Origin of the sequence: Thermoclostridium caenicola, assembly GCF_900142095.1 — a bacterium.
Classification (GTDB): Bacteria; Bacillota; Clostridia; order DSM-8532; family DSM-8532; genus Thermoclostridium_A; species Thermoclostridium_A caenicola.
The window spans coordinates 57,672-115,054 of record NZ_FQZP01000005.1 but is presented as its reverse complement, the minus strand read 5'-3'; the positions used below and the strand labels follow the sequence as shown (position 1 = coordinate 115,054).

At 50.6% G+C, this 57,383-nt stretch carries 48 protein-coding genes and 1 pseudogene (1 of these 49 only partly in view); 40 read left to right on the top strand and 9 right to left on the bottom strand.

The features are described 5' to 3' along the window. Positions 1 to 311: 311 nt before the first annotated feature. The 7 genes from F3H12_RS02995 (at position 312) to F3H12_RS02965 (ending at position 11,165) form a co-directional block, all read left to right on the top strand. Complete coding sequence (locus tag F3H12_RS02995; protein ID WP_149677867.1) at positions 312 to 599, top strand: TM1266 family iron-only hydrogenase system putative regulator; 288 nt, start codon at positions 312 to 314, stop codon at positions 597 to 599. Further along, on the top strand, positions 583 to 1,677 hold the full coding sequence (gene hydE / locus F3H12_RS02990; RefSeq protein WP_149677866.1) for a [FeFe] hydrogenase H-cluster radical SAM maturase HydE: 1,095 nt from the start codon (positions 583 to 585) through the stop codon (positions 1,675 to 1,677). The genes F3H12_RS02995 and hydE overlap by 17 nt, the downstream gene beginning before the upstream one ends. Positions 1,678 to 1,679: 2 nt before the next feature. Further along, positions 1,680 to 3,098, top strand: a complete 1,419-nt coding sequence (gene hydG, locus F3H12_RS02985) for a [FeFe] hydrogenase H-cluster radical SAM maturase HydG (RefSeq protein WP_149677865.1) — start codon at positions 1,680 to 1,682, stop codon at positions 3,096 to 3,098. A 14-nt stretch (positions 3,099 to 3,112) separates the two neighbouring features. Further along, positions 3,113 to 4,300, top strand: a complete 1,188-nt coding sequence (gene hydF, locus F3H12_RS02980) for a [FeFe] hydrogenase H-cluster maturation GTPase HydF (RefSeq protein WP_149677864.1) — start codon at positions 3,113 to 3,115, stop codon at positions 4,298 to 4,300. A 508-nt stretch (positions 4,301 to 4,808) separates the two neighbouring features. Beyond that, entirely contained in the window at positions 4,809 to 7,877 is a 3,069-nt protein-coding gene (locus F3H12_RS02975) for an EAL domain-containing protein (protein ID WP_149677863.1), read from the top strand. Positions 7,878 to 8,195: 318 nt separating this feature from the next. Continuing rightward, the gene (locus tag F3H12_RS02970) at positions 8,196 to 8,870 is read left to right on the top strand and encodes an ATP-binding cassette domain-containing protein (RefSeq protein ID WP_149677862.1); all 675 of its coding nucleotides are present in this window, start codon (positions 8,196 to 8,198) and stop codon (positions 8,868 to 8,870) included. 567 nt (positions 8,871 to 9,437) lie between these two features. Next, positions 9,438 to 11,165, top strand: coding sequence for a hypothetical protein (locus F3H12_RS02965; RefSeq protein WP_149677861.1), 1,728 nt, complete (start codon positions 9,438 to 9,440; stop codon positions 11,163 to 11,165). An 86-nt stretch (positions 11,166 to 11,251) separates the two neighbouring features. Here F3H12_RS02965 and F3H12_RS02960 read toward each other — a convergent pair whose 3' ends face one another. Next, entirely contained in the window at positions 11,252 to 11,680 is a 429-nt protein-coding gene (locus tag F3H12_RS02960; RefSeq protein ID WP_149677860.1) for a DMT family transporter, read from the bottom strand. Positions 11,681 to 11,947: 267 nt separating this feature from the next. Between F3H12_RS02960 and F3H12_RS02955 the strand changes: the two genes are divergently transcribed. From F3H12_RS02955 to splB, 4 genes are all read left to right on the top strand, one after another. Beyond that, complete coding sequence (locus tag F3H12_RS02955; protein WP_149677859.1) at positions 11,948 to 12,757, top strand: alpha/beta fold hydrolase; 810 nt, start codon at positions 11,948 to 11,950, stop codon at positions 12,755 to 12,757. A gap of 19 nt (positions 12,758 to 12,776) precedes the next feature. Further along, positions 12,777 to 12,983: a hypothetical protein gene (locus F3H12_RS02950; RefSeq protein WP_149677858.1), complete on the top strand. Its 207-nt coding sequence runs from the start codon at positions 12,777 to 12,779 to the stop codon at positions 12,981 to 12,983. 203 nt (positions 12,984 to 13,186) lie between these two features. Beyond that, positions 13,187 to 15,658, top strand: a complete 2,472-nt coding sequence (locus F3H12_RS02945; RefSeq protein WP_149677857.1) for a two-component system response regulator — start codon at positions 13,187 to 13,189, stop codon at positions 15,656 to 15,658. Between the two features lie 199 nt (positions 15,659 to 15,857). Continuing rightward, complete coding sequence (gene splB, locus F3H12_RS02940; RefSeq protein WP_149677856.1) at positions 15,858 to 16,886, top strand: spore photoproduct lyase; 1,029 nt, start codon at positions 15,858 to 15,860, stop codon at positions 16,884 to 16,886. Between the two features lie 45 nt (positions 16,887 to 16,931). On the opposite strand, the gene F3H12_RS02935 is transcribed toward splB, so the two are convergent. The 3 genes from F3H12_RS02935 to F3H12_RS02925 all read right to left on the bottom strand — a co-directional run bounded on the left by F3H12_RS02935 (position 16,932) and on the right by F3H12_RS02925 (position 18,369). Continuing rightward, the gene (locus F3H12_RS02935) at positions 16,932 to 17,309 is read right to left on the bottom strand and encodes a metal-dependent transcriptional regulator (RefSeq protein WP_149677878.1); all 378 of its coding nucleotides are present in this window, start codon (positions 17,307 to 17,309) and stop codon (positions 16,932 to 16,934) included. 183 nt (positions 17,310 to 17,492) lie between these two features. Continuing rightward, on the bottom strand, positions 17,493 to 18,149 hold the full coding sequence (locus F3H12_RS02930) for a DUF998 domain-containing protein (RefSeq protein ID WP_149677855.1): 657 nt from the start codon (positions 18,147 to 18,149) through the stop codon (positions 17,493 to 17,495). Continuing rightward, positions 18,121 to 18,369 carry an AbrB/MazE/SpoVT family DNA-binding domain-containing protein gene (locus F3H12_RS02925; RefSeq protein ID WP_149677854.1) on the bottom strand — a complete coding sequence of 83 codons (249 nt, stop codon included), beginning with the start codon at positions 18,367 to 18,369 and terminating at the stop codon, positions 18,121 to 18,123. Before F3H12_RS02925 ends, F3H12_RS02930 begins: the two co-directional genes overlap by 29 nt. Positions 18,370 to 18,729: 360 nt before the next feature. Here F3H12_RS02925 and F3H12_RS02920 point away from each other — a divergent pair, with 360 nt between their 5' ends. The 6 genes from F3H12_RS02920 (at position 18,730) to F3H12_RS02895 (ending at position 23,306) form a co-directional block, all read left to right on the top strand. Further along, on the top strand, positions 18,730 to 18,939 hold the full coding sequence (locus tag F3H12_RS02920) for a FeoA family protein (RefSeq protein ID WP_149677853.1): 210 nt from the start codon (positions 18,730 to 18,732) through the stop codon (positions 18,937 to 18,939). A gap of 23 nt (positions 18,940 to 18,962) precedes the next feature. Beyond that, positions 18,963 to 19,184, top strand: coding sequence for a FeoA family protein (locus F3H12_RS02915; RefSeq protein ID WP_149677852.1), 222 nt, complete (start codon positions 18,963 to 18,965; stop codon positions 19,182 to 19,184). A 102-nt stretch (positions 19,185 to 19,286) separates the two neighbouring features. Next, entirely contained in the window at positions 19,287 to 21,443 is a 2,157-nt protein-coding gene (feoB, locus tag F3H12_RS02910; RefSeq protein WP_149677851.1) for a ferrous iron transport protein B, read from the top strand. Positions 21,444 to 21,533: 90 nt separating this feature from the next. After that, positions 21,534 to 21,722 (top strand): FeoB-associated Cys-rich membrane protein, encoded by a 189-nt coding sequence (locus tag F3H12_RS02905; RefSeq protein ID WP_149677850.1) that lies wholly within the window; start codon positions 21,534 to 21,536, stop codon positions 21,720 to 21,722. Between the two features lie 179 nt (positions 21,723 to 21,901). Continuing rightward, on the top strand, positions 21,902 to 22,702 hold the full coding sequence (locus tag F3H12_RS02900; RefSeq protein WP_340162570.1) for a DUF1722 domain-containing protein: 801 nt from the start codon (positions 21,902 to 21,904) through the stop codon (positions 22,700 to 22,702). Between the two features lie 124 nt (positions 22,703 to 22,826). Next, the gene (locus F3H12_RS02895; RefSeq protein WP_149677848.1) at positions 22,827 to 23,306 is read left to right on the top strand and encodes a pyridoxamine 5'-phosphate oxidase family protein; all 480 of its coding nucleotides are present in this window, start codon (positions 22,827 to 22,829) and stop codon (positions 23,304 to 23,306) included. Between the two features lie 79 nt (positions 23,307 to 23,385). Here F3H12_RS02895 and F3H12_RS02890 read toward each other — a convergent pair whose 3' ends face one another. The 3 genes from F3H12_RS02890 to F3H12_RS02880 all read right to left on the bottom strand — a co-directional run bounded on the left by F3H12_RS02890 (position 23,386) and on the right by F3H12_RS02880 (position 27,687). After that, the gene (locus tag F3H12_RS02890; RefSeq protein ID WP_149677847.1) at positions 23,386 to 23,718 is read right to left on the bottom strand and encodes a DUF3784 domain-containing protein; all 333 of its coding nucleotides are present in this window, start codon (positions 23,716 to 23,718) and stop codon (positions 23,386 to 23,388) included. An 8-nt stretch (positions 23,719 to 23,726) separates the two neighbouring features. Then, complete coding sequence (gene guaA, locus F3H12_RS02885) at positions 23,727 to 25,250, bottom strand: glutamine-hydrolyzing GMP synthase (protein WP_149677846.1); 1,524 nt, start codon at positions 25,248 to 25,250, stop codon at positions 23,727 to 23,729. 328 nt (positions 25,251 to 25,578) lie between these two features. Then, on the bottom strand, positions 25,579 to 27,687 hold the full coding sequence (locus F3H12_RS02880) for a glutamine synthetase III family protein (RefSeq protein WP_149677845.1): 2,109 nt from the start codon (positions 27,685 to 27,687) through the stop codon (positions 25,579 to 25,581). Positions 27,688 to 28,231: 544 nt separating this feature from the next. Here F3H12_RS02880 and F3H12_RS02875 point away from each other — a divergent pair. The 19 genes and pseudogenes from F3H12_RS02875 (at position 28,232) to groL (ending at position 49,897) form a co-directional block, all read left to right on the top strand. After that, a complete protein-coding gene (locus F3H12_RS02875; RefSeq protein ID WP_149677877.1) occupies positions 28,232 to 29,308 on the top strand; it encodes a class II glutamine amidotransferase in 1,077 nt (358 codons plus the stop codon). Then, positions 29,308 to 30,813 (top strand): glutamate synthase-related protein, encoded by a 1,506-nt coding sequence (locus F3H12_RS02870; protein ID WP_149677844.1) that lies wholly within the window; start codon positions 29,308 to 29,310, stop codon positions 30,811 to 30,813. The genes F3H12_RS02875 and F3H12_RS02870 overlap by 1 nt, the downstream gene beginning before the upstream one ends. 103 nt (positions 30,814 to 30,916) lie before the next feature. Beyond that, positions 30,917 to 31,351 carry a 4Fe-4S dicluster domain-containing protein gene (locus F3H12_RS02865; protein WP_149677843.1) on the top strand — a complete coding sequence of 145 codons (435 nt, stop codon included), beginning with the start codon at positions 30,917 to 30,919 and terminating at the stop codon, positions 31,349 to 31,351. Positions 31,352 to 31,353: 2 nt separating this feature from the next. After that, entirely contained in the window at positions 31,354 to 32,625 is a 1,272-nt protein-coding gene (locus tag F3H12_RS02860; RefSeq protein WP_149677842.1) for an NAD(P)/FAD-dependent oxidoreductase, read from the top strand. Continuing rightward, positions 32,582 to 33,298 carry a GltB/FmdC/FwdC-like GXGXG domain-containing protein gene (locus F3H12_RS02855; protein ID WP_149677841.1) on the top strand — a complete coding sequence of 239 codons (717 nt, stop codon included), beginning with the start codon at positions 32,582 to 32,584 and terminating at the stop codon, positions 33,296 to 33,298. Before F3H12_RS02860 ends, F3H12_RS02855 begins: the two co-directional genes overlap by 44 nt. Before the next feature lie 51 nt (positions 33,299 to 33,349). Beyond that, positions 33,350 to 34,669 (top strand): glutamine synthetase family protein, encoded by a 1,320-nt coding sequence (locus F3H12_RS02850; protein ID WP_149677840.1) that lies wholly within the window; start codon positions 33,350 to 33,352, stop codon positions 34,667 to 34,669. Between the two features lie 34 nt (positions 34,670 to 34,703). Then, positions 34,704 to 35,273 carry an ANTAR domain-containing response regulator gene (locus F3H12_RS02845; RefSeq protein WP_149677839.1) on the top strand — a complete coding sequence of 190 codons (570 nt, stop codon included), beginning with the start codon at positions 34,704 to 34,706 and terminating at the stop codon, positions 35,271 to 35,273. 74 nt (positions 35,274 to 35,347) lie between these two features. Then, the gene (locus F3H12_RS02840; RefSeq protein WP_149677838.1) at positions 35,348 to 36,943 is read left to right on the top strand and encodes a CTP synthase; all 1,596 of its coding nucleotides are present in this window, start codon (positions 35,348 to 35,350) and stop codon (positions 36,941 to 36,943) included. Between the two features lie 386 nt (positions 36,944 to 37,329). Then, positions 37,330 to 39,171 carry an asparagine synthase (glutamine-hydrolyzing) gene (asnB, locus tag F3H12_RS02835; RefSeq protein ID WP_149677837.1) on the top strand — a complete coding sequence of 614 codons (1,842 nt, stop codon included), beginning with the start codon at positions 37,330 to 37,332 and terminating at the stop codon, positions 39,169 to 39,171. A 628-nt stretch (positions 39,172 to 39,799) separates the two neighbouring features. Beyond that, the gene (locus F3H12_RS02830) at positions 39,800 to 40,642 is read left to right on the top strand and encodes an SDR family NAD(P)-dependent oxidoreductase (RefSeq protein WP_188118333.1); all 843 of its coding nucleotides are present in this window, start codon (positions 39,800 to 39,802) and stop codon (positions 40,640 to 40,642) included. A 97-nt stretch (positions 40,643 to 40,739) separates the two neighbouring features. Continuing rightward, positions 40,740 to 41,237: pseudogene (locus F3H12_RS02825) on the top strand (O-acetyl-ADP-ribose deacetylase); the annotation flags it as partial. 97 nt (positions 41,238 to 41,334) lie between these two features. After that, positions 41,335 to 42,183, top strand: coding sequence for a nucleotidyltransferase domain-containing protein (locus F3H12_RS02820; RefSeq protein WP_149677834.1), 849 nt, complete (start codon positions 41,335 to 41,337; stop codon positions 42,181 to 42,183). Between the two features lie 329 nt (positions 42,184 to 42,512). Further along, positions 42,513 to 43,205: a flavodoxin family protein gene (locus tag F3H12_RS02815; protein WP_243133173.1), complete on the top strand. Its 693-nt coding sequence runs from the start codon at positions 42,513 to 42,515 to the stop codon at positions 43,203 to 43,205. 324 nt (positions 43,206 to 43,529) lie between these two features. Further along, positions 43,530 to 44,531, top strand: coding sequence for a glycoside hydrolase family 130 protein (locus F3H12_RS02810; RefSeq protein ID WP_149677832.1), 1,002 nt, complete (start codon positions 43,530 to 43,532; stop codon positions 44,529 to 44,531). 57 nt (positions 44,532 to 44,588) lie between these two features. Beyond that, on the top strand, positions 44,589 to 45,632 hold the full coding sequence (locus tag F3H12_RS02805) for a nucleotidyltransferase family protein (RefSeq protein WP_149677831.1): 1,044 nt from the start codon (positions 44,589 to 44,591) through the stop codon (positions 45,630 to 45,632). 64 nt (positions 45,633 to 45,696) lie between these two features. Further along, positions 45,697 to 46,872, top strand: a complete 1,176-nt coding sequence (locus F3H12_RS02800) for a glycosyltransferase family 4 protein (protein ID WP_149677830.1) — start codon at positions 45,697 to 45,699, stop codon at positions 46,870 to 46,872. Position 46,873: 1 nt separating this feature from the next. Then, positions 46,874 to 47,908: a glycosyltransferase gene (locus tag F3H12_RS02795; protein WP_149677829.1), complete on the top strand. Its 1,035-nt coding sequence runs from the start codon at positions 46,874 to 46,876 to the stop codon at positions 47,906 to 47,908. Between the two features lie 67 nt (positions 47,909 to 47,975). Continuing rightward, positions 47,976 to 48,260, top strand: a complete 285-nt coding sequence (locus F3H12_RS02790; RefSeq protein WP_149677828.1) for a co-chaperone GroES — start codon at positions 47,976 to 47,978, stop codon at positions 48,258 to 48,260. Positions 48,261 to 48,274: 14 nt separating this feature from the next. Beyond that, entirely contained in the window at positions 48,275 to 49,897 is a 1,623-nt protein-coding gene (gene groL, locus F3H12_RS02785; RefSeq protein WP_149677827.1) for a chaperonin GroEL, read from the top strand. A 54-nt stretch (positions 49,898 to 49,951) separates the two neighbouring features. Here the strand turns inward: groL and F3H12_RS02780 are convergent, their stop codons facing one another. Continuing rightward, complete coding sequence (locus tag F3H12_RS02780; protein ID WP_149677876.1) at positions 49,952 to 50,500, bottom strand: cupin domain-containing protein; 549 nt, start codon at positions 50,498 to 50,500, stop codon at positions 49,952 to 49,954. Between the two features lie 303 nt (positions 50,501 to 50,803). Between F3H12_RS02780 and F3H12_RS02775 the strand changes: the two genes are divergently transcribed. The 4 genes from F3H12_RS02775 (at position 50,804) to F3H12_RS02760 (ending at position 57,150) form a co-directional block, all read left to right on the top strand. Further along, the gene (locus tag F3H12_RS02775; protein ID WP_188118332.1) at positions 50,804 to 51,400 is read left to right on the top strand and encodes a DUF2975 domain-containing protein; all 597 of its coding nucleotides are present in this window, start codon (positions 50,804 to 50,806) and stop codon (positions 51,398 to 51,400) included. 12 nt (positions 51,401 to 51,412) lie between these two features. Further along, entirely contained in the window at positions 51,413 to 51,619 is a 207-nt protein-coding gene (locus F3H12_RS02770) for a helix-turn-helix domain-containing protein (protein ID WP_149677825.1), read from the top strand. Positions 51,620 to 51,781: 162 nt separating this feature from the next. After that, a complete protein-coding gene (locus tag F3H12_RS02765; RefSeq protein WP_149677824.1) occupies positions 51,782 to 54,436 on the top strand; it encodes a translation factor GTPase family protein in 2,655 nt (884 codons plus the stop codon). 479 nt (positions 54,437 to 54,915) lie between these two features. Next, positions 54,916 to 57,150, top strand: a complete 2,235-nt coding sequence (locus F3H12_RS02760; protein WP_188118331.1) for a methyl-accepting chemotaxis protein — start codon at positions 54,916 to 54,918, stop codon at positions 57,148 to 57,150. Positions 57,151 to 57,231: 81 nt separating this feature from the next. Here F3H12_RS02760 and F3H12_RS02755 read toward each other — a convergent pair whose 3' ends face one another. Beyond that, positions 57,232 to 57,383, bottom strand: partial view of a patatin-like phospholipase family protein gene (locus F3H12_RS02755; protein ID WP_149677875.1) — the end only. The gene runs 781 nt beyond the window's last position; only the last 152 of its 933 coding nucleotides appear in the window; the start codon falls outside the window, past its right edge; it ends in the stop codon at positions 57,232 to 57,234.

The window sequence follows — 57,383 nt, the reverse complement described above, 5'->3', positions numbered from 1 at the left end:
GCAGAATCTATTGGATACTTAGGGGGTTACAACACGGAAGCTTACTGTATCGTGTAGGAGGCTGATTTTTATTCCTACAAATCGTTGACACTATCCTATCTTTGATAATTTCTTGACAAACAGGAAAAAACGCTGTAAAGTAAAAGTGAAACTGCTGAGTCAGAAGAAACTGTTCTTATGGCGAAGCAGAAAGCACATTTTCTGACGCCGAATACGGGGTATGAGGCGGAAGGCAGGGCAGTTGCATACCTGTTTGCTGGAGTATTTCTGCGCCTTCCGAGGCGCTTTTTCGTTTTTTGGGAGGTTTGTTCATGGAAACAAGGGTCGCCATCATCGGGATCATTGTTGAAGACAATGGTTCGGTTGAGAAACTCAACAGCATCCTGCACAGCTACGGGGAGTACATCATTGGAAGAATGGGCCTGCCTTACCGTGAAAGGGGGATCAGCATCATCAGCATTGCCATCGACGCGCCCCAGGATATTATCAGCGCGTTGTCCGGAAAGCTGGGGAAGCTGCCCGGAATCAGCACAAAAACCTTGTACTCCAAGGTGACCGGAAAAGCGAGAAGAGAGGGATCCGATGAAGCATCTGATTGACAGGCTTTATGAGACAAGCACACTGACAGCGGCAGAATACAGGGAACTCATAGACAACAGGACGCCAGAGCTTGCGGAGTACCTGTTTGAGAAAGCACGGGACGTCCGCATCCGGCATTATGGCCACGATGTGTACCTTCGCGGCCTGATCGAGTTTACCAACCACTGCAAAAACGACTGCTATTATTGCGGCATACGCAGGAGCAACTGCCAGGCGGAGCGGTATCGCCTCACAAAGGAACAGATCCTGGAGTGCTGCGCCGTTGGCTATGAACTAGGCTTCCGCACGTTCGTGCTTCAGGGTGGCGAGGACGGGTATTACACCGACGAAAAGATGGTGGATATCATCAGGGCCATCAAGGCCAAATACCCGGATTGCGCCATCACCCTTTCCATAGGCGAAAAAAGCTATGACAGCTACAAAGCGTTTTTTGATGCCGGGGCGGATCGGTATCTTCTGCGCCATGAAACGGCAAACGTCGAGCATTATGGGAAGCTCCACCCAAAGAACCTGTCCCTGGAGAACAGGAAGCAATGCCTTTACAACCTGAAGGAAATTGGCTACCAGGTGGGATGCGGGTTCATGGTGGGGTCCCCGTATCAAACCACCGATTGCCTGGTGGACGATCTCCTGTTCATCCAGGAACTCAAGCCCCACATGGTGGGCATAGGGCCCTTCATACCGCACCATGCCACGCCGTTTGCAGGATTCAGCGGCGGAACGCTGGAGCTGACCCTGTTCCTGCTCGGAATCATCCGCCTGATGCTTCCGACGGTTCTGCTTCCTGCCACCACTGCTTTGGGGACCATCCACCCCAGGGGCCGGGAACTGGGGATCCTTGCAGGGGCCAATGTGGTCATGCCCAACCTGTCGCCCAGAAGCGTCAGGCCCAAGTATATGCTCTATGACAACAAGATCTGTACCGGGGATGAGGCCGCGGAATGCCGGCAATGCATGCAAAGAAGGATAGAGAGCATCGGCTATCGGGTGGTGGTCTCCCGGGGCGATCATAAATCATTTCAGAAAAAGGATTCTGAAGGGGAAGAGGTTTCTGACCCGATTAAGAAAGGAGCTTAACCATGTATAATCCTCAATCCATGAAAGCCGAAGAATTCATATCTCATGAGGAAGTGCTCGAAACACTGGAATATGCGGACAAGAACAAGCACAACAGCAGCCTCGTGGACAGCATCCTGGAAAAAGCCCGCGTCAGAAAGGGGCTGGACCACAGGGAGGCTTCGGTTCTGCTCGCCTGCGACATCCCGGAGAAGAACCAGGAGATCTATGCCCTTGCCGAGCAAATCAAAAAGGATATTTACGGCAACCGCATCGTCCTGTTCGCCCCCCTGTACCTTTCCAACTATTGCGTAAACGGCTGTGTGTATTGCCCATATCATAGGACCAACAAGCATATCACCCGAAAGAAGATGACCCAGGAGGAGGTCCGCCGGGAAGTAATTGCCCTCCAGGACATGGGGCATAAGCGCCTTGCCATAGAAGCCGGCGAAGATCCGGTCAACAACCCCATCGAATATATCCTGGAATGCATCGATACCATTTACAGCATCAAGCATAAAAACGGCGCTATACGCCGCGTCAATGTCAATATCGCTGCCACCTCGGTTGAAAACTACAGAAAGCTCAAGGAAGCCGGCATCGGCACCTACGTGCTTTTCCAGGAGACATATCACAAGGAAAGCTATGAAAAACTGCATCCCACCGGGCCCAAGCATGACTATGCCTACCACACCGAAGCCATGGACAGAGCCATGCAGGGCGGCATTGATGATGTGGGACTGGGCGTTCTCTTTGGCCTTGAAAACTACCGTTATGAGTTTGCAGCGCTCCTCATGCATGCCGAGCACCTGGAAGTCGTATACGGCGTAGGTCCGCACACCATCAGCGTACCCAGGATCCGCCCGGCCGATGACATCGACCCATCCGCCTTTGGCAATGGAATAAGCGATGATATCCTGGCCAAGATCGTCGCCTGCATCCGTATTGCCGTGCCGTATACGGGAATGATCGTATCCACCAGGGAAGGCAAGGCCACCAGGGAACGTCTGCTTCGCCTGGGCGTTTCCCAGATAAGCGGCGGATCCAGGACGAGTGTGGGAGGTTATGCGGAGCCCGAGCCCGAGGATGAGAATACGGCCCAGTTCGATGTCTATGACAGAAGGACCCTGGACGAAGTGGTCAGATGGCTGATGGAGCTTGGCTATGTTCCCAGCTTCTGCACAGCCTGCTACAGGGAGGGCAGAACCGGAGACAGGTTCATGAGACTGGCCAAGAGCGGGCAGATCCAGAACTGCTGCCATCCCAACGCCCTCATGACGCTGAAGGAATACCTGGAGGATTATGCAACGTCCGGGACAAAGGCCGTGGGCGAGGCACTGATCCAAAATGAAATAGGGACTATACCCAAGGAAAAGGTCAGAAAAATCCTGGAAGAAAACCTGGTCAGGATCGGCAATGGAAGCCGCGATATCCGGTTCTAAGGGAGGGGAAGTACATGGGATTTAATGAAACGCCATCCGCCAACCGCGTACATATTGGTTTCTTCGGCAAAAGGAATTCCGGCAAGTCGAGCCTGGTCAATGCCGTCACGGGGCAGGACCTGGCCGTCGTTTCCGATGTCAAGGGAACTACCACCGATCCCGTATACAAGGCCATGGAGCTGCTTCCCCTGGGCCCGGTTGTGATCATCGACACGGCTGGGATTGATGATGAGGGCGAGTTGGGCGAACTGCGCGTCAAAAAAAGCCGCCAGGTGCTCAACAAGACCGACATCGCCGTGCTGGTCATTGACGGATCATCCGGCATGACCAGGGAAGATGAGGAGTTGCTTGAGCTGATCAAGAAAAAGAATATTCCCTATGTCATCGCCTACAACAAAGCGGATCTTTCGGCCATGGAACAGCCTGAAGACGAGCGTGCCATCTGTGTCAGCGCCAAAACCGGCCACAACATTCATGAACTGAAGGAGAAAATTGCCGCTCTGGCAGCCAGGGACGAATCCCAGCGCAGGATCGTGGGCGATCTGATAAAACCGTCCGACTTTGTGGTGCTGGTCGTGCCCATTGACTCGGCGGCTCCGAAAGGGCGGCTGATACTGCCCCAGCAGCAGACTATCCGCGATGTCCTGGATGCCGGTGCCACCGCCATCGTGGTCAAGGAAACCGAGTACCGGGAAACCCTTGAAAGCCTGGGCAAAAAAACAAGGTTGGTCATTACCGACAGCCAGGCCTTTAAAAAGGTTTCGGCCGAAACGCCGGAGGATATTCCTCTGACCTCCTTTTCCATTCTCTTTGCCAGGTACAAGGGCAACCTGGGGATCGCCGTCAATGGGGCCAGGGCCCTGGAGACTCTCCGGGATGGGGATGTGATCCTCATTTCGGAAGGGTGCACGCACCACAGGCAGTGCGATGACATCGGTACGGTGAAGCTGCCCCGTTGGATAAGGCAGTATACCGGAAAACAGCTGGAATTCAAATTCACATCCGGTACCGAGTTTCCCGAGGATCTGTCCGGGTATAAGCTGATCGTCCACTGCGGGGGCTGCATGCTCAACGAGCGGGAGATGAAATACCGATACCAGTGCGCGGTGGATCAGAAAGTGCCCATCGTCAACTATGGCATCCTGATTGCCTACATCAACGGTATCCTGGACAGGTGCATCGCCATGTTCCCGAGCCTTTGACCTGATTTGGCTGAAACTGCTGAATCGCAATATATCGCAAGACGGATAAACCCCCGATGCCTGATACATCGGGGGTTTTCGCAGGATGGCGCTGTTATTGAGGATGATTGGCGTATTAAGTCCCAACACATGGCTTGTGGTGTTGCTGCGGTTATAGATGATTTGAAACCATAACGAGACGGTACAGGCGTTCAGGCTTGCTATTGAAAGCCAAGGCCAGCTCTTGTTATTATCCTTATCACGCCTTATGATATTTACCAGGGGCAATATCCATGCAATCAAACCCAGTACCAGGCTTCCGACATTCAGTAAGACGTACATTCTGAATCCCCTTTCTGCATTCAGCGATATTCTCCTGACATTTTACCTCACTTGAACCAATCCAGGCAAATTACGAAATTTCTATATTGCACTGCTATGATACTGGGTATATCATAATTGGATTTCAATGTTCCGAAGTGACGATAGATATGGCAGAGAAAAAAATGGCTGATCAGGGAGAAGCATCATGGTAAGTATACCCTCATTGTTTTCTATCATCTTCAGTTTGATCTGTGTCGTAGGCTTGTTTTTGGGTGTATATACGCTTTATTCAAATCCCGGATCGATGACCAACCGTCTCTTTTTTGCGTTGACAATAACGCTGGTTATCTGGTCGTTTGGGTTTGCCATGGCCATATCGGCGCCCAATCTTTCCATGTGCCTGTTCTGGAGAAGATTTGCTGCCATCGGATGGAGCACTTTCTTCAGCATCCTGCTGCATTTCATGATATCCCTGAGCGGCCGGACAGTTTTGCTTAATAAATGGTGGAAGTATGCGCTGCTCTATCTTCCTTCTGTGGTCTGCCTTTCCGTATTCACCTATATTCCCGGCCTCAACCCCCAGCAATTTAACATGGTCTATACGGAAATGGGATGGGTCAACGTCTCAATCAAGAACTTCTGGGATTGGTTTTTCATTCTTTATTACGTCAGCTATTCCCTGATGGGTGTGTATTTCGTATGGCAATGGGGAAAAACGGCGGACAGCAAAAACGTTAAAAAGCAATCCGGCATTATTACCAGGATGTTTACGCTTACCCTTATCATCGGAGCCTTTACGGAAAGTGTTGTGAACAATGTGTTCACTATAAAAATTCCGCAGCTGGCTCCGATCATCATGATGATTCCGGTGGCGGGCGTAAGTGTAGCCATGCAAAAATACGGCCTGCTGGACAACAGAAAGAATACCGCCGATTCACTCCTGTTCAGCGAACAGATCAGGACCCGGATCATACAATACCTGGCCAACGCATTGTTTGCAGCCAGCATCCTGAATATCATCACCATGTATTGCATATTGGGAAGCAATCTGGTTTCCACGCTGCTTCTCAGCAGTTTCATGATCATGGCAGGCGTGGCGCTTGGACTGAACCAGCGCTTAAACAAGAGTACGAATTATAAGGATAAAGTCTATGCTGTGACCTTTTTTGTACTGATACCCGTTCTGACACTGAGCTTTATTGAATATGCAAGCGTGACGGTCTGGGCGCTTGCGTTCCTTTTCCTCATCATCTCCATCGCAATGGTGAGCCGGGTTATACAGGTTGCCGTGGCCGCTTCCATCCTGCTGACCCAATTAACCATTTCCCTAATAAAACCCAGTATCGTGGTGCAAATCGACGCCGCAGACTATATGGGGCGGATAGGGATTAGCCTGATAACCATATGGGTGGCTTTTTTCGTCATGAATGTTTTCCGGTCAAAACTGCTGGAAAACGCGCATCAAATCAGCTTCCAGAACCTGGTTGAGAAGATTTCGGCCCGTTATGCCAGCGCAAATGAAAAAGATTTTGATGATGTCACCCAGGAAACACTGGAGAAAATAAGCGCATTTTTAAGGACGGATGCGGCTTCTGTTTACCTGTTCGGCCCGGAAAAGGATATCCTGACCTGTTCCCATTCATGGCCTGATGGTCAGCATTCAGACAGCGCAGGTCACAAGACCATCAGGCTGGCTGATTATCCTCGTTTTCACGGTAAACTTCCCAGCGCCCAGGTGCTGGAGGTCTATGATCTGAATGATTTGCCGTCTGAGGAATGTGACGATTTGGTCAAGATTTTCGGCAGGCAGGTTAAATCATTGCTCATACTGCCCATCGAAAACAATGAAAACGTCTATGGCTATCTGGTGCTGCAGTCGGTTATGACGCATAGGGCATGGCTTACAATAGACAAGAACAACCTGATGATCATTGCGGATATTCTTGCAGTAACCATGGAGCGGATACGGCAGGAAAAGCAGATACACTACATGGCATATTATGACCTTTTGACCGGGTTTCCCAACCGCACATTGTTCAAGGACCGTTTAAGCCAGGCCGTTCTGCGGGCGGAGCGGAAAAGCGAAATCTTAGCGGTCCTGCTGCTGGATCTGGACGCTTTCAAGAATGTCAATGACACGATTGGTTACGAGGGGGGAGATGCACTCATCCTGGAGGTCTCCTGCAAATTATGCCAGTCGCTGCGTAAATCGGATACGGTGTCCCGTTTCGGCGAGGATGAGTTTTTAATCCTGGTCCAGAACATAGGAAGCACCAAAGATGTCATCAAGATTGTCAATAAAGTGATGCAGGTCTTCAAAAAACCGTTCACTGTACATAACCAGGAGCTTTATATTTCCGCCAGTGTGGGTATAGCAGTGTACCCCTTTGACGGCAGCGACGCCGACAGCCTGATAAAAAATGCGGATATCGCCATGAGTCAGGCCAAGTCCAGGGGAAAAGGCCAGTACTGCCTGTGTACGGCCGAGATGAAGGAAGAGGTCTTGCTGAAGCATGAACTGTCCAACAAGCTGTACAGGGCGATAGACAACAATGAACTGTTTTTGCAGTACCAGCCCATGGTATCGGCCAAAACAGGCGAACTTCTTTGCGTTGAGGCATTGGTGCGCTGGCAGCAGCCGGATCATGGTCTGATCAGTCCGGGACTCTTCATTCCGCTGGCTGAACAGAACGGATTGATTGGTCCGATAGGCGAATGGGTTTTAAGGACGGCTTGCAGACAAGCAAAAGCATGGCAGGACATGGGATTACCGCCTGTACATATTTCGGTGAATGTGTCCGTGTTCCAGTTGCTCAATCCCAAATTTGTAACTGTTTTGAAAAACATACTTGCCGAGACCGGCCTGAAGCCGGAATATCTGGATCTGGAAATTACCGAAAGTGTAGCGGTGAAGGAATTTGACAATATACTCAGCGTGCTGAAGGAGTTGCGGGAGTTGGGCGTAGAAATATCCATCGATGACTTCGGTACGGAGTATTCCTCCCTGAGCAGGCTCAACCACATGCCGGCCAATCGCATCAAGATCGACAGGAGTTTTATCAGCAACCTGTTCAGCAGTGATAAGGAGCAGACCCTGGTAAAAGGCATGATCCACCTGTCCCAGACACTCGGGCTCCGGGTCGTTGCTGAAGGCGTTGAGCATGAAGAGCAGGCCAGGTTCCTGCGGGAGCATGGGTGTGACGAGATCCAGGGTTATTATATCAGCCGCCCGGCCCATGCCGAGGATTTGCTGAAGCTTTTTAGCAATGCATAATTCCATAGTGATTCGAATTATTCTGTCGTAAATCCCTGTCTTTTTCCTTATCATTGCAGGTTTTCTCACAAAAACCTATCTCTGCTTCTGCTGGCATATGCCCGCGGTCTGGAAGCATCAAGCGGAGTCGGTTCTGACTTATTTCGCCTCGACATGGAATATATTGATAAATAAAGTATAGTTTGCTATATTTAATTATTAAATACAACAGGTGCTTTGAAGTATTTATGGAATACAACAGTTATTTATAGGACAAAGATTGCTGGCATTATATTTTAGTATGCTTGAAACAGATGTACTGTTGAAAGGGCAGAGGCAATGATTGAGGTTATCGATTTATCCAAGAGCTATGCAAAAAATCAACAAATCCTGAGCAATGTTTGCATAAAATTGGACGACAACCGCATCCATTTCCTGATGGGCAAGAACGGAAGCGGCAAAACAACATTTTTAAAATGCCTTTTGGGATTGGAAGGTTATGAAGGTTGTATAACCTTCGGAGGCAAACCGGTGCATCGGATACAAGACCGCCTCTTTGCTATCTTTGATGATGTACCGCTTTATGATAATTTGAACGGATACCAAAACATCAGGCTACTTCTGGAAGATTCGGGAACCTGTGATCCAGAAAAAATTGAAGAATTGTCCTTGTTATCATCTCATAAATTGCGGAAACGCGTGAAGGATTATTCCTTAGGCGAGAAGAAAAAGCTTGCCCTGATTGTCGCCTTACTTCAAAAAACCAAATATTTGTTCATTGATGAGATCTCCAATGGTCTAGATGCCGAAACGCTTGAGATACTCCAGGAAAACCTGAAAAAGCTCAAAAAGGAATCTCTGATACTTGTGACCGGCCACCATTTTGATTTCTATGAAAAAATAATAGACGAGTTATATCTTATTCGTGACAACACAATAACGCATATTATCGATTATGCAAAAGGCGGTGAGACACTCCATGATATCTACAGGAAATATCTCCAAAATCATTAAAAGGGAAATGTATTATCAATGGCATTCAAAATCGGTGGCCATGTTGTTTATCATATTGTTGTTCTTGAATATCATTCACCTTGTCGGGCTTTATGACGGCGTAATATCCGCATACGAAAGGTTTAAAATTACTGAAAATATTTTCGTTTTTTGCACATCAGGTTTTCAATTTCACTGGTCGGTTCAGGATGTTTCAAGTGCTTCCGATAAACGAATTTACGGGTATGACCGTGGTTGTTTTATCTGTGGCTGTCTTTTTGACGCTATGCTATGTTATAGCGAGCAAACGAAGCGCATACAGCTGAACGGAGCACCATAAAACAACATAAGAGGCTTTTGAGGGGCTGTCGAAAGAAAAACGGGACGGCTCTTTTTTTCTTGGTGATGATTACATGAAAAGGCGGATTGAGGTGCATGGAAGCCGGGTGATGAGGATAAGGTTGTTAAGCATTACTACTCATGGCATATTTTTTCTTGTTTTGGTATAATGGTTAGCGTTTGGTGCTCGCCGGCTTTGCTTTTGCGCCTGTAAATAAATAAAATGATATGAGGAGGACTTTTATCATCATGCACAAGAAATACCTTAGAAGAACCATAACGGTTATCGCCATATTGGCGATGCTCGCAGGAATCTGTGCTGTTCCTGCGCTGGCATCAGGTTTTCAGCATGAGGCAGAAGCAAAAATCCTGAATGATTTATCGCTGATGGAAGGTATGGGTCTGGGTGACCCGGTCAACAGGATCCAGGGCCTCATTTTTGCGCTCAAGGCAGCGGGCCTGAAAGATGAAGTTGAGGCGCTGACGGACAGCGAAACCGCCAGGATTCTTGAAAATGTCATTGATGCCGCTGAGATTCCCACATGGGGAAGAAAATGGGCGGCTTATGCAGTAAAAAACAACTATACAACCGGTGTGGATGCCAGCATCCATCCAAGGATTAAGTTTGCTCCCCTTCAGGAGGTTTCCGGCAGGGCCTTTTTGACCTGGATCCTTAAGATAGGTATGGGCTATTCCGATGTGGGGACCAACAATGCGGTTGATGTTGCTGTAAAAAGTGGCGTTATCAGTGCGGGACAGGCCGAGGAACTTGAAAGCAAAACGGCTTTGATTCGGGATGACGCCGCCGGCATTCTCTATGGCGCTTGCAAGAACGGGGTAAATGCCGATGGGACAGCATTTATCCAGTCCCTTGTCAATATTGGTTTCATTCCGATGGATAAGGCCGTGGATGCAGGCTTTACTGTTTCCCCGCCAGTCAAGGAAATAGGAATTGATAAGGTTGAAGCCATTGCACAGGATAAAATAGCCATTACGCTGAAAGGTGAGTTCAATAGCTTCGTTACGGAGGATCTGCTGGTTACAAGACGGGCAAGCATTAAGGAAAGCAAGGGTGATTTTGCAAGCGATCCGCAGACCATAAAAATTACAAATGCCAGTACAAGCCAAATCGGCCGAAATACTGTTGTTACGCTGACCCTTGCTGAAAAACTGGCCTACGACCTGAATACGCCGGTCTATGTTTTTGTGGTGGGAAATGCTTCGAAAAACAATTACGGGCAGACGCTGAAAGTGGATTATAACAAGGCTTATCCTGTCGCCGACAGGATCGCTCCCGTGCTTTACGATGATGGGGATAAGGATACCCCGAAATCTTATGAGAAAGAGAATGGCCGGGTGGCTGACTACCTGGATGTGAATATCGACCGGAACCTCTTTACCCTGTATTTCTCAGAAGGACTGCAGGCTTACAATGCGGAAGAACTGAAAAAAGCGGGAGAAGATCTGGTTCTGGTCATGGGTGGGAAGCAGCTTGTGAACGGTAAAGATTATGAAGTATATAGTATCATTCATGACAAGGTAACCATCATGCTGCTTTCCGACGACTATATCGGTTATGACGGCGAGATCCGGATAAAAACAGCAGATAAAGTCAATTATCTGAAAGATTATAACGGCAACGCCTTGGCACCGTTTGATATCAAGGCGGAAGTGGTCTTGGCGGGTGCGTTTAAGACCGTCATGATAACAGCACCGGATACGGTTGAAATCACCATAACTGAAAAACTGGCCGGTTGGAAGGGCGATTTTGATTCGTTCCTGACCTTCGAACTGGAAGGTAAAAAAACGGCGCTGAAGCATTACGAGGTCAAGGAAGACAAGATTATTTTGAAACTTGGCCGGAATCTGGCTCCCGGTGAGCAATTCAGGGTGGTATACAAACCGACTGGCGAAAGCGGGTTGATCGACCTGAAAGGAATTTTCGTATACGAATTTAGTTTTACAATGATCCGTTGAGGATACCGGGCAAACATAGGGGCGCTACTTTGTATGAAAGTAAACCGGCATGTCCTGCTTAAAAACGTTAGGGATATGCCGGTTTATCATTTCTGGAAAATCACGATTCCTGCAATCATCAGGCCAACGCCGATTAATTTGCTCCATTCAAAGCATGTCTTCTCGGTGCCGAAAAGCCCAAAGCCTTCAATCAGGCAGGAGGTCACAAGCTGCGCCAACAGGATGAGCATGGTGGCATAAGCCGGTCCAAGGCTGGATATGCTCTTGATGACCGTGAAGGTGATCAATGCGCCGATAACGCCACCGAGCAGGTAGAGCTTGTTATCCACACTGAAGACCGAGAGCAGGTTTTCCCGCTCAGCAAATAACCATATGGCGATGCTGGTGAGAAAAGCGGAAAAATGCACCCAGGTATTGGTGGTCCACATCTTGGACGAATCCATCAGGCGTGTGTTGAAAACGCCCTGAACGCTCATCAAAAGTCCCGCCAACAAACCAAAAAGTATACCGACCAATCGATCTCCTCCAATACCAAAGAATAATTTGAAAAAGAACCTCTCGAAGTCATAAACCCGACATTATTGTTGCCAGTCACGCCTGACATATTCCCGGAAATGTTTGACCTTGGATTCGATGTGCTCTTATTGGAACTTACCGTTTTCAATTGTCCTGCCGCGCAGTTCATGATATTGGAAAGGCCTGTTTATGGGTGATAGGGGTAGCATACGGAAATGTGCTGCCGAATAGGATATCCCTGTGAGAAATTCCCGGGGAGAATAAGCATGGGCTATTATCTCAATGTAAACAATATCAGCATTTATGTTGAGGATCCCTATCCAAAAGGTGTTAAGACCATTCTTTTCCTGCACGGCTGGCCGGGAAGCCATCGCCTGTTTGAATACCAGTTCGATAAACTGCCCCAGTTGGGCTACCGATGTATCGGCATCGATACAAGGGGCTTTGGAAACTCGGATAAACCCTTTGAAGGATACGATTACGATACCCTGTCGGATGATGTAAGGGGAGTGGTGGAAGCCCTGGGCCTCAGGGATTTCACCCTTGCCGGGCATTCCACCGGCGGCGCGATAGCGGCCAGGTACATGGGACGCCATCTGGGATATGGCGTCAGAAAACTGGTTCTCATCGCGGCAGCCGTACCGAGCCTGATCCGGCGGCAGGATTTTCCGTTCGGCATTGAGCAGGAAAGGGTCCTGCAGATAATTGAAGGGACCTACAATGACCGGCCGCAAATGCTCCGGGATTTTGGCGATAACTTCTTCTTTCAGCATACCTCACAGGCTTTCTCGGATTGGTTCTTCCAGATAGGTCTGCAGGCGGCAGGCTGGGCAACAGCGGCCATTGCCAGGACCTGGATTGACGAAGTCCTTTTCACCGATCTGGAGTCCATCGGGGTACCCACCATGATCATCCATGGCATCCATGACAAGGTTGTTCCATTCCAGCTGGCAGAGGTACAGCACAGGATGATCAGGAACTCCATACTGGTGCCCCTCAGTTTTTCCGGGCATGGCTCCTTCTATGAACAGAGGGATGAGTTTAATGATACCCTGGTAAAGTTTATTGAAAGCTGAACGTTGGAAATGAAGCTTAATGGGCAGCTTCAGCATTAACCATCTGCTGCGGGATGTTTGGGCAGATGGTTTTTCTTTACCAGCCGCGATTCCCATATTTGAACACTTTGCATGCTTGATTGGATGTGTTGTCGCCAATCCCAAGCAGATGGCCATAGATAGACGAGAAGAGCGGTATGCTGCCATCCGGGACGGTGCGGATACGGCCTATTCGTTTATTGAATGATTTCAATAAGAAGCTGCCGGATGGTGGTATTATTTAATATAGAGTCTATACGCAGTGAAAGAAAAACCAGAAGGAATTCGAGCGCATCATGCTGTTGCCCATGAAGTATTGCCGATAGCCCGGCATCTTGCATGAGAGGAGCGAACGGTATATCAAGTATAAGCATCGCTTAACGTCTGTACTTGTTAAAGGTGGGGGGTAAAATGCCTTTGAAGATTCTGTTAGTGGACGATTCTGCCACAGAACGTCAGCAGATTCAAATGTCGCTGAGTCAGTATCATGTCATATCGGCAAGCAGCGGTTTTGAAGCCATGCGTCTGTTGGAGGAGCATCCGGACATTGCCCTGATCATACTGGATCTCAACATGCCCGGAATGGACGGTTTCCAAGTTCTGGATAAGCTCAGGTCCGATGAGCGGTACGGCAAAATACGCATCATCATTTTAACTGACAATGACGAACCGGAAAATGAGGTCAGGGGGTTGCGAATGGGGGCGGTGGATTATATCCGGAAGCCCTTTCAAAAGGAATCGCTGACGGCCAGGATTGGGATCCATGCCGAACTCCTCCGCATCCAGCAGGAATTGGGGCAGAAGATGCGCGACCAGAAGCTGACTGTGGATACCATTTTTAAACAGGTGCCCGTCGGTATAGCGGTTTCCCATAATTATGCGCCCGCAACGGAAGAGGAAAACCCCTATTTCGATGTCAATCCCCTGTTTGAAAAGATTAGCGGGAGAAACAGGGATGAACTGCTCAGGCTGGGGTGGGCAAAAATAACCCATCCTGATGATTTGGAAGAAGATCTGGCAAACTACAGGAGGCTCAAGACAGGAGAAATTGAAAGCTATGCGATGGATAAGCGGCTGATCAGGCCCGATGGCTCCATCGTATGGGTGCATATGATCGTAGCTTCCCTGCCCCTGTCCGACGAACATCAATACAACCATGTCTGCCTGGTGCAGGATATCACCGAACGCAAGGCCATTGAAAAAGCGTTAAGGGAAAGCGAACGCAGCAAATCCGTGCTTCTATCCCATCTGCCCGGCCTGGCCTACAGATGCAATTACGATCGGAACTGGACCATGCAATATGTATCAGAGGGATGCTTCAAGTTAACCGGCTACCGGCCCGAAAGCCTTCTGTTCAATAAGGAACTGTCCTTCAACGATATCATTGCCCCGGAGTACCGTGAACTGCTCTGGGAGGAATGGAAGCGTATCCTTCCGGCAAGGCAGCCGTTCAAGTACGAATATGAAATCATCACAGCCAATGGAGAACGGAAATGGGTCCTGGAGATGGGGGAAGGGGTTTACAGCGCGTCTGGAGAGGTTGAAGCCGTTGAAGGGATCATCATCGACATTACCGATCGGAAGGAAATGGAGGATAAGCTTAAATACAGCATCGAGCATGACCGGTGGACAGGACTCTACAATCTGAATTATCTTGAAGAACTCCTGGATCGCGAAGCACAAAACAGCGACGAGACACGGGCATTGGTGGGCATCAACCTGAGCACCGTCCAGTCGCTCGCCACGACTTACGGCTATCATTACACCCAGGGTTTGATCAAAATTGTCGCGAATGCCCTCGCAAAACTTTGCACAGACAAGAGGATGCTGTTCAGTACGTACGAAAACCAGTTTGCCTTCTATCTCAAAGGCTACCGCGAAAAAAACGAGCTGCTTGAGTTCTGCGACAGCATTGTGAGCACGCTGGAATCCCTGCTGGCCGTGGAGAGGATTACCGGCGGTATCGGAATTGTTGAGGTGGATCCGATTAAATGCCAGGATGCAGAACGGCTTCTGAAGAACCTGCTGGTTGCTTCCGAAAGGGCGATGAACTCCGGCGACAAAGAATTCGGCATATGTTTTTATGACGCCGAACTGGAACAGGAGATCATTCGTCAAAACGATATCAAAAATGAGCTTGCCGCAATAGTCTCCGGGGAGGAGAACGGCGGCCTGTATCTGCAATATCAGCCCATACTCGATCTTAAAACGAACCGGATCTGTGCCTTTGAGGCTTTGGCCAGGCTGAACAGCGCCAGGTTGGGTCGGGTGTCACCCCTGGAGTTCATTCCCATTGCAGAAAAAACCAAGCTCATCATCCCGCTGGGCTGGAAGGTTATCCGTCAGGCCTTGGGCTTTCTCAATAAACTGAAGGAAAAGGGACATGGCGATATCAGCGTATCGGTCAATGTGTCCGTCATCCAGCTGCTGAGTAAGGACTTCGCAAGCACCCTGTTCGGGCTGATCGGCCAGATGCAGGTTGAACCTGCCAATATATGCCTTGAGATCACGGAATCGGTTTTCTCTTCGGACTTTGAACAGATCAACAACATACTGCGGGAACTGAGGGAAGCCGGCCTGTCCATAGCCATTGATGATTTCGGAACGGGTTATTCCTCTCTGGCCAGGGAAAGGGAACTGAACATCAACTGCCTGAAGATAGACAAGGCCTTCATTGACAACCTGGCATGGCTTAATCCGGAAAAAGCGGTTATTGGCGATATCATATCCATGGCCCATAAATTTGGACACTACGTGGTCGCAGAAGGCGTGGAGCAGGAAAAACAGAGGCAGTTTTTGGTCGGATGTGGCTGCGACAAGATCCAGGGCTACCTGATCAGCAAACCCCTGGATGAAAAGGATGCCGTCGCGTTATTGGCGTAAGTTGTGGGTTGTCATGAAATATCCAATCTGCTTTATACTTGATGCTCCTTGGGAACTCAAGTTTTCGAGGGGCTTTTTGCAGCCGATCATTCCCCCCACATGATGCCGATGGGAACGATAATCCCGTACATGATGCTTATTTTACAGAAGTTTGAAGCATCCTATAAAAGCATGGATTCACGACCGCAGAGGTGAGGGTATGGAGCTGTTTATGCCGGAGCGGGTCATTTTCGATCCCCCGAGCCTGGAATATCCGTTGGGACAAAAAATCTATGATTACTTCAGGGATAAACCGGTGGCCATCATCAAAACCGGCGCCAGGACAGCGGCCCGTTCCATACCGGGGACAACCCCCGCGGGGATGTATGCCCAGGCAAAGAAAACACTGCTGGTTACAATCAACAAACTTAGCAAACTGGATGTATGCAAACCTTCCGCGGACTACCAGTTCTCCCTGGTAAGCAATTGCCCGGCTCACTGTGAATACTGCTATCTGCAATCCACCCAGGGATCTAAGCCGTATCTTAAGGTTTTCGTCAACCTGGAGGATATCTTTTCGGTGATCGAAGACCATATCCGGCAGAATGGAGATAAAATCACCACCTTTGAAGCGGCGAGCCTGGGAGATCCCCTGGCCCTGGAACATATTACGGGTAGCCTTGCAAAAACCATAGTATTTTTTGCGGGCCTGGAGCATGGAAGGCTCAGGGTGGTGACCAAATTCCCTCATGTGGATTCCCTGCTGGATCTTCCACATAACCGGCATACCCTTTTCAGGATAAGCATCAATACCGATTATGTCATCAGCACTTTCGAACATAACACTGCCAGCCTGGATGAACGGATGGAGGCCATCGCCAAACTGGGACGTGCAGGTTATCCCATTGGCTTTATTGTAGCTCCCATCATGCAGCATGAGAACTGGAAGGAAGCATATGATCTGCTGTTCCGGAAATTAGAGGAACGGCTGGGACCTGAACTCAGCCGGAAAGAATTGAACTTTGAGCTGATCCAATACCGTTTCACAGCTGTTGCCAAGGAACTTATCCTTCAGCGATTTCCCAATACCAGGCTGGATATGGACGAGGCAAAAAGAAGCCTGAAATGGGGCAGGTTTGGAAGGTATAAATATGTGTATCAAAAGGAAGAGGCCGAAGAACTCAAGGAATACCTGACCTCGCTCATACTGGGAAGATTCCCGGAAGCCAAAGTACAGTATTTCACTTGACGGAACAACATGCAATTCATGTCATGAGGTTGGATAAGCCGATTTTCAGGTTTTATCCTTGTTTATCGGAAAATGTTTTTTGATTGCCTCAAAGCTTTCATTGCTGATGACATGCTCTATCCGGCAAGCGTCCTCAAGGGCGATCTCTCTGTCCACGCCCAATTGAATAAGCCAGTCCGATATGAGTTTATGGCGCTCAAGCATGGTCTCGGCAATCTTTTTGCCTTCTTCGGTCAGGGTGATAAAGCCATCTTCGTCCATCTGGATAAGCTGTTTTTCGCGCAGCTTCTTCATGGCGACACTGACGCTGGACTTCTTGTAGTTCAGCGCGTTCACAACATCGATGGACCGGACCTGAGGTTGCTTCTGTGATAAGACCAGGATGGTTTCCAGATACATTTCCGCGGATTCACGAAGATCCACACTCATTCAGCTTCTCCCCATGTTTTTTCGATCATCTCAGCAGATAAAGCTAGTCTTAGAATACCACAATATTCTGCGTAAAACAAACAGGTGAACGAAAAGATAACACCCGGCATCCGCCGGGCGTTGTGAAGATTCTTTATATAAAAATATTCATTTATGTTCTGCTCCCTTTCCTGCATTTCATTTTATCGCTGTATTATACGCTGACACCATAATGATCGGCGCATACATGCAAATCAAAGATAACCTTTGCCATAATCCCTCGTATGAAACAACAGTACCATCAAAACCTGGCTTATCGCCCATGATAAACAGAGCAAAAAACAATAAGGCCAAACCAAAGAATACAAATGATATAACGCCGCAAACTGCCTGGTTTAAGCGCATGGATAAAATACCTGTAAACAGGGGAGCAAAGAGTAAAGCCAAAAATCCTATAACAGCACCAAACCCATGTATCTTTTCAGATAAAGTTTTCAGTTCTTTTGTCTCCCCAACTGGGAATATACCGGATAATATGCAGCCCCCAACAGCATAAATGATAATACAGAGAAGCAAAGCTTTTGATAACATCTCTGAAACGGGGAAATATACCGCATACAGATTGACTCCGCCCAGAATGAACATGATTCCGGCAGCAATGAGCCAGAAATTGTAGAGGATATGTACCGGTGAGTTGCGATGGCCCAGCAAACTCATGACCATTGTCAAATGGTTATATTTTGGATAAAACGGTGCAAGAGCAAATGGTATAACCACATCGCCAATGGCTGCTATGAGCAACAGAAGAAATCCGAAATTGGTTGCTTCAAATATCCTCACAATCCTGTCTGTCATCGGATTTGATCCCTCCAAACCCCTTCAGAATTTTAAGCGCTACGTCCTGCAGGACATCTGCTTTTACGACAGCAATCCCTTTTTCTTCATCACCCAAAACCAGCAGAGTGTCTCCCGGTTTTATCCCGAACAATTCCCTGGCTTCTTTTGGAATGACAATTTGGCCCCGCTCTCCAACCTTAACTGTTCCAAAAATATGTTTACCTTTTGGCAATGACATGTGATTTCCTCCGTGATCATATAATTCATATTTATATGAAAAGTATGCCATAAATGCCATGACAAATCAAGAAGTACTTCGAAGCCTTGCAATTCTGTTACCTGGGAATTATAAGAGATTTGGGAACTGTCGGAGATGCAGAATGCGCGTTACCATGATCTTAATTGGTAATTATATCCAATCTTTGCATCACGGGAGAGTCTTGTTTCTTACGATATCACAAAACGAGGCAAAAATTTTCAGACCTATTGACATTCAAGTTAGTTTATACTAACCTATAATTGGATTAGTTGAGACTAACTTGAGTAGGATGGGTTGTTTCGCAGCATACTGCGGGATAACGGAACAGGAGGAATGGCTATGCCCTTATCGATGGCAAAAGAAGGAGAGGTAAGGCTCATCAGGAAGGTCGGCGGCAAGCCGGAAGTAAAGCAGTTCCTTGAAAGCCTTGGGTTCGTTGTTGGCGGGACTGTAACAGTCATCAATGAAATTGCCGGCAACCTGATTGTCAACATCAAGAATTCAAGGGTGGCCATCAGCCGTGAGATGGCTGGAAAGATTCTGGTGTGAGCCTTGAAGGGAGAGTGCAGAACATGGAGGTTTTAAAGGAAGTGGCCTGTGGGCGAACGGTTACGGTTAAGAAGGTAAACGGGCAGGGAGCTGTAAGGCGCAGGATTATGGACATGGGCATCACAAAAGGCACTGAAATCTATGTGCGCAAGGTGGCGCCCCTTGGGGATCCCATCGAGGTGACCGTGCGCGGATATGAATTATCCCTGCGCAAAGCCGATGCTGAAATGATAGAGGTCGAATAACCAACAGGAAACGTTACGTTTTCCTATTTATTTTGCCAGAAAGTTAGTTAAATCTAACCCCTGGAACAGGCTTCATTCAGTTTTTGAGGAGGAAGAGGAAACATGCCGATCAAAATTGCACTTGCGGGCAATCCGAACAGCGGCAAAACGACACTGTTCAACGCGCTGACCGGTTCCAACCAGTACGTTGGCAACTGGCCGGGCGTAACCATTGAGAAAAAGGAAGGCAAGCTCAGGAGCGATACATACCGGGATGTCACCATTGTGGATTTGCCGGGTATCTATTCCCTCTCGCCGTATACGCTGGAGGAGGTCGTTGCACGGGATTATCTCACCGGGGAGAACCCCGATGCCATTATCAACATCGTTGACGGATCCAACATGGAGCGCAACCTTTATCTGACCACCCAGCTGGCCGAACTGGGTATCCCCATGGTTATAGCCGTCAACATGATGGATGTGGTGGAAAAGAACGGGGATAAGATTAACCTGGATAAACTCTCTGAAAAACTGGGGTGTCCGGTTGTCGGGATATCGGCCTTAAAGCGCTCCGGTATTGCCGATGCAGCTGAAAAGGCTGTTGAGCTTGCCCAAAACAAGGTTCCCATGGTTCCGCGGCATCGTTTTTCTGAGAATATTGAACAGGCGCTTGCAGGCATCGAGGAACTGCTGCACGGCAAGGTGGATGAAAAACAGATGCGCTGGACGGCCATCAAGGTTTTTGAGCGCGACATCAAGGTCATGGAGCGCATGGCTTTTGATGATGCCCTCAAGAGCCGTATTGAGGATATTGTCAGCCAGTGTGAAAATGAGCTGGATGATGACTCGGAGAGCATCATCACCAATGAACGTTACCTGTATATAGCCTCCATCATCAAGGATTGCTATAAGCGCAAGAGCAACGTGAAAATGACCACCTCGGACAAGATAGACAGGGTTTTAACCAACAGGTGGCTTGCCCTGCCCATCTTCGCGCTGGTCATGTTCTGTGTTTACTTCATCTCAGTTACAACGGTAGGTACGTGGGTGACCGACTGGACCAATGACGTGCTTTTCGGTGAGATCATCCCGCCGGCAGTGGAAGGTTTCCTGTCATCCATCGGTACAGCCGACTGGCTCCAGTCCCTGATTCTGGATGGTATCGTCGGCGGCGTCGGCGCCGTATTGGGATTTGTGCCGCAAATGCTGGTGCTCTTTCTCTTCCTGGCCATCCTTGAGGATTGCGGTTATATGGCACGAGTTGCCTTCATCATGGACCGCATCTTCCGTAAATTCGGCCTGTCGGGTAAATCTTTTATTCCCATTCTTATCGGCAGCGGCTGCGGGGTTCCGGGTATCATGGCTTCCCGTACCATCGAAAATGAACGGGACCGCCGGATGACCATTACGGTAACCACCTTCATACCCTGCGGCGCAAAGCTGCCCATCATTGCCCTGATTTCCGGCGCGCTGTTCGGTGGCGCCTGGTGGGTGGCGCCCAGCGCATACTTTGCAGGTATTATCGCCATCATATGTTCAGGGATTATTCTGAAGAAGACGAAATTGTTCTCCGGGGATCCGGCGCCCTTTGTTATGGAACTTCCTCCTTATCACAGGCCTTTGGCCGGCAACGTGCTGCGCAGCATGTGGGAGCGTGCCTGGTCCTTCATCAGGAAGGCGGGGACCGTTATCCTGCTGTGCACCATCGTCATCTGGTTCGCCTCCAACTTCGGCATTGTGGACGGTCAGTTCACCATGGTGGAGGATCTCGACGACGGTTTCCTGGCTAAACTCGGAAGCATCATCGCCCCCATTTTTGCGCCTCTGGGCTGGGGCTTCTGGGAAGCAGCGGTGGCTTCGCTTACCGGTCTGGTTGCCAAGGAAAGCGTAGTGGGTACCCTTGGCGTTCTGTATGGTTTTGCAGAAGTGGCCGAGGACGGGCAGGAAATCTGGGGACTTCTGGCCGCCAGCTTCACCGCGCTCTCTGCTTACTCGTTCCTGCTGTTCAATCTGCTCTGTGCGCCCTGTTTTGCGGCCATCGGTGCCATCAGAAGGGAAATGAACAGCGGCAAATGGACCATCTTTGCAGTCGGTTATCAAACCCTGTTTGCCTATGTGGTAGCCCTCAGTGTTTACCAGCTTGGAAGCCTGTTTGCAGGTAATGGCTTCAGCGCAGGAACGGTTGTGGCCATCCTGGCAGTGGCGTTTTTCCTGTACCTGCTGCTTAAGCCGAGTAACGAAAGAAAACTGAAGGCCGCTACGGTGAGCGCAAACATATAAGGAACACTGAATCTTCCGCGCCCAGATGGCAAAAAACAGCCGGGCGGGCTGTCGGGACAGAAGGAGTATGTTGACAAAGGAGGGAGGACCATGCTCCAGTTTATCGCTGATAATATTGCAAACATTGTCATTGTGGCTCTGCTGCTTGCTGCGGTTATCGGGATCATTGCCAGCATGGCGAAAAAGAAGGCCAAAGGGCAGTCCATCAGCTGCGGATGCGGCTGCAGTGAGTGTCCGAGCGCTTCCGTGTGCCATACGGGACAGGAAGATAAAAAATGATTGCCTGTCGCATAGCCACAACATAACTTCAAGTTGAACCCCTGATGATTATGCGCATCGATCCGGCCCCTTAACGCAGTTTCTGAGTTAAGGGGCACTCTTTTTTGGTGAGCGGAAATCAATGGCCACCTGCACACACCTTTTTTGCCGGTACGGATTATTGGGCAGGCATCTGATGCATAATAAAATCATCTTTCAAATCCGGGGATCGAAAGGAATACCAGAGCATTAAAAGACGCCTGATCATAGAGAATGATGACAGGATATTCAATATCCGGGATGTATATGGCATCGGGACGCAGCTGAACATCCCGGTGGTCTTTGACAATCTCCACCATGAAGCCAATCCGTGCGATGGAGAAAGGGACGAGTTTATCTGGATTGAGCGATGCCGCTCCACCTGGCGGGAGCAGGACGGTCCCCAGAAAATCCATTATTCTCAGCAAGCTAAGCAAAAAAAGAAGGGCTATCATTCGGATACCATTGATATTGAAAGGTTCATGGCCTTTTATGAAGCATTGGACAGGGAAGACATCGACATCATGCTGGAGGTTAAGGATAAGAATTTGTCCTGTGTCAAGTGCATCCATTGCACTACTGAGGATCTGAGCTTTGACGCGCTTCAAATGGAATGGGACAGATATAAGTACAGCATCCTTGAAAGATCGCCGGTCGTATATGCCGAGCTCACTGAAATGATCGGGAAAAGGGATGGCCTGACGCCGGTGACTTTTTACAAGCTCATCCAGCAAGGGCTGGAGAACATGGGGGATATCGAAAGCCATACAGAAGCCATGTTATTGGTGTGGGAATGCATCAACAGGGAAGCGTCAGAAAAGGAGTGGCAGGCCTTCCACAAACGCCTGGAAAGATACCGGCAGCAAAAGGCCAGCCCTGGTACGGTCAAAAGCTTCCTGAAGAAACTTGCCGAGAAATACGCTATGGATCATTTGCTCCATTCGTACTACTTTTTTCTGTAACAGCCTGATTGACAAAACCTGGCGCTCCCTTTAGACTCTAACCATGGACTGTTCCGCAATAGCTTCCGCCATGGGGAAGAGTTCCAAAGATTACAGGTGTGTACGACGGACAGGAGGATGAGGGATGTTCAGGGAAATGAGAAGGGGCAGGCAGCTCATGTCTCCGGAAGAAACCATAGCGGTTCTGGAAAGAGGTTCAAACGGCGTTTTGGCCTGCCTGGGCGATGAGGATTACCCCTATGCTGTTCCCATCAACTATGTTTACCATAACGGCAAAATCTATTTCCATTCGGCGATGTCCGGTCATAAAATGGATGCCATGATGAAACACCCGAAGGTATCCTTTGCGGTGATTTACCAGGACACCATTGTCAGCGAAAAATATACCAGCTACTTCCGAAGCGCCATCGTATTCGGAAAAGCAAGAATCGCAGAAGGCGATGAGCGGCTGGAAGCTTTCAGGGCCCTGGTTGAAAAATACTCGGGGGATCAGCCTGAAGAGAATAAGAGAAGAGAGATAGAAGGCTGCACAAGAGCGCATATTGTCGCCATCGACATCGAACACATGACCGGCAAGCAGGCCAAGGAACTGGTTGGGGGATGAGATGATAAGACTCAAGTTAAGCAAACAGGCGCCGCCCCGGGATTAGATAGGGACAAGGCGCCTGTTTTGTTGTAACCCGTCATTTCTTGTATTTCTTGAACGCTTTTTCCGGATCGAGATGCATACCTTTAAAAAATACGATCAACCAAACGGCAAGCGCTATATATGCACAATATTCACCGATAAGATAAGCCAGCACCGTTCCTGAAAGCAAAATGAGAAACCAAAGAAAGAGAGCATTTCTCATTTCTTTGCTCATTTTCGTTTTATCATACTTTTCCCGCTCCGATTTGGGCATGGTATTAAATCCGCTGATGAGCAGTGCGCCTTTTTCTTTTAGCAGAGCGAAGAGGATTGCCATGACGAAAAAGAATACGGCCAGAATGAAACATATTATTGCTCCGATTTTCATAAAAACCTCTACTCCCACTCCACCGTCGCGGGCGGTTTGGATGTAATATCATACACCACGCGGCTTACTGAGGGAATTTCACGAGTGATCCGCGAAGCGATACGGCTTAAGACTTTATGGGAAAGCGGAGCGTACTCGCAGGTCATGAAATCACTGGTATGTACGGCCCGCAGGGCAATTACCGAATCGTAGGTCCGGTCGTCACCCTTGACGCCCACAGAATAGGCACCGGTGTAAACAGCAAAGTATTGTTCAGGCTTGCGCCTGAGCTTGCCGATCTCTTCACACATAATATGGTCTGCCAGGCGGACGATCTCCAGCTTTTCCCTGGTCACCTCGCCCAGCACACGGATGGCCAGCCCCGGGCCCGGGAAAGGCTGCCTCTCTGTGAGGGACGTGGGAAGGCCCAGTTTCCTTCCGAGCACACGCACCTCGTCCTTGAATAGCCCGGACAGGGGCTCGATGATCTCCTTGAAAGCCAGTTTTTCAGGCAGGCCGCCCACGTTGTGGTGGCTTTTGATGGTTGCGCCGAGTTTTCCGCCCGACTCGATCACGTCGGGATAGATGGTGCCCTGGGCCAGGAAGGGAATATCGCCAAGTTTTGCGGCTTCCTCCTCAAAAACCCGGATGAACTCCTCGCCGATGAGCTTCCGCTTCTGCTCCGGCGCTGTTACGCCCTTCAGTTTTGCCAGGAAGCGATCTTCGGCGTTAACCCGGATAAAGTTGAGATCCATGGCCGAAAAGACCCGTTCGATCTCATCACCCTCCTTATAGCGCATGAAGCCGTGATCCACAAAGATGCATGTAAGCTGTCCGGGGATGGCTTTGGACAGCAGGCTGGCGCATACGGAGCTGTCCACACCGCCGGACAGGGCAAGCAGGACCTTTTGGTCGCCCACCTTCTCCCGTATCTTTTGGATCTGGGTCTCGATATAGTCGTCCAGGTGGTAATCGCCTTTTGCGCCGCAGACGTCAAAAAGGAAATTGCCGATAATCCTTCGGCCGTTATCGGTGTGCTCAACCTCAGGATGGAACTGGACGCCGTAGAGCTTTTGCGCCGGGTTTTCACAGGCGGCATGGGAGCAATGGTCGGTTTCAGCAATGGCCACAAAGCCGTCCGGAAGTTTGCTCACCAGATCGGTATGGCTCATGAGCACCGTGTTCTGCTCCGGAATATCCCTGAACAACGGTGAACAGGTTTTCAGGCGGGCTTTCACCCTTCCGTATTCGCTTTTTTCACAGGCCTCCACGGTGCCTCCAAGCATGTGGCACATGAGCTGCATCCCGTAGCAAATACCCAGAATGGGTATTCCCAGTTTAAAGATCCCGGGATCGCATTTTGGTGAGTCGGGCAGGTAAACGCTGTGGGGGCCTCCCGTCAAAATGATGCCAATGGGATTCAGTTCCCTGATTTTTTCCGCGCTTGTATGACCGGGCCAGATTTCGGAATAAACCGAGTGGGAGCGAACGGTGCGGGCAATCAGTTCCTTGTATTGTCCCCCAAAATCCAATACCAACAAGAGTTCGCTCATCTTTACACCATCCTGTCCTTTATTGCTGTCAGATTTGCTTGCTGTACAGAAATCCGGGCGCGCTGCGCCGAGGTATCATAAAAGGCGCTCACCACATCATGCACATGCCTGAACAGCCGCAAAAAAAAGCCAGCTTACGGACTGTTCCCGCATGATATGATGAACGCCTTTGTTCAATGGTAATTAATATACAAAAAAGCGGGAATCTTGTCAATGGTTATACAAGGCAAAGAAAAAAAGGGGCAAATGCCGAACCGGGGGTATTCTGTGGCATTTGCCTTCATGTCATGAATTGGATAAAGCGGTATAATGGCCAGAGTATATGAAACTACTCGTTGACGCTGTTGAGGATTTCGGTGTAGGTGGGCAGTGTCCAATGCCTGCTGCTCACCAAAAGTTCGAGTTCGTCCACAACCAGACGCAGTTCGTTCATGGCTGTGCAGACCTTTTCGCGATAAGCCCTGGCAAGTTCCAGCTTATCCTTGATCTCCCGGACAGCAATGGTTTGCTGGGAGAGGTTTTCGAGTCTTTTGCCCAGGCAGTCTGCAAGCCTGGCAATCTTGCTGAGCAGGTTTTCTTCCAGGCTTACCGGTATGTCGGCGCCCAGGGATTTCTTGCTGAGAACCAGCTGTGCCAGTTCGTTCTGATAGGCTATGACAGCGGGAATAACATACTTGTTGACCATGTCCATCATGGTAAGCGCTTCGATGTTGATGGTCTTCGAGTAGTTTTCCAGCAATATCTCATAACGCGAGTGGATTTCATGCTCGCTGAACACATTGTGGCGGACGAACATCTCCACGTTTTTGGGCCGGATAAAGGCGGGCAGGGCATCAGGAGTTGTCTTGAGGTTGGACAGGCCTCTGCGCTCGGCCTCCTTCACCCAGTCGGGATCATAGCCGTTGCCATTGAAGATGATGCGCTTATGCTCCTTGATGGTTCGCTTGATAAGCTTGCTCAAATCCACTCTGAAGTCTTTGCTTTCTTCAAGTTCGTCGGTGAATTGCTTCAGCACATCGGCCACGATGGTGTTGAGCACGATGATGGGTCCTGCGATATTGAACGCGGAACCCAGCATACGGAACTCAAACTTATTGCCTGTGAAGGCAAAGGGCGAAGTGCGGTTCCTGTCGGTGGTATCCTTCGGGAAATGAGGCAGAACCGTTGCCCCGATTTCCATCAGGGTCTTGCCCTTGCCCACATAAAGGGTATCGTTTTCAAGCGCGTTGAGAATCTCGGTCAGCTCATCGCCCAGGAAGATGGAAACGATGGCGGGCGGTGCTTCATTGGCACCCAGGCGATGGTCGTTGCCGGCGCTGGCAACCGAAACACGCAAGAGATCCTGGTAATCATCCACAGCCTTGATCACGGCCACCAGGAACAGGAGGAACTGGGCGTTTTCAAAGGGCGTATCGCCGGGTTCCAGCAGGTTGATGCCGGTATCTGTGGAAATGGACCAGTTGACGTGCTTGCCGCTGCCGTTGATGCCTGCAAAAGGCTTTTCGTGCAAAAGGCATGTCAGGCCGTGCTTAGCGGCAACACTCTTCAAAAGCTCCATGATCAACTGATTGTGGTCGGTGGCAATATTGGACTCGGAATAGATGGGAGCAATCTCGTGCTGAGCAGGAGCCACTTCGTTATGCTCGGTCTTGGCATAAACGCCCAACTTCCAGAGTTCCTCATCCACTTCGCGCATGAATTTGGAAACGCGGTTTTTGATGGCGCCGAAATAGTGATCTTCCATTTCCTGGCCCTTGGGCGGGCGGGCGCCAAAAAGGGTTCTGCCACAGTACATCAGATCGGGACGCTTCAGGTACATGCTCTTATCGATCAGGAAGTATTCCTGCTCGGGCCCCACCGATGATACCACGCGTTTGCAATCGTTGTGTCCGAACAGGCGCAGCACCCGCAAGGCCTGCCTGCTCAGGGCTTCCATGGATCTCAGCAGGGGTGTTTTCTTGTCAAGCGCTTCGCCGCTGTACGAACAGAAGGCAGTGGGAATGTAAAGGGTATTATCCTTGATAAAGGCATAGGAAGTCGGGTCCCATGCGGTATATCCCCTTGCCTCGAAAGTGCTGCGCAAACCGCCCGAAGGGAAACTGGAGGCGTCGGGTTCGCCCTTGACCAGGGCTTTACCCGAGAACTCCATGATGGCACGGCCTTCCCCGTCAGGCATGATGAAACTGTCATGCTTTTCCGCGGTCACGCCGGTCATGGGCTGGAACCAATGGGTGAAATGGGTGGCCCCCTTTTCCACTGCCCATTCCTTCATCACGCTGGCCACGACATTGGCCACGTCCAGTTCCAGGTGGGTGCCGTTGGCGATGGTCTTCCTGAGAGCTTTATATACATCCTTCGGAAGGCGTTCCTTCATCACCTTGTCGTTGAATACCATGCTGCCGAAGCGTTCAGCTATATTCTTACTATTATCTGACATGCTTTTTCCTCCCTGAAATTATCCAATCCTATCGCTTAAAAGTCTGCCGGAATTGCATGGTTGTATACCGAAACCTGCACTTCTGCGATAGAATATATAAAACAGCAAAGGCGCTGCGGATTTTTTTCCACAGCGCCTTTGCTGTTTGTAAACAGTTTAGCACAACGGGGAGGGTCTGTCAATGCTTTTATTAACTTTTTCCAATAAAAATGCAAAATGCATCCGCCTGTCTTGCAAAACAGACCGGTGCAAACCGGGTAATGGGCATGCATGATAAAAAAATGCAAGTTTTGATTATAAAAATTTCATAAACCTATCGACAGGATGAAATGTTTGTAGTATAATAAACTCAGTGAACAAAGGCGTTCATCATATAGTGTCAGTCAGGCAACAAGCCTGTCAGGCTTGTTTGCTCCTGTGATGCTATGTGGTGAACGCCTTTGTTTTGAAATCATCAAGTTTTCGGACCTCCGTCGGCAGTCTGTGATTGCCTGGCAGAGCGGGTTCTTTAAATTGGTTGGAGGTATGACCAGTGAGAGAAGGAATGTTCAGAAACCCGTCGGGATGTGCGATATCCGGCATCATATCCAAAAGCGGAAAGCGCTTTTCCGGCGAACGCATCATCAAGTCCATAGCTGTCATGCATGAACGCTCCAACGGCCTTGGTGGAGGGTTTACTGCCTATGGCATTTATCCTGAATACAAGGATTTTTATGCGTTCCACATCTTTTACGACGACAACATGGCCAAGAAGGAATGCGAGACCTTCCTGGAAAAGCATTTTGATATCATCAACCTTTCCAGGATACCTACCCGGAAGATACCTGAAATCACCGACGAACCCCTGATCTGGCGATACTTCGTCTCCCCGCTGCCGACAAAGCTTGCGGCGAGCCAGCTGGATGAGCGGGAGTATGTGGTCAGATGCGTATTCAGGATAAACACGGCAATCAAAGGCGCATATGTTTTTTCCAGCGGAAAGAACATGGGCGTGTTCAAGGCCGTGGGATTCCCCGAGGACGTTGGACGCTTCTACAAGCTGGAGGAGTACGAAGGCTATTGCTTTACCGCGCATGGCCGGTATCCCACCAATACGCCCGGATGGTGGGGCGGGGCCCATCCCTTTGCCCTGCTGGATTATTCCGTGGTCCACAATGGTGAGATATCGTCCTATGATGCCAACCGGCGCGCCATTGAGATGTACGGATACAAATGCACACTCCTGACCGACACCGAGGTTATTGCCTACATGATTGACTACCTGCACAGACGAATCGGGCTCAACTTTGATGAAATATGCCATGTGTTTGCGGCGCCCTTCTGGTCCACCATAGAGGGTAAGCCCAAGCAGGAAAGAGAAGAGCTCAAGTTTTTGAGAAATGTGTTTGCATCCCAGCTTATCACCGGGCCCTTTTCCATCATCGTGGGGTTTGAGGGAGGCATGATGGCGCTCAATGACCGATTGAAACTCCGCAGCATGGTGGTTGGCGAGAAGGATGATATGGTCTATGTGGCCAGCGAGGAAGCGGCCATAAGGGTGATCCAGAGCGATCTGGACAAAGTCTGGTCTCCCATGGGAGGCGAAGGCGTCATTATCAATGTTGAGGAAGGGAAGTACTGATGGGTGTTCAATACATATATCCGGAATATGAAATCGTAAGAAATCAAGAGCGGTGCATCGTCTGCCGCGTATGTGAACGACAATGCGCCAACGAGGCGCATGAGTATCTGAAGGACAGCAACAAGATGGTGTCCGACGACGCCAAGTGCGTCAATTGCCACCGCTGCGTGGCGCTCTGCCCGACGCGGGCGCTCAAGATCGTCAAATCACCGCACACCTTCAAGGAAAATTCCAACTGGTCCGGCAAGGCTATCAATGAGATTTACAAGCAGGCCGAATCCGGAGGCGTTCTGCTGTCCAGTATGGGCAATCCTGAAAACTATCCGGTCTATTTTGACAAGATATTGCTCAATGCGTCCCAGGTGACCAATCCTTCCATCGATCCCCTGCGCGAGCCGATGGAAACCCGTGTCTTCCTGGGGGCCAAGCCTGAGAAGATTGAAAGGGATGAGAAGGGAAGGCTTATCCGTAACCTGCCTCCCCAAATCCAGCTTTCCATGCCCATCATGTTTTCGGCCATGAGCTACGGTTCCATCAGCTACAACGCCCACGAGAGCCTGGCCAGAGCGGCTGCCGAACTGGGCATTCTCTACAATACCGGTGAAGGCGGCCTGCATGAGGATTTCTATAAATACGGAAAGCATACCATTGTCCAGGTAGCCTCCGGACGGTTTGGCGTACATAAGGCTTATCTGAACAGCGGTGCCGCCATTGAGATCAAGATGGGCCAGGGTGCAAAGCCCGGCATCGGCGGCCATCTCCCCGGTGAAAAGATCGGGAGGGACATTTCCAGGACCCGTATGATCCCGGAAGGGACAGACGCCATTTCTCCGGCTCCTCATCATGATATTTACTCCATCGAGGATTTGCGGCAGCTGGTCTATTCCCTGAAAGAAGCCACCAACTATGAAAAACCGGTCATCGTCAAAATTGCCGCGGTCCACAATGTGGCGGCCATCGCCAGCGGTATCGCGCGAAGCGGTGCCGACATGATTGCCATTGACGGGTTCCGCGGAGGGACTGGTGCTGCCCCCACACGCATACGCGACCATGTAGGTCTTCCCATAGAGCTTGCGTTGGCCAGCGTTGACAAGCGGCTGCGCGACGAGGGTATCCGCAACCGTGTTTCCATTATCGTTGGCGGAAGCATCCGTTCAAGCGCCGACGTGGTCAAGGCCGTCGCTCTCGGTGCGGATGCCGTTTACATCGGAACTGCCGCACTCATCGCACTGGGCTGCCATCTGTGCCGTAGCTGCCATACCGGCAAATGCAACTGGGGTATCGCTACCCAGCGGGAAGATCTGGTCAAGCGTCTGAACCCCAATATCGGCTATAAGCGGCTGGTTAACCTTCTGACCGCCTGGCAGCACGAGATCAAGGAAATGATGGGCGGCATGGGCATTAACTCCATCGAAGCCCTGAAGGGCAACCGGCTGATGCTCCGGGGTGTCGGGCTGAACGAAAAGGAGCTTGAGATACTGGGTATCAAGCATGCCGGCGAATAGAAACCGCGTCCCCGGCCCGCAAGGTAATCGCGGCAAAATAGGACAGCATCATGCGGCGGGCTGCCGGACTGGAACGAAATGATAAGTGGTGGTGAATTGTCAGTTGAAACGCGTGTATGTCAATGAAAAATGGTGTCTTGGTTGTCATTTGTGTGAGTATTACTGCGCCTTTGCGTCCACCGGTGAAAAGGATATGGCGCGGGCGCTGAAGGACATCAGGATCAATCCGCGGATAAGGGTTGAGGAAAGGAACGGGATAAGCTTCGCGGTTTCATGCCGGCACTGTACGGAACCGCTGTGCGTAAAGGGATGCATTACGGGCGCGCTGTCCAAATCCGGCGGCATTATCACCGTGGACAGGAACCGGTGCATCGGGTGTTATACCTGCATCCTCAGCTGCCCCTACGGTGCGGTTTCTCCTTCGGAGGACGGCGCCATTCAAAAGTGCGAGCTCTGTATCAAGACCCATGAGGGAACTCCCCGGTGCGTATCGGGTTGCCCCAACGGAGCCATCGTTTTTGAGGAAAGAGGTGAATAGGCTTGAAATATGTCATCATTGGAAACTCGACCGCCGCTGTCGGCGCGGTGGAGGCCATCCGCAGGAACGACAGGAACGGCAGGATCGTGATTATCGGCAATGAAAAGTATCATGTCTACTCCAGGCCGCTGATCTCATACCTGTTGCTGGGCAAGACCGATGAGGAGAGGATGAAGTACAGGGGCGACGATTTTTACAGCACCCACCAGTGTGAGCTGAAACTGGGCAGGACAGCTCAAAAGATCGATGTGGAGCAAAAATGCGTCATCCTGGACAACGGGGAGACCGAAAGCTATGACCGGCTGCTCCTGGCAACCGGGTCCTCGCCGGTGGTTCCGCCCATACCCGGGCTGGATAAAATGGAGAAAAAGTTTACCTTCACCACGCTGGATGATGCCAGGGCGCTGGAGGAAGCCCTCTTTGAAGGCGCCAGGGTGCTGATCCTGGGCGCGGGTCTGATAGGCCTTAAGTGCGCCGAAGGGATCAGCAAAAAGAAGGTGGAGATCATCTGTGTGGATCTCTCTCCGAAAGTATTGTCCAGTATCCTGGATGACCAAAGCTCGGAGATGGTGAGAAAGCATCTGGAGGATCATCACATCAGGTTTTACCTGGGCCGCCAGGTTACCGGCTTTGAAGGCTATACGGCCGTTCTGAACGATGGTACCCAAATCCCCTTCGATGTCCTGGTGCTGGCGGTGGGCGTGCGGCCCAACATATCCCTGCTCAGGGATGCGGGCGGCAGGACCAACAGGGGGATCCTGATCGATGACCATTGCAGGACATCCATTCCCGACATCTATGCTGCCGGCGACTGCTGCGAGAGTCTGGATGTTTCATCCGGAGAAACAAAGATCATGGCGCTGCTGCCCAATGCGTACATGCAGGGAGAATGCGCGGGAATGAATATGTCCGGCGTGGATTATGTCTTTGACAAGGCCATCCCCATGAATGCCATAGGCCTGTTTGGGAAGCATATCATCACGGCCGGGACCTACAAGGGGGATACCTATTTTGAAAGTGACGGTGAACACTTCAAGAAACTGTTCTACTCCGACAACAAACTGAACGGGTTCATCCTCATCGGAAACATTGAAAAGGCGGGCATATACACCGCGCTTATCAGGGAAAAGACCCCGCTGGACACAATTGATTTTGAACTGATTTGCCAGACCCCCGGCCTGATGGCATTCAGCAGGGAAACACGGGCCGAAAAGCTTGGAGGTGTTGTAAATGTATCTGTTAGCTCACCAATTGGGATTTCGTGCGCTGAATGAGAAAATTCGCGGTACCAGCGAAGACGTTGTCATAGAGGAGTGTTACGGGGAACGCTTCATCGGAGCCGGAGCCACGGGCAGAACCATTACCATCAATGGTACACCGGGCAACGCGCTGGGAGCTTATCTGGACGGCGCTACCATCGTCGTCAACGGAAATGCCCAGGATGCTGTCGGCGATACCATGAATGACGGAAAGATCATCATCCATGGCAATGCCGGGGATGCCCTGGGATATGCCATGCGCGGCGGAAAAATCCTCGTAAAGGGCAATGCCGGTTACCGCACCGGTATCCATATGAAGGAATACCAGGACAAGAAACCGGTGATCGTTGTGGGCGGCTATGTGGGCAGCTTTCTGGGCGAGTACCTGGCAGGAGGACTGATCATCGTCCTCGGGCTTAACACCGAGGAATGCCCGGTTGGCAATTTCACGGGTACGGGTATGCATGGCGGCGAAATCTTCATCAGGACCCAAAAGATGCCCAAGAACCTGCCAAAGCAGGTATGCCACAGCCCTGCGGAAGAAGCGGATATGGACAGGATCAGGGATATTCTGTCGGAATTTTCGGAAACCTTCAACATAGGGATGGATGAGATCCTGGGCAAGCCCTTCCACAGACTTACGCCCAACGCCAAAAACCCATATAAGCAGCTTTACACCAATAACTAGCCGAAAATACCCGAGGTACCGGGAGCTTTAATTCTAAAAGGAGGGTGGCCAATGACCGCAACCGTTCAAGAGGTTCTGCAATTTGTAAAGGAGAATGATGTGAAATTTATCCGCCTGGCCTTCTGCGATCTGTTGGGCAGGGCAAAGAACATCTCCATCATGCCCGATGAACTGCCGGAAGCGTTCGAGAACGGCATCTCCTTCGATGCCCATGCCATAAACGGGTTCACCGATATCACCAACTCGGATTTGTTCCTGGTGCCCGACCCGACCACATTGTCTGTTCTGCCGTGGCGTCCCCAGCAAGGGCGGGTGGTCAGGTTCTACTGCAATATCAAAAACCCTGACGGCAGCGTCTTCTGGGGCGATACCCGCTCAATTCTCAGGTCGGTCCTCCGGCGCGGGGAGCAGATGGGTTTTTCCTGCATGGTCGGTGCCGAATGTGAGTTCTATCTTTTCAAAACCGACGACACCGGCGAGCCCACCACGATTCCCTTTGATCAGGGCGGTTACCTGGATGTGGCGCCCCTGGACAAGGGCGAGAATGTGCGCCGGGAGATTTGCCTTTGCCTTGAAGAGATGGGGATCAAGCCCGAATCCTCCCACCATGAGCAAGGGCCCGGACAGAATGAGATCGATTTCAAGTTTTCGGATGGCCTGAGCTGTGCGGATAATCTGGTGACCTTCAAACAGGTGGTCAAGAGCATTGCTGCCCGAAACGGCCTGTTCGCTTCCTTTTCGCCCAAGCCGCTGCCTGACCGGAGCGGGAGCGGACTGCATATCAATCTCTCCCTTGCACGGAACGGGTTCAACGTGTTCAGAAGCAGCGAGAAAAAGGACTTGAAGGAGGCGGAAAGCTTCATAGCCGGCATCCTGCTAAAAACACCTGAAATGACGGCTTTCCTGAATCCCCTGCCAAGTTCCTATGAGCGGTTGGGTGCCTTTGAAGCGCCCAAGTATGTTTCATGGTCACCGGGAAACCGTTCCCAGCTGGTGCGCATTCCCGTTGCCACCGGGGACAAAATGCGCATGGAACTGAGATCCCCTGATCCGGCGACCAATCCTTACCTGGCCTTCGCGCTCGTGATCAGCGCGGGACTTTATGGTATTGAATATGGCTTGCCGCTGCCGGACAGCCTCAATGTGGATCTATACCGCGCTGACGAATCGGTCACCGATTCCCTCGAGCGGTTGCCCGACAGCCTGGAAGAAGCCCTTAAGCTTGCCGCGGAATCCGAGTTTGTAAGGGACACGCTGGGCGAGAAGGTAGTTGAGCGGTACATCCAGCTGAAGCAACAGGAACTGCAGGAACTAAACCGAGCGGTCAACAAGCGAGAACACTTTCTGGAACATTATTTCAAGGTGATTTGAGGCTTTTTCAAAATTGCCGGATGGGTGGGATGCCATGGACAGTGCTCTTATTGTAAGCTATTCTGAAAAAACAGCAAATTCTCTGGCTCAAATTCTGGCAGAGGCCTCTGTGAACCGTATTACCACCCTTTCAAACGCCGCACAGGCCAGGCGGGTGCTGATCGACAATGATTTTGATTTATGCATCGTCAATGCTCCCCTGCCTGACGAACCGGGGGAGAGCTTTGCCCGCTATATTGCCGAGACAGGGGTTTGCGAAGTTATCCTGTTGGTTAAGGCCGAGCATTATGATGACATTGCCAGCAGGGTTGAAGATCACGGTATCATAACCATATCAAAGCCCGTGAACAAAATCCTGCTGTGGAACGCCATAAAACTGACCGCTGCCATCCATAATAAGGTTAAAGCCATACACAATGAAAATAAAAAGCTCATCCAGAAGATTGAGGATATACGGATCATAGACAGGGCGAAATGCCTTCTGATATCGCATCTTTCCATGTCCGAGCCTGAAGCGCATCGGTACATTGAGAAGCAGGCCATGGATATGCGGATGACACGGAGGCAGGTAGCCGAGGGCATCCTGAAGATCTATGAAAACTGAACGATCCTTGCCGGACCGGTTTTGGAGACGGCAAGGGTTGTCTTATGCTGCAAGGAGTTAAGGAGCGAAAGAATATGACGAAGTTTATCTTTATCACGGGCGGTGTTGTATCCGGGCTTGGAAAAGGCATTACAGCCGCCAGCCTGGGCAGGCTTCTGAAGCAAAGAGGCCTGAAAGTTGCCGCGCAGAAGCTGGATCCTTATATGAATGTGGATCCGGGGACGATGAGCCCATTCCAGCACGGCGAGGTCTTTGTTACCGACGACGGAGCAGAGACCGATCTGGATTTGGGCCATTATGAACGCTTTATCGACGAGGATTTGACCAGGTTTTCAAACCTGACATCGGGAAAGGTTTACTGGAATGTTCTGAACCGTGAACGTTCAGGCGGCTATCTGGGCAAAACGGTCCAGGTTATTCCCCACATAACCGGGGAGATTAAGGACTTCATATACAGGGGGGCCGAAACGAGCGGCGCCGACGTCCTGATCACCGAAATCGGCGGTACCACCGGCGATATAGAAAGCCAGCCTTTTCTGGAAGCCATCCGCCAAATCTCCCTGGAAAAGGGCCGCGGGAACTGTCTGTTCATCCATGTGACGCTGGTTCCTTACCTGAAGGGTTCCAACGAGCATAAATCCAAACCGACCCAGCATTCGGTCAAGGAACTCCAGTCCATGGGTATTTCGCCCGACATCATTATCGCGCGGGCCGACGAACCCTTTGATGAAAGCATCAAGGATAAGATTTCCCTGTTTTGCAATGTGAAGCGGGACTGTGTTATTGAAAACCTGACACTACCCTGCCTCTATGAAGCGCCCCTCATGTTGCACAAAAGCGGCCTTGACCGGGTGGTATGCCGGGAACTTGGGCTTGAGACCCCGGAACCGGATTTGCGCGAATGGGAAAACATGGTGGAGAAGATCAAAAGCCGGCAGAAGAAGGTGGTCATCGCCATTGTGGGCAAATATGTAAAGCTCCACGACGCCTATTTGTCCATCATTGAAAGCCTGAACCATGCCGGCTATGATACAGGGGCGAAGGTTGAAATCAGGTGGGTGGAAAGCGAGGATGTAAAGGATGAGAACGTGCATGTGCTCCTGGATGGCATCGACGGCATGATCATACCCGGAGGCTTCGGGGATCGGGGCATTGATGGAAAAATCATTGCCTGTCGCTACGCCAGGGAGAACAACATCCCGCTTTTGGGCATATGCCTTGGCATGCAGATTGCTGTCATCGAATATGCACGCCATGTTTGCGGACTTGCCGGCGCCCATTCTTCCGAATTTGATGCAAACAGCCCGCATCCGGTCATCGATCTGATGGAAGAGCAGAAAAGCATTACCCAGAAAGGTGGCACCATGCGGCTTGGAGCTTACCCATGCATCACCAGGGAAGGGACCCTGCTTAGGCGCCTGTACGGTCAGGAACGGATCAGCGAACGACATCGTCACAGGTATGAATTCAATAATGCTTATCGGGACATTTTGACAAGTAAGGGCTTGGTGATTTGCGGCACATCCCCCGACAATAAACTGGTGGAGGCTGTGGAACTGCCGACTCACCGGTTTTTTATAGGTGTACAGTACCATCCTGAATTCAAAAGCCGCCCCACTAAGCCCCATCCGTTGTTCCTCGGGCTGCTGAAAGCGGCTTTGAATATGTGATCCAGGGGGACGATCCCTGTGGTTCAAAAGGCTCCATAGGGACGGTTCTTGCGGAGCAATTGACCGGGCTTACGGGTTTCCTTTTTGATGCGAAGCACGGGAGCTATAGTGGGTACAATGCAGGTTATCATTAAGGGAGCCGAAAAACTGGTCTCTGTACTGCACATTGACCTGAAGAACCATCCCCCTGGATCGTCAATTAAGTGTTCACATTTTTCGCCGTTCTGCATATACAGTAATGTGAACAAAGGCGTTCACCGGATGATGTACGGTGCATCCTCCGGCGAACGCTTTTTTGTGTGTGCCGCAATGCCCGGCTGCCTGCAGGTCCGGCGGGCGTATGGTTGAAACGGCGGCACTATCCGGTCAGCAAGCGAGGTAACTGTATGTGCGGAATAGCAGGATTCTGTGATTACACCATGAACTACACCCATGATCCCGGTTTCTGGGGAAATACCCTGGTTGACATGAGGGAAGCCATCGCCCATCGCGGACGTGACAACACGGGAGAGTATTTGAGGGAAAATGTGGGCTTCAGCCATACGCGCCTTTCTATCAGGGATCTCTGTCACGGACAGCAACCCATCGTCCGGAAACGGGATGGCGTTGAATATGCCATCATCTATAACGGGGAGATTTACAATACCGATGAGTTGACCCCGGAACTGGCGCGGGCAGGATATGTTTTTGAAACCACCACCGACACGGAAGTGATCCTGTATGCCTACATGCACTACGGTCTGGATTTCGTTCATAAACTGAATGGCATCTATGCGTTTGCCATATGGGATGGAGGGGAGGAACGGCTTTTACTGGTTCGTGATCGCCTGGGCGTAAAGCCGCTTTTCTACACGATAAAGGCTCAAACCCTTGTTTTCGGCTCTGAGATAAAAGCCCTGTTCCGCTTTCCTGGAATTAAACCCGAACTGGACATGGAGAGTTTCCGGGAGATCTTCGGGATCGGTCCTGCCAGGACTCCCGGTCATGGCGTTTTCAAGGGTGTTTGCGAGATCAAACCCGGCCATTACGCGCTTTATACCAGGAAGGGCTTCCACACCGTACGGTATTGGGATATGGCAAGTCGCCGCCATACCGAAAGCTACCCTGAAACCGTGGAACATGTCAGGTTCCTTGTGCGGGATGCCATCAGAAGGCAGATGGTTTCCGATGTTCCGGTCTGCAGTTTCCTGTCCGGCGGTGTTGACTCCAGCATCGTCACGGCCGTAGCCTCGGAGGTATGCGCCGAGAACGGCGTGCGGCTCAACACCTTTTCGTTCGATTTCAAGGACAATAACCTCTACTTCCAGGCCAACGCCTTCCAGCCTGAGCGGGATCGGCCTTATGTGGACATTATGCTGGGCAGGTATGATTTGAACCATACCTATCTCGAATGTGATGAAAGCCAGCTGGTCGACTGGCTGTATACCGCTGTCGATGCCAAGGATCTGCCGGGCATGGCCGATATTGACGCGTCCCTCATGTATTTCTGCGCGCTGGTGAAGAAGAGCAACAAGGTTGCCCTGACCGGCGAATGCGCCGATGAAATCTTCGGCGGCTATCCATGGTTTCACAGGGATGAGCTCATGTGGGTGGATACGTTCCCCTGGTCAAGGGATTTGAAAACACGGACGCAGCTTTTGGCCGACGATTTTGTGAAGGAACTTCAGCTGGGGGATTACGTTGCCGAAAGATATGCCTGCTCTCTGCGGGATGTTCCTGCCCTGGAAGGGGAAGGCCCGGTTGAAAGAAGGCGCCGGGAGATTACCTATCTCAACATCAAGTGGTTCATGCAAACCCTTCTTGACAGGATGGACCGGGCCAGTATGTATGCCGCGCTTGAGGCGCGTGTGCCCTATGCCGATCACCGGATCATCGAGTATGTCTTCAACGTGCCCTGGGAAATGAAGTCTCGGGAAGGCGTGTCAAAATCCCTTTTGAGGGAGGCGTGCAGGGATTTGCTTCCGGAACAGCTTCTGCTCCGCAGGAAAAGCCCGTACCCGAAAACCTACCATCCCAACTATGAACGGCTGCTGGCCCGGAAGTTTACGGAGATCATCCGAAATCCCAACTCGCCTGTTATGGCTTTCATTGACAAGAAAAAAGCCGTTGCCTTTATACAGGCTCCGGCCGAATACGGCAAACCATGGTTCGGCCAGCTCATGGCCGGCCCGCAGATGATGGCCTATATGATTCAGATCAATTATTGGCTGGAGAAGTATCGAGCATGAGCAAACTTTCTTGCAGCAATTAATGGCGCAAGGGCGCTGGATGGGGGACAGAAGCCTGTCTGTTGGGAAGACATTTGCTTCTGCCCTTTTTATTTATGCGGGGACAGCTCATTACTGATAGCTGATGCGGCCGGCCGGTCTGATAGATGCTTTTCCTTGAGTTCATGCTATCCGTTTTATTGATATGGTATAATCGAATACTGGGGTAGTAGTAACCAAAAGCCGACCCCTCACCAACCCGAGACAGGAATGGGAAAACAAAGCATAACAGAAAGCAAGGAAAGCAGGAGATGAAGGTACGTTATCACTCAAGCTTGTGGGGCAGAGGATGCCTTCAGTAGCCTCGTCCATCGGGATCATCGGTGGCGCGCACGGGCCCACCGCCATTTTCTTTACAGGAGGGGACGTGGGCAGAGGAAAACCTACCGGCATGCGTGGGTTGCCCTTGCACAGCTGTGTTTCAATTCCTGCTTTCAGTGAGAATGAACCCGCACGCTTTATGATTGAGGGGATTGACATCCAAGAGCATGACAGTGCGACATTTCAGTTTGGAGACCTTGAATGATCCCCGATACTTGGGGAACAGGTGTGCAGTGGCCGATTGGATGAACCAACAGGAGGTATAATGATGAAAACCGTCGTGATCACTGGGGCCACCTCAGGCATCGGGCTGGAGGTGGCCAGGCTTTTGGCCGGGCAAGGGTTCAATGTGCTGGGGATTGGGCGCGATGAAGCCCGCTGCCGACAGGCGGAAGCTAGTATCCTGTCTGAAAACCCGGGCGCAAGGGTTGCCTGTTTTGCAGCCGATCTGATGCAGCAACGTGAAGTGGTCCGGATCGCTTCGGTCATCAGGAACCTGCTTGATGCGCAATGGAACGGTGAACTGCATGCCCTGATCAATAATGCCGGTTGTGTTCGGAGCCGGTATATGACAACCGAAGATGGTTATGAGCAGCAGTTTGCCCTCAATCATCTGGCCGGTTTCATGCTGACCCATATGCTGCTGCCGGTACTCTTAAAAGCGCGCGGGCGTGTGATTCTGACAGGAAGCAATTCCCATAAGGGCATCCGGGTGCATTGGAAAGATCCGATGTTTCGCAGGTGGTACAACCCACTTATAGCCTATAAACAGTCCAAACTGTGCAATATCCTGTTTGCCAAAGGCCTCAATGACCGTTATGGAAACACCGGCATCCGGGCTTATGTGGTGGATCCCGGCCTGGTCAAAACCGACATCGGCAACAAGGAAACCGGCTTTCTGGTCAACCTGGTATGGAGCCTGCGCAAGAGGCATGGCGTACCGCCCGCTGTACCGGCTGAAACCTACCTGTACCTGTGTCGGCAGGAACCCGCACCGGAGGGACTATACTATTATTTATGCAAGGAAAAGGCTTACAGCAGGCAGGTGACAAGCGAGAATGCGAACAGGCTTTTTGAGATCAGCAGGCGCCTTTGCGGCCTGGATGAGTGACCGAATGAAGAGGGATGCAGGCCAGCTTTTGCCTGGAATGATCTGTAGACGAATTGTCCCGGAAGAATGATACCTTTAATAATAAGGAGATGATAAAATGCCTCTGGAAATCCTATGCGGTGATATTACCAAGGTTCGCGTCGATGCCATTGTGAATGCAGCCAATCGGACGCTCCTGGGAGGTGGCGGAGTGGACGGGGCCATTCACCGTGCCGCAGGCCCTCAGCTTCTTGAAGAATGCCGTACTCTTGGGGGATGCGAAACAGGACAGGCCAAAATAACCGGTGGATACAGGCTGCCCGCGAAACATGTCATCCATACCGTTGGCCCTGTCTGGCGGGGCGGCAACCATAATGAAGCGAAGCTGCTTGCCGATTGCTACAGGAATTCCCTTGCCCTGGCTGTGGCCCATAAACTGGAGAGCGTCGCGTTCCCGCTGATTTCTGCCGGGGCATACGGGTATCCGAAGGAAGAAGCCGTCAGGATAGCCCTGTCGGAGATCAGCAACTTCTTAAATAGCCATGACATGGCGGTTTACCTGGTTTTATACGACCAGGCAACCTATGAGCTGGCACAAAAACTGTTTGCCCAGCTTATGCAGGAAAGCAATGCAGAGCGCACGGATGGCTGATCCGGCAAAGCCGCACAGTTCGGGTTTCCCTGCCGGCATGGCATGTTTTTAGGAGGAAAGGATGCAACTTGATAGAATCGTTTCATCCCTGTCCAGGGTCCGGGGCGTCAAAGCGATCGTCCTGGGTGGATCGCAAAGCAGGGGAGAAGCAGACCAGGAATCGGATTACGATATTGGCGTTTACTATGACGGGGATGTGCTGGATACAGCCGCCCTTGGCCAGTGCCTGAAAGAGCTTGATGATGGGCATAAGGACGATCTGCTGCATCCGCCGGGCCAATGGGGGCCGTGGATTAACGGGGGCGCCTGGCTTACCGTGGATAATACCCCCGTGGATATCCTGCTGCGGGATATTAAAAGAGTGGAAGAGGTTTTGCGGGATTGCACCAAAGGTCGACTCACCATCGATTACCAGTCCGGCCATCCTTTTGGCTTTGTCAACACCATCTACGCAGCGGAGACGCATTATTGCAAGCCCTTATGGCAGGACGAAGCACGGGAACTGGACAGACTGAAGGCTCTGCTCCATGCGGAGGGCGAGTACCCGCCCCTTATGCGGACAGCCACCATAGGCAGGTTTTTATGGGAAGCATGGTTTTCGCTGGCCTGCGGCCGAAAGGCGGCATTCAAGGGGGATACGCATTATGCCATGGGATCGGTTTTCCGGGCTGTCTGTTCGTGGCTGCAGGTACTGAATGCCGTAAATAACCGATATCTGATGAATGAGAAAGGCGCCCTGAAATGGGTGGATGACCTGACCATCAAACCACGGGAGATGGCGTCAAGGGTTTGCTCGGTTTATACACTGATGGCCGCAGGAAAAGCGGACGAGGCCTACCGGCTGTTGGATGAACTGCACAGTGAGATTGCCGGTTTGTCCGGCGAGACCGTGACGGACAGGATCCGATAAGGCTTTTTTCATTGACTCCCGGTTTGAACAGGATAGCCAAACGGGAGGATGGATTTGCTTAACGGCTGCGGCATTAAGCCTATGATTTGGTTGCCTGCAGCTTTTTTTGCTGTGGCGACTCTCCTTATGTGGTCGGCGGATGCCGGGGGCAGGGGGAACCAGGCTGTGACCCGGGTACTTGCTGCCGAAGGATTGAATTGTGATATAATGAAAAAGCTTGCTTAAGTGACGGCATCAACGTGTTTCTGTCGATTTCCTGCAGTAGCTTGGCTGTTATGAATTATGGATTTTAGCCCTGGGTTTGACAAGAGGTGAATGTCAAAGTGGAGATGACAATTATTCATGGACAGGGGCATCTTGGCAGTACATATCATGTGACGGACATGCTGAGGGAACAATTGGCTGGAAGGGACGCAACCGTCCACGAATTTTTTCTGCCAAAGGACGGTCCCGATTTTTGCGCAGGATGCTTCACCTGCATCACAAAAGATGAGAACCTGTGCCCCCATGCGGACAAGACCCGGAGGATAGTTGAATCCATGATGGGATCCGATATCATCATCATTGATTCCCCCACCTATTGCATGGAGATGACGGGGCAACTTAAGGTCCTGTTCGATCATTTGGGATATATGTGGATGACACACAGACCCAGAAAAGAGATGTTTGCCAAAACAGGCATAGCGGTTTCCACCACCGCCGGAGCGGGTGCCGGAAAAGTGACCAAATCCATAGCCAGGCAAATGTTCTGGTGGGGTATACCGAAGGTTCACCGGCTCGCTTTCAGCGTCCAGGCCATGGGTTGGAACGGTGTGAAAGATCCTGTCAGGGAAAAAATTGCCCGAAAGATAGAAAGTATTTCCCGGAAAATGAAGGCTGGAAAATACAGGCCCAGGATTTCCCAAAAATTTATCTTTCATATGTTCCGCAAAATCAATCAGCAGCCGAATCACTGGAATCCTGCCGACAAGGAATACTGGGAAAGGAACGGCTGGCTTGGCGAAGCCAGACCGTGGAAATAAAGGGATATATGAACTTGTGGCGGAGATGGGGCCGGGGTTTGACATACCGGCCCCATACCTGTGAAGACAAGCCGGATTCGGACTGCTTTCCTGAAAATGTATTGACAACCCTGAACCACAAATATACAATAATATTAGCACTCAAACGAATTGAGTGCTAATAAAACGACTGGGGTTTATTGGTTCTCACAGTTTCGGCGCATAGAGTTTCATGCAGATGCTTAAGCTTTACTTGGGGAAGTTTTAAGCGTTTTTTTGCTTAAATCGGTCTCTGACCATTGGATATCTTCCCTGGATTGGTGAATCAAAGGAGTGGATAGCTTAATGGTAAAGAGGTTTGAGACAAAGCTCGCGGATTCTAAAAGCCAGACGTATAAAGAATTGTTCAAGAGACTTCAGGGAAACCCGATCCTGACATCCAATGATTTGCCCTACGCGGCCAACACCATCTTCAATCCCGCCGCAACCCTGTATAACAATAAAGTCTTGCTGCTCGCAAGAGTTGAGGACAGAAGGGGATTCTCGCATCTTGTCAAAGCTGTCAGCGATGACGGTATCAGCAATTGGATCATAGATGAGAAACCTACCCTTGAACCTGACCCGGAGAATTATCCCGAAGAGGAATGGGGCATTGAAGACCCGCGCATCACCTGGGTGGAAGAGATAGGCAAGTATGCGGTGGTCTATACGTCCTTCTCCCGCGGCGGTCCGCTGGTTTCCATGGCCCTGACCGAGGATTTTGAGACATACGAGAGGCTCGGCCCAATCATGCCGCCGGAGGACAAGGATGCGGCCCTGTTCCCCAGAAGGATTAACGGAAAATGGCTGTTGATACACCGGCCCATCAATGCCAACTACGGGCCGGAAGCCCATATCTGGATCTCCAAATCCGATGACCTGAAATATTGGGGTGAGCACCAGATTCTGATCCATGCGAGAAAGGGTGCATGGTGGGATTCAAACAAGGTCGGGCTCAGCACCCCGCCCCTGGAAACGCCGGAGGGTTGGCTTATCCTGTATCACGGGGTAAGGCTGACTGCGGCGGGAGCCATTTACAGGCTGGGACTGGCGCTTCTGGACCTTGAGAATCCATGCAGGGTGCTGCGCAGAAGTGATGAATGGGTATTTGGACCGCAGGAATGCTACGAGAGGGAAGGCGACGTGGCCGATGTGGTATTCCCCTGCGGCTGGGTTCTGAACAAGGAGACAGGGAGAATCAATTTGTATTATGGAGCGGCAGATACCTGCATCGCCATGGCGACTGCAAATCTGAATGACTTGCTGGATTACATCAAAAGGTGTCCGGAACCGAAGCACAATGAATAAGACGCCACGCAAAAGCGGAGGAAAGCTGAGAACCATCAAGTCAGGAGGGATGCACGTATGAAGGCATTGTTTTTGGCAGGCGGATTGGGAACACGGCTCAAGCCGATTACGGACAATTTGCCAAAGCCGATGGTTCCGATTATGGGCAAACCCCTACTTGAGCGGAACATTGAAAAACTCAAAAGGCATGGCGTGGACGAGATTCTGCTGAGCACATGTTATAAACCTGAAATCATTAAGAACTATTTTGGAGATGGGAGCAAACTGGGAGTCAAAATCAGTTATATTACTGAGGATGAACCTTTAGGTACGGCCGGGGCCATAAGAAATGCCGCAAAATATATCGACGACACTTTCCTGGTGTTCAACGCCGATATCCTGAGCGATATTGATATTTCGGAAATGTTGCGCCTACACATGGAAAGGGGTGCCCGGGCCACCATAGCCGTGACCAGGGTTGCCAACCCATCGGCCTACGGTGTTATTGAACACGATGAAAACGGTTTTGTGACAGCATTCAAGGAGAAACCCAAGCCCCACGAGACCAGGTCTAACCTGATCAATGCGGGGACCTATATCTTTGAACCGGAGATCCTGGATGAGATTCCAGCAGGTCGGGCTGTATCGGTCGAGCGGGAGACCTATCCCCTGCTCCTTCAGAAGGGGTACCGAATTGCCATTTATGATCGGTGTTCCTATTGGCTTGACCTGGGAACACCGGGGAAATACCTGAAAGCCCACAAGGATATTTTGCGCGGTTATCATCATCTTTATGGGGTGAATTTCAACGAAAAGCGGCAATATATCAGTCCGACAGCCAGAATCAGCCGTACGGCTAAAGTGATCGGCCCGGTGTATATTGGGGACAATGTGATTGTCGGCCCGTTTGCCTTTATCGGTCCGGATACCGTTTTGGGAGACGGATCCGTTGTCGGGATGTGGGCAAAGGTTATCGGCAGTGTGGTGTGGAACGATGCCCAGGTGGGATTCGGCGCATCGGTTGTGGACTCCATGGTGATGTCCAATTGCAGGGTTGACAGTTATAGCGACAAATATAACACGGTGCTCACGGAACAAACCAGTCGTCCCATTACCGTATAACCTGCATGCGAACTGGTTGAGCGAATTGTATTGAGCCTTAATAACAAAAGAATGGAGGTGTGATATGGTTACCAATAGAATTCGCAACGTGGCGTTTTTAAGCACTTATCCGCCAAGAGCGTGTGGACTTGCGACGTTCACACAGGACTTGGTGCGCGAGCTGGACAAGGTTGGTCTCCTGAGAAAACCCAGGGTGATTGCTGTAAGTGATGACAAGTATAGTTACAGCGACAGGGTTATGATGGAACTTCTGCAGCATGACAGGGACAGCTACGTGAGTACAGCGGATGCCATCAATCATTCCGATATCGAGCTGCTTGTGATAGAACATGAATATGGCATATTTGGCGGCAAATCCGGCGAATATATCCTCGATCTCGTCGACAGGCTTCAGATTCCTTTTATCACAACGCTTCATACTGTGCTTCCAAAACCAACCAGGAAGCAGAAGGAAATCCTGAAAAAATTGTGCGAGAAAAGCGCCAGGATTGTCACCATGGCCAGCAACACGGTACCCATCCTGGAAAAGGTTTATCATATAGACCCTTCCAAGGTGGAGGTCATCCACCATGGTGTGCCCTACAGGATTGTGCCGACGCGAGAGAAGCTGAAAGAAAAACATGGGCTCTCAGGACGGAATGTTGTCAGCACCTTTGGACTCATCAGTCCGGGCAAAGGCCTTGAGTATGGCATTGAGGCTATTGCCAAGGTAGCAAAAACGCATAAGGACATCATCTACCTGATCCTCGGACAGACCCATCCCTGCATCAGGAAGAAATCGGGAGAGACATACAGGAAGAAACTGATAAAGCTTGTTGATAAATATGGTATTAACGATCATGTCCGGTTCGTGGATAAATACCTGACCAAGGATGAGATCATCCAGTATCTCCAGATGTCGGACATCTATATGACGCCTTACCTTGGGAAGGATCAGGCTGTCAGCGGAACGCTGGCCTATGCGGTGGGTTATGGACGGGTAATCGTTTCTACGCCGTACAGTTATGCCAAGGAAATGCTTGCCGAGGGCAGAGGGCTTCTGGCAGAGTTCAGGGATGCGGAATCGCTGGCAAGGCAAATCCGGTACGTGCTGGATCATCCCGAGGCGAAAAAGGAGATGGAACAGAAAACATTGAATCTCGGCAGGACCATGATGTGGCCGAATGTGGCAAACCAATATACCAGCCTGATCATCGATACGATTGAAAAGGAGAAGATGACCAACAGTATGGTGATTTGAGATGGACGGGCTTTCCAGTGAACGGCATTTCAATGATGGCCACATCTTCAGGCTCACGGACGACACGGGAATGCTCCAGCATGCCAAATATGCCATCCCGGATCCGCGATTTGGATACACGGCCGACGACAATGCCAGGGCGCTGATCATGGCGCTGATGCTATATGAAAGATATGGGGAGAAAAAATACCTGGATCTGATATACCGCTACGCGTCCTTTCTGCTTCATGCCCAGAATGATGCGGGCAGGTTCAGGAATTTCATGAGATATGACAGAAAATGGCTTGAGGAGGAGGGCTCGGAGGATTGCTTTGGCAGATGCCTGTGGGCCCTTGCGTTCGCTCTGGCAAACAGGCATACGCCCGACGGTGTCAGAAATTGTCTTAAGTACATGCTGAACCGGGCAATGCCCCATATCGGCTATATCCGCTGGCCACGGGCGAAAGCCTATGCCATTTTAGGCCTGGTTCTCCTGGAAGGGGAAGAAAACAGGCGCCTTGTGAAGGAGATGGCCGATTCCCTGTGCAGACGGTATGAAGCCTGCAGTCAGGAAGACTGGAAATGGTTTGAGGATGCCGTGACCTATTGCAACAGTGTGTTGCCCTGGTCCCTGGCCGCCGCATATCGGGTTACGGGTGAAGAACGGTATCTTCGGGTTGCCGAAGAAAGCTTGGCATTCCTTGATGCCATCGTGTTCCGGGGTGGTTGCTTCAAACCCGTGGGATGTCACGGATGGTACAGGAGGGGAGGAACCCCTGCGGAATTCGATGAACAGCCGGTGGAAGCCTGTGAAGCGGTTTTTACCTATTCCGAACTCTATCAGGCGACAGGCAGGACGGATTATCTTGAAAAGGCCAAAAAAGCTTATGCCTGGTATACCGGCGAGAATTCCATGGGCCTCAGCCTGGTAGACGCCGAGACCGGGGGCTGCTTTGACGGCCTGACACCGCACGGTGTAAACCTGAATCTGGGGGCGGAAAGCCTCGTTTCGTATGTGATGGCCTATTTGAAGCTTTCGGGGACGGAAGCCGGCTGAAAGACCTGTTCCCGGAAGCGGATGACTTTTTATAGAAACAGATACAGCACGAAAGGAGGACGGAGACATGAAAATCAGACCTTTGGGCGCCCGGGTGCTCCTGAAGGAAATTGAGAGCGAAGAAACCACCAAGAGCGGAATCGTGCTTCCGTCCAGCGCCCAGGAAAAACCCTACATAGGAGAGGTTCTGGAGGTAGGGCCCGGAGAGGTAAATGAAGGCAAGGAAATCAAGATGGTTGTCAAAAAGGGTGACCGGGTGCTTTACAGCAAATATGCCGGAACAGAGGTCAAACTGGAGGATCAGAAGTATCTTCTGGTGAAACAGAGCGATATTCTGGCAATCATTGAATAGGAGGTAGAATCAAGATGGCAGCTAAAAATATTCTGTTTGATGATAAGGCTAGAAAATCCATTGAAGCTGGCGTCAACAAACTTGCCAATGCGGTCAGCGTGACCCTGGGACCTAAAGGAAGAAATGTGGTGCTGGAGAGAAAGTACGGTTCTCCCATCATCACCAACGACGGTGTGACCATCGCAAAGGAAATTGAGCTGGAAGATCCCTATGAGAACATGGGCGCACAGCTGGTCAAGGAAGTCGCCAGCAAGACCAACGACATAGCCGGCGATGGTACCACAACCGCTACCCTGCTTTCCCAGGTCATTTTGAGGGAAGGCCTCAAGAATGTGGCATCAGGTGCCAATCCCATCATGATGAAGCGGGGAATGGACAAGGCGGTTGAAAAGGCTGTTGAAACCCTGAAGAAGAACAGCCAGAAGATCAAGGGCAGAAGCGACATCGAGTTTGTTGCCACCATTTCTTCAGGGGATGAAAAGATCGGCAAGCTCATTGCCGATGCCATGGAGAAGGTGGGCTCCGAAGGGGTCATCACCATTGAGGAGAACAAGACCATCGATACCACCATTGAACTTGTAGAAGGCATGCAGTTTGACAAGGGTTATATCTCCGCCTACATGGTGACCGATACCGAAAAAATGGAGGCGGTCCTGGAAGATCCGTACATACTCATAACCGACAAGAAGATCAGCAATGTCCAGGATATCCTGCCCGCCCTTGAGATTGTTGCAGCCAACGGCGGCAAGCTGCTCCTGATTGCCGAGGATGTGGAAGGCGACGCCCTGGCCACCCTTGTGGTCAACAAGATACGCGGTACCTTCATCAGCGTGGCTGTGAAGGCCCCGGCATTTGGCGACAGGAGAAAAGAGATGCTCAGGGATATCGCCATCCTCACCGGTGGACAAGTTATCTCCGATGAGGTGGGTCTCAATATCCGTGACATCAAGCCGGAGTGGTTCGGAAGGGCCAAGTCGGTCAAGGTGCAGAAGGAGAGTACCACCATCATCAATGGTGCCGGCGATCCCAAGGCCATCCGGGACCGGGTGGAATCCATCAAGAAGCAGATCGAGATCACCACTTCCGATTACGATAAGGAAAAGCTCAACGAGAGGCTGGCCAAGCTGGCGGGCGGCGTAGGCGTCATCAAGGTGGGTGCCGCAACCGAAACCGAAATGAAGGAGAAGAAGTACAGGGTGGAGGATGCCCTGAACGCCACACGGGCTGCTGTGGAAGAGGGCATTGTTCCGGGCGGTGGAACGGCGTATATCAACGTCCTGCCTGAAATCGCCAGGCTGATAGACACCCTTGAGGGCGACGAGAAGACAGGTGCTCAGATCATCTACCGTGCCCTGGAGGAACCTCTCCGCAAGATTGCGACCAATGCGGGTCTGGATGGTTCGGTTGTGGTTGAAAAGGTGAAGAACAGCGAGCCCGGTATTGGCTTTGACGCTGCCAGGAACGAGTACGTGGATATGTTCAAGGCCGGTATCGTGGATCCTGTCAAGGTTACCAGGACCGCATTGCAGAACGCGGCTTCGGTGGCTTCCATGATCCTCACCACGGAGAGCGCTGTGGCTGAGAAACCTGAGAAGAAGAAAACACCGCCCATGCCTGCCGATGATATGGATTATTAATCTTTCCGTGAAAAGTTACAGAAAAGGGCTGCAGCTTCTGACTGCAGCCTCTTTTTAATGGTATTCTTCAGACGCCATGGCATCGGCCCGGGTTGGATGGATGGTTCCCGGCGGATGCTGGGGTGGCGCGTAAATCGAGTACAGCTTAAGGGGGACATGACCGGTATTTATCAGGTTATGCCATTTCCCTGCGGGGATGAAGATGGCATAATCGGCGTAAACCCACTGCTGAAAATTCAGGATATTTGGATTGTCACCCATAACCACGATCCCCTGGCCCTGCTCAATGCGTATGAATTGATCTACATCGGGATGCATCTCCAGGCCGATGTCTTCCCCGACATCGAGGCTCATCAATGTGAGCTGCAAGTGATTTCCCGTCCACAAAGCCGTCCGGAAGTTCTGATTCATTTTGGCTGCGTCTTCAATATTGACGACAAAGGGTTCCGGCCCATAGTCACGCCATCCTGTATGCCGGCTATAGGGGTAATTGTTTCCGTAAACATTGGGATATGCATTCTCAGGCACATTCCCCATGAAATCGGGATAACCGGAAGACAGGTACATTTTATTGCAGGGATATTGTCCGTAAGGGCTGTACATGTCCACACGCTCCTCAATTTTCACATGTTTTCAACTCATCATATGCGTGGATTTTTCAAGGGGTGTCCCATGAAAACCGGTCGGTTATGGTATGACATACCCTGGCGTTAAGGGCATCCGGTACCGGAATAGCGCATATCGACAACTCTTTATAAGGGTATGGTATGGATTTGATATCAGATATAATGAGTAGCATTAAGCAATTAATGTTTATCATTAAATATTTATTGACAAATATATATAATGAAATGTAAAATGATTATGGATATAATTCTAAAATATGTTGACTCAGGAAGGTGTATCATGAAACCGGCTGAAATGCATAAAATCAAGAAATACGCTCGTCTTTTGAGATTTGTCATGAATGTGTTATATTGGGGTGCAGTTATTATGGCCTGTTTGGCTGTGATTTCCGCCGCGGTAGTCGTTTTTATGCCTGATTCCCATTTTATGTTGGGCAATCAAGGAAACGATCGGTTAATGGTATCAATCTTCGGTATTATCAGATTTGCCCTCTACGAAGAACTGCTTAGAATAAGTCAGAAGGGTACATGCATCATGGCACTGCTGATGACGGCAGCGCTGATGCTTCTGGTTGCTTTTGCGTCCAAAAAGCTGGTTCATATTATGAAGTCGGTAGATAATGATATGCCTTTCGAAAAAGAAAACGCGGACAGGATTCATGCCATCGGGACTGCATTGGTGTGGGGTTCCCTGCTGGTTCCAGCATTTGAATTCATACCGGCAAGGGTAATGATAAACATGATGGAAGGAAACGATATCCCTGTGAGCTATTCAGTGAATATCTATCTGTTGATGGCAGGTCTGCTGCTGTTCGTTCTAAGCGGTATCTTCCGATACGGCAGTTATCTTCAGGCTGAATACGATGAAACCGTTTAGGGGGATGATGGCATGGCTATCATTGTGCGGCTGGACCGGATGATGGCGGACAGAAAGATATCGCTGAATGAATTATCGGAGCGTGTAGGCATATCCATTGTTAACCTGTCAAATCTGAAAACCGGCAAGGTCAGGGCGATCAGGTTTTCCACGCTGAATGCCATATGCCGGGAACTGAAATGCCAGCCTGGGGATATATTGGAATATGCAGATGATTAAGATGTAAAAATCAAATGTCGGTCAGAAAAGCCACATACCAAATAAAAGTGGCTTTTTGCATCATACCGTATTGGAACAACCTGCAAATTGTCCGCTTTCGTTCCAGCTGTTATGATATATTTATTACCGTAAAAACCGGACGGCAAAGGATCAAAACAGGCTATGAACAAACTGGTTATTGGCATACTGGCCCATGTGGACGCCGGCAAAACGACCCTCTCGGAGGGCTTGCTTTATTTAAGCGGCAGGATCCGGAAACTGGGCAGAGTGGATAAAAAGGATGCTTTTCTGGATAATTTTGAACTGGAACGTGCGCGGGGGATCACCATTTTCTCCAAGCAGGCCATATTCGAAGTGGACGGCACGCAGATTACCCTTCTGGATACCCCGGGGCATGTGGACTTTTCAGCGGAAATGGAAAGAACGCTCCAGGTGCTGGATTACGCCATCCTGGTGGTGAGCGGGGCAGACGGTGTGCAGGGGCATACCAAAACCCTGTGGCGCTTGCTGGAACTTTACGGGATACCCGCTTTCATCTTCATCAACAAAATGGATCAGGAAGGTACCGACAGGAGTGAACTGCTCCATGCCCTGAAAAGACAGCTCAGCGAAGGCTGTGTTGATTTCGGACAGACCGGTACGACGAGCTTCTGTGAGCAACTGGCCCTTTGCGATGAAGGCATGATGGATGCTTATCTCAAAACCGGCCAGTTCAAAACACAGCAGATAAAAAAGGCCATCCGGGACCGGAAACTGTTTCCCTGCTTTTTTGGCTCAGCCCTGAAACTGGAGGGGGTGGAGGCCTTTATGCGGGCGCTGGTGAAGTATGCGGAAGTTCCGGTCTATCCACGGGATTTCCGTGCCAAGGTATTCAAGATCAGCCGCGATGAACAGGGAAACCGACTCACCCACATGAAGATCACCGGCGGAAAGCTTCGGGCACGGGATGTTATAAGCAACGGTGTCTGGGAGGAAAAAGTAAACCAGATAAGGCTCTATTCCGGGGCGAAATACCAGGCGGTGAGCGAGGCGGAAGCCGGTGCCGTATGCGCCGTTACCGGGCTTACGCGCACAAAACCCGGCGATGGCCTTGGCGGGGAAGAAGCCTCCGGAAGGCCTGTGCTGGAACCCGTTCTGACCTATCAGATCCTGCCTCCGGAAGGCTGCGATCCCAAAGTCCTGCTGCCCAAACTGCGCCAGCTGGAGGAAGAGGATCCGGAGCTGCATATCGTCTGGGACGAACAGTTGGAGGAGATCCGGGTCCAGGTCATGGGCGAGGTTCAGCTTGAGATCCTGAAAAGTCTTATCCAGAACCGGTTTGGCCAGGAAGTGACCTTTGATGCCGGACGGATTCTGTATAAAGAGACCATTGCCAATACCGTGGAAGGCGTTGGCCATTTTGAGCCGCTGCGGCATTATGCCGAGGTTCACCTGCTGCTGGAGCCGGGGGAGCCGGGAAGCGGCCTGAAATATGCGGTGGACTGCAGCGATGATGTGCTGGCGAGGAACTGGAAGAACCTCATCCTATCCCATCTGAAGGAGAAGGAGCACAGGGGCGTTCTCACCGGTTCGCCCATCACCGATATGAAGATCACCCTGGTTTCCGGCCGGGCCCATCCCAAGCATACGCAGGGCGGCGACTTCCGGGAAGCCACATGGCGCGCGGTGCGCCAGGGGCTTAAGGAAGCCGAATCGGTGCTGCTGGAACCCTATTACGCCTTTCAGCTGGAACTTCCCGAGAAGATGGTGGGCCGTGCCATGTCCGATATTGAAAAGATGCACGGTACATGCCGGATTGCCCGCATTCAGGATGGTGTAGCGGTGCTGGAAGGAAAAGCCCCGGTCAGCACCATGAGAAACTATCAGAAGGATGTGGCTGCCTATACCAGGGGTCATGGCCGGCTCATGTGCCATCTTGCCGGATACGGTCCGTGCCATAATGCAGACGAAATCATCCGGGCGATAGGGTATGATTCCGAAAGGGACGCGGACAACCCCACGGGTTCAGTTTTCTGTGCCAACGGTACCGGTTTTCTTGTCAGTTGGGATCAAGTCAAGAACTATATGCATGTTGAAAGCTGCCTGAAACCCGACAGGGACTTAATGGAGAATCCAGACAGGGAGCGGTCGGAGAAAGACAGGGAAGAATGGCTTGATCCGGAGGAGGTTGACAGGATCCTCCAGCGGACTTACTTTGCCAATCAGGGTAAAAAGACGGTCTGGCACAAACCCAAAACCGCTTCGGGAAGTCCTGGCAAGCCCGCTCCCTATGTGGGCAAGCCACGGGAGGCAAAGGAAGAATATCTCCTCGTGGATGGCTATAACATCATCTTTGCCTGGCCTGAGCTCAGGGAACTGGCGGAAGACAATATCGATGCCGCAAGGACCAGGCTTTTGGATGAACTGTGCAAGTACAGGGGGTTACGAAACTGCCGGATCATTGCCGTTTTTGACGCTTACCGGGTGCAAGGGCACCAGGAGGAGATCCTGGATTACCATAACATCCATGTGGTGTATACCCGCGAAGCCCAGACGGCGGACCATTATATCGAAAAGTTTGCCCACGATAACCAGAAGCGATATGATATCACCGTAGCCACATCGGATAACCTGCAACAGGTTATCATCCGGGGGGCGGGCTGTGCCGTATGGTCGGCCGACGATCTCAGGAAGGAACTGCAAAGAACCAACGAAGGCGTCCTCCAGGCCTACCGGGAAAAGCAGGCCATGGACAGAAACTATCTGAGGGACAAGCTGTCCCGGGAGACCAAAGAACGCATGGAAGCTTTGCTCAGGGAAGAAGAACGGAATGGTTAGCCGGAAGCAATCCGGCTGTTTTTGTTTGCACCGTTTACCAGGAAAGTTTCAAATGCCGCTCAAAAACACATCGTTAAAAATTTTTAATTGACTTATATTGGGAATACAATTATAATCTTTGTTAATCTTCTCTTGCGTGACAATCCGTTTATAAGCTGGTTTTACAGACTTACAGGGGCTTTTCGGGGAGTTGGAACACGATATGATAAAAAACTGACAGATCTTACTGGCTTCCCTAATGCTGTGAAAGGACAACAGGGGATGGCTTTACTGGCGGAATAATCAGTTTTCGGTACTGCGTGTGTATTTATGGCTCGATGACAAAAAATTTTAATGAATCGAAAAGGACTGTTATGCGAATATCGCAAAGAATAACACATTAAGCCAAAAAAGTAGCTATATATGGATGAAATATGCTATAAATGGGTATATAATTAGTGTTAAGGGCAAGTGTTTATTTGATGATGTGGGGGGTCGCCATGAAAAAGAATTGGGGCAAATTCAAATCATTTAGTCCTAAGGAGTTTTTCCGGAAGATCGGGAATCAATGCAGCACAATTGTCCGCAAAATCACTTCCAAGAATCCTTTCCAACGTAACGCAGCAGCCAAATCTTCACCTTCTGTAAAACCCAGCAAGACACAGAAATCTTCTGTAACAGGCCAGAAAAAAGGGATCGCCTGGGATAAGCTGAACAGCATAAAATATCGGCTGTCCATTGGTTTGCTGATACCCATTGTTCTGCTGGCTGTATATGGCGTCGTCTCATTTAAAAGGACAGAGGCGGCTATCATCAGCAACCATGAAGCCAGTACCCATAATACCATTGACGCCATCAGCCGATATATGAGTTTTGGTTTTAACTTGATCGACAAAACGGCCATGGAGATTACGAATGATATCAACATCAAAAACTATTTCAACCAAAAGTATGATGAGGCCATGGGCAACGTCAAATCCTATGATGATGTCTATGACAGAATATCCATGAACGTTGTTGCCAACAGTTTCATATCCAATATCCATATTATCGGCTATAACGGCGTTTGCATGTCTACCTCCGGGGTGATTAACCATCATCTGTACGATGTTGTGGCCAAATCCGAAATCAATCAGAAGTTCAAGGAAACGAAGAGTCATAACATCTGGGTGGGCTACCATACGGTTCTGGATGAGGCTATGCCGGCCGGGTCACAGGTTTATGGCACGGACAAGTATGCCACTTCCCTTGTCCGCAAGCTTGGCAATGGCCTGGGTTTCTTTATAGTCGATGTTTCCAGGGAACAGATTATGAAGATGTTTTCGGAGTATGATTTGGGCGAAGGAAGCATCCTGGGATTCATCACGGGGGACGGAAGGGAAACCTTGTCCATTGATGGGGTTGAGCATGTCTTCGTTGATTTGCCTTATTACCAGAACGCGCTGGCATCCGAGGAACTGAGCGGTTACTCCTATGAGAAATACAATGGCAAGGACTATCTGTTCCTGTATGGGAAATTCAAGGATGTTGACGGGATGGTCTGCGCCCTGATTCCAAAGAGCACCATCCTGAGCAAGGTTGCCGGCATCAGGGCTTTGAGCGTGCTGTTTGTAACCCTGTCGTGTGTTCTCGCCGTAATCATCGTGATCCTCATCACCCGGGATATCACGAGAAATATCAACACCCTGAATAAATCCATCGCCCAGATAGCCAAGGGCGATCTGACCACAAAACTGCAGCTCAAACGGAAGGACGAATTCCACGCTTTGTCCAGCGGGATTACCGATATGGTGGAACACATGCGTGCCCTGATTGGTGAGGTACAGGGGGTCAGCAACACCGTGAGCAGTTCTGCCATGAGCCTGACCGGCACGGCAGGCGAACTGCTTGAAGCTACCAAGGGCATATCCAGGGCCATCGATGAGATTGGCCAGGGTATGATCCAGCAGTCGGAGGATGCGGAAAAGTGCCTGCACCAGATGTCCAATCTTTCTGATCAGATTAACCAGGTCTACAACAATACCAACGAAATCGGCCAGATTGCAAGCAACACGCAAAGTGTTGCCAATGAAGGATTGTACCTGATCGAGGAACTGAGCAGCAAGTCTAAGGCAACCTCCGAGATCACGCAGGATGTTATCCGGAAAATCCACGAGTTCAAGGAGAAGTCCAAGACCATTGAAAGCTTTGTCAATGTCATCGACTCCATCGCATCACAGACAAATCTCTTGTCCCTCAACGCTTCCATAGAAGCGGCAAGGGCAGGGGAGGCCGGCCGAGGATTTGCGGTGGTTGCTGAAGAGATCAGGAAACTGGCAGATCAGACCATGAATGCCGCGAAACAGATCAAGAATACGGTTAAGATCATCGACCTGATGAACCAGGATACGGTAAAGACAGCGGAAGAAGCCGAAAATATTGTGGCTTCCCAGAATGAGGCTCTGAGCAGGACGGTTGATGCCTTCAACAATATCAGCAACCGTGTCAACGATCTGGTCAGCAACATGAACAATATCCTGGAACGCCTGAAGAACATTGAAACCGCCAAGGAAGATACGCTGAACGCAGTGCAGAGTATCTCGGCCGTAACGCAGCAAACCTCTGCGGCAACACAGGAAGTAAATGCGACGGCCCAGAACCAGATCGATGCGGTGGAACGGCTGCGTGAGGCGGCAATGGTCCTTGAATCGGATGCCCGTAAGCTTGAAGATGCGATTAAGATATTCCGGATTTAATGAAAAAATGGTCAATCGAAAAAGAAGTCACCGGCGATTCAGGCTGCTCCATTAAAGGAGCAGCCTGTGTTTAATCGGGGTTCAGCGGCGATGGCCTTTTTTTCTGTATCGCTGAATGTAATTTTCAAAATTCCAGGAGCCGATGAATTCCTTTGCCTTGTTATACCCGCTCTCATAAAGCCTTCGGCTCTCCTTCCGGGTCAGGTCGAACCTGGTGGCCTTAATGCCGAAGG

Bases quoted from the DNA above. Each gene is read 5' to 3' on its own strand.
- F3H12_RS02995 (WP_149677867.1), top strand. From the start codon at position 312: ATGGAAACAAGGGTCGCCATCATCGGGATCATTGTTGAAGACAATGGT.
- hydE (WP_149677866.1), top strand. From the start codon at position 583: ATGAAGCATCTGATTGACAGGCTTTATGAGACAAGCACACTGACAGCG.
- hydG (WP_149677865.1), top strand. From the start codon at position 1,680: ATGTATAATCCTCAATCCATGAAAGCCGAAGAATTCATATCTCATGAG.
- hydF (WP_149677864.1), top strand. From the start codon at position 3,113: ATGGGATTTAATGAAACGCCATCCGCCAACCGCGTACATATTGGTTTC.
- F3H12_RS02975 (WP_149677863.1), top strand. From the start codon at position 4,809: ATGGTAAGTATACCCTCATTGTTTTCTATCATCTTCAGTTTGATCTGT.
- F3H12_RS02970 (WP_149677862.1), top strand. From the start codon at position 8,196: ATGATTGAGGTTATCGATTTATCCAAGAGCTATGCAAAAAATCAACAA.
- F3H12_RS02965 (WP_149677861.1), top strand. From the start codon at position 9,438: ATGCACAAGAAATACCTTAGAAGAACCATAACGGTTATCGCCATATTG.
- F3H12_RS02955 (WP_149677859.1), top strand. From the start codon at position 11,948: ATGGGCTATTATCTCAATGTAAACAATATCAGCATTTATGTTGAGGAT.
- F3H12_RS02950 (WP_149677858.1), top strand. From the start codon at position 12,777: ATGGGCAGCTTCAGCATTAACCATCTGCTGCGGGATGTTTGGGCAGAT.
- F3H12_RS02945 (WP_149677857.1), top strand. From the start codon at position 13,187: ATGCCTTTGAAGATTCTGTTAGTGGACGATTCTGCCACAGAACGTCAG.
- splB (WP_149677856.1), top strand. From the start codon at position 15,858: ATGGAGCTGTTTATGCCGGAGCGGGTCATTTTCGATCCCCCGAGCCTG.
- F3H12_RS02930 (WP_149677855.1), bottom strand. From the start codon at position 18,149: ATGACAGACAGGATTGTGAGGATATTTGAAGCAACCAATTTCGGATTT.
- F3H12_RS02925 (WP_149677854.1), bottom strand. From the start codon at position 18,369: ATGTCATTGCCAAAAGGTAAACATATTTTTGGAACAGTTAAGGTTGGA.
- F3H12_RS02920 (WP_149677853.1), top strand. From the start codon at position 18,730: ATGCCCTTATCGATGGCAAAAGAAGGAGAGGTAAGGCTCATCAGGAAG.
- F3H12_RS02915 (WP_149677852.1), top strand. From the start codon at position 18,963: ATGGAGGTTTTAAAGGAAGTGGCCTGTGGGCGAACGGTTACGGTTAAG.
- feoB (WP_149677851.1), top strand. From the start codon at position 19,287: ATGCCGATCAAAATTGCACTTGCGGGCAATCCGAACAGCGGCAAAACG.
- F3H12_RS02905 (WP_149677850.1), top strand. From the start codon at position 21,534: ATGCTCCAGTTTATCGCTGATAATATTGCAAACATTGTCATTGTGGCT.
- F3H12_RS02895 (WP_149677848.1), top strand. From the start codon at position 22,827: ATGTTCAGGGAAATGAGAAGGGGCAGGCAGCTCATGTCTCCGGAAGAA.
- F3H12_RS02890 (WP_149677847.1), bottom strand. From the start codon at position 23,718: ATGAAAATCGGAGCAATAATATGTTTCATTCTGGCCGTATTCTTTTTC.
- guaA (WP_149677846.1), bottom strand. From the start codon at position 25,250: ATGAGCGAACTCTTGTTGGTATTGGATTTTGGGGGACAATACAAGGAA.
- F3H12_RS02880 (WP_149677845.1), bottom strand. From the start codon at position 27,687: ATGTCAGATAATAGTAAGAATATAGCTGAACGCTTCGGCAGCATGGTA.
- F3H12_RS02875 (WP_149677877.1), top strand. From the start codon at position 28,232: ATGTTCAGAAACCCGTCGGGATGTGCGATATCCGGCATCATATCCAAA.
- F3H12_RS02870 (WP_149677844.1), top strand. From the start codon at position 29,308: ATGGGTGTTCAATACATATATCCGGAATATGAAATCGTAAGAAATCAA.
- F3H12_RS02855 (WP_149677841.1), top strand. From the start codon at position 32,582: ATGTATCTGTTAGCTCACCAATTGGGATTTCGTGCGCTGAATGAGAAA.
- F3H12_RS02850 (WP_149677840.1), top strand. From the start codon at position 33,350: ATGACCGCAACCGTTCAAGAGGTTCTGCAATTTGTAAAGGAGAATGAT.
- F3H12_RS02845 (WP_149677839.1), top strand. From the start codon at position 34,704: ATGGACAGTGCTCTTATTGTAAGCTATTCTGAAAAAACAGCAAATTCT.
- F3H12_RS02840 (WP_149677838.1), top strand. From the start codon at position 35,348: ATGACGAAGTTTATCTTTATCACGGGCGGTGTTGTATCCGGGCTTGGA.
- asnB (WP_149677837.1), top strand. From the start codon at position 37,330: ATGTGCGGAATAGCAGGATTCTGTGATTACACCATGAACTACACCCAT.
- F3H12_RS02830 (WP_188118333.1), top strand. From the start codon at position 39,800: ATGAAAACCGTCGTGATCACTGGGGCCACCTCAGGCATCGGGCTGGAG.
- F3H12_RS02820 (WP_149677834.1), top strand. From the start codon at position 41,335: ATGCAACTTGATAGAATCGTTTCATCCCTGTCCAGGGTCCGGGGCGTC.
- F3H12_RS02815 (WP_243133173.1), top strand. From the start codon at position 42,513: ATGACAATTATTCATGGACAGGGGCATCTTGGCAGTACATATCATGTG.
- F3H12_RS02810 (WP_149677832.1), top strand. From the start codon at position 43,530: ATGGTAAAGAGGTTTGAGACAAAGCTCGCGGATTCTAAAAGCCAGACG.
- F3H12_RS02805 (WP_149677831.1), top strand. From the start codon at position 44,589: ATGAAGGCATTGTTTTTGGCAGGCGGATTGGGAACACGGCTCAAGCCG.
- F3H12_RS02800 (WP_149677830.1), top strand. From the start codon at position 45,697: ATGGTTACCAATAGAATTCGCAACGTGGCGTTTTTAAGCACTTATCCG.
- F3H12_RS02795 (WP_149677829.1), top strand. From the start codon at position 46,874: ATGGACGGGCTTTCCAGTGAACGGCATTTCAATGATGGCCACATCTTC.
- F3H12_RS02790 (WP_149677828.1), top strand. From the start codon at position 47,976: ATGAAAATCAGACCTTTGGGCGCCCGGGTGCTCCTGAAGGAAATTGAG.
- groL (WP_149677827.1), top strand. From the start codon at position 48,275: ATGGCAGCTAAAAATATTCTGTTTGATGATAAGGCTAGAAAATCCATT.
- F3H12_RS02780 (WP_149677876.1), bottom strand. From the start codon at position 50,500: ATGTACAGCCCTTACGGACAATATCCCTGCAATAAAATGTACCTGTCT.
- F3H12_RS02775 (WP_188118332.1), top strand. From the start codon at position 50,804: ATGAAACCGGCTGAAATGCATAAAATCAAGAAATACGCTCGTCTTTTG.
- F3H12_RS02770 (WP_149677825.1), top strand. From the start codon at position 51,413: ATGGCTATCATTGTGCGGCTGGACCGGATGATGGCGGACAGAAAGATA.
- F3H12_RS02765 (WP_149677824.1), top strand. From the start codon at position 51,782: ATGAACAAACTGGTTATTGGCATACTGGCCCATGTGGACGCCGGCAAA.
- F3H12_RS02760 (WP_188118331.1), top strand. From the start codon at position 54,916: ATGAAAAAGAATTGGGGCAAATTCAAATCATTTAGTCCTAAGGAGTTT.